Raw genomic sequence first — 56,301 nt, 5'->3', positions numbered from 1 at the left:
TTGAGGTAGTTGTGCTCGACGATGAACTCGGCGAGCTGTGCGTACTCGTCGGGCTCGCCGAGACGCTGCGGGAACGGGATCGCCTCGGCCAGGGTCTTCTGGAACTCGGGGGTGACGCCCGCGAGCATCGGGGTGCTGATGGTGCCGGGGGCGATGGTGCAGACGCGCACGCCGATGCGGGCGAGGTCGCGTGCAGCCGAGATGGTCATCGCGTGGACGCCACCCTTCGACGCGGCGTAGGCGATCTGACCGATCTGGCCCTCGAAGGCCGCCACCGATGCGGTGTTGATGATGACGCCGCGCTGGCCGTCACCGTCGATCGTGGATTCCTCCGACATGCGGTTGGCGGCCAGCCGCATGACGTTGAAGGTGCCGACCAGGTTGATGTCGATGACCTTGCGGAACAGGCCGAGGTCGTGCGGGCCGTCCTTGCCGAGGATGCGTGCGGCCCAGCCGACGCCTGCGCAGTTGACGGCGACGCGCAGCGGTGCGCCCGACTCGGCGATGGTGTCGATCGCGCCCTGGACCTGTGCTTCGTCGGTGACGTCGGCGGGGATCAGGGTGACGCCGTCGGTGGGGGCCGCCTTGTCGATCGAGTCCTGCAGGTCGAGGCCGAAGACCTGAGCGCCTGCGGCGGCGAAGCGACGGGCGGTGGCTGCGCCGAGGCCCGATGCCCCGCCGGTGACCAGAACGGAAGCGCCTGAAACGTCCATGGGTTGATAGTCCTTTCGCGGTACCGATTGCCGCCGGACCCGTGTCCCGATGAAGTGGACGACGTGCACCGGCGCAGGGTGCACGTTCACGATAGTCAGAGGTTGTGGAGCCCCCGCGCTCAGCCCTCGTGACGACCGAGCGAACGCTCGGGAGTGGCTGGTTCGGCGTTCTCGTCGTCGGCGCCGCGGAGCCGCCGGTCGCGCTGGATGAGGAACGCGCCCACACCGGTGATGACGACCGCGGCGGTGATCGTCGCAGCGATCATCGGGGTCGACGCACCGACGAGACCGGACACGGTGAGCCACACCGCGAAACCGAAGAACAGCACGGCCGCACCGATCGCGATGACGCGTTCGGGGAGGTGCTTGCCGAGAAGTACGCCCACGCCGATCGCCAGGGCATCCGCGGCGACCATGCCGACCGTCGAACCGATCCACACGCCGAGCCAATCGTGGTCGGTGGCGATCGTGATGGTGGCCAGCATCGTCTTGTCGCCGAGTTCGGCGAGGAAGAAGGCCGACATCACGGCGAGGAACACCGACGCACCGACCCGGCTCGCACGGTTCCGCTCCTCGTTGTCGAGGCGGTCGCCGTAGATGGTCCACAGTCCGAAGGCGAGCATGGCGAGGCCGGCCAGGACCGACATCAGATCGGTGGGCAGAGACATTCCGAGGAAATGACCGAAGAACACCGAGACGGCATGGACCGCGGTGGTGGCGACGGTGATGGCGAGGATGACGACCCACCAGCGGTAACGCAGGGCGTACGTCATGGCCATCAGCTGTGATTTGTCGCCCAGTTCGGCGACGAAGATCACGCCGAAACTCAGGAGCAGGGCAGCAATCACGAACGCCAGGTTAGTGAAACCTAACTGGCGAATGCAACTCATCAGTAACCCGCATCTGTGCAGGTCGGGGGCACAAAAAGAATTGTTCGGGGACCCGGAAACCGGCGTGCGGGAGCCCTGCCGGAGAACCTTCGGGGTGCCTCGGGGTGCCTAAGCTGCGAGAAGCATGGCGAGCACGGCGGTATCGGGATCGGCATTGGGGTCGATGCCGACCTCGTTGCGGAGATTCACCACCGTCCCGTCGGCCTCCGCCTCCGCCCACCCGGCTCGATGCTCGAGTCCGAGTTCAGGGAGTCCGGGCAGCAGGACGCAGCCGGACGCGACCTCCGAGCATTCCGGAAGTGACGGACGTGTCTGCGACGGCGGGTGCAGCATGACCAGCGCCGGGGGATTGTTCAGGAACCTGCCCGCTTCGACGAAGCTGTCGTCGATGACGTTCCCGATCGCGACCATCATCCCGACCGTGTTGTCGCCGCCCTGAGCCGGGCGCTGCTCGACGACGCCGAAGATCGTCGTCGTCGGGAGGAAACCCGGCCGGCAAGCGATCCGCACCGAGCCGACGAGGGTCTGGGTCCATTCGAGGGTGGATTCCGGCCAGCGACCGGAGATGAGGATGCCGTTCAGCTTGCCTTCGTGCTGGAACGGGGTGAGTCCGATCGGAATCGGCTGCATCGTGTCCTCCCTCCGATTCGGGTGGGGGACCTGGTCATCGGGACCCAGGTCCGTCGAAGACCACCGGTGTGAAAAGAATCCACCGCGGGCGCGAAACGGACAACCCGAACCACCGTCTTGTGACGGTTCGTTTACATGCGATCGACCGACGGCCAGGTGCCGTCGCCGATGGCCGCGCCCGGGGCAGGGATGGACACCAGGCACACTGGACCGGTGAAGAACTCGCCTGCGCTGCGGCCCATGGAGTTCGCGTCCGTCGCGATCTTCGGTGGCCTGACTGTTGCCGCGGTGGTCATCGCCTCGGTCATCCCGCTGGCGCAGGCGGCCGGTCTGCTCGCGCCGGTTCCTCTTGCCCTCATCGCAGCCCGCACGCGGCCGCGGGCACTTCTCACCGCCACGGTGGCGACGACGGCGGTCGCCTTCGCCATGGCGGGTACGGGTGCGATGGCCACCGTCCTCGGTTCGGCACTGGTCGGCGGGATCGTCGGGGACATCAAACGCCGTGGTCGTGGGGTCGGAGCACTCGGACTGGCCACCCTCGTGGCCTCGCCGATCCTCGGCGGTGTCTCCGTGCTGGTGCTCCTCGTGCTGGTGCCCCTGCGCGAACTGACCATCGAGGCGATGACCAACTCCATCCACGGCGTCGCCAAATGGCTGCACGGTTGGGGGCCCACCGACGGCGTGGGCGACGCCCTCGACGCGATGAGCCGCAGCATCGCCAGTCATTGGTGGGCGTGGATCTGGATCTCCGGGACAGTGGGCACCGCGATCTCACTCCTCGCGGCCTGGTGGATCCTCGGCGGGGTCATCGCCCGGCTGCGCGACGTGCCCAGCGAGGACACGCTCACCTCCGACGGTCCGGGATCCACGGCGACCGAGGTCGCGCCGCTCCCGGTCACTGCCGAAGGCGTCGGTTTCGCGTACAGCCCGGAGGCGAGGCCGGTCCTCCACGACATCGACCTGCGCATCGACCCCGGCGAGTTCGTCGCCGTCGTCGGCGCCAACGGCTCGGGCAAGTCGACGCTGGCGAAGATCCTGGCCGGTCGCGCCCCGACCAGCGGCGTCGTCCACCGTCCGGGCCTGGCCGGGCTCGGCGTCCACGGCGGCACCGCGCTGGTCCTGCAGCGGCCGGAGATCCAGATGCTCGGGTCGCGAGTCGCCGACGACGTGGTGTGGGGTCTGCCGCCGGATGCCGACGTGGACGTCGAAGCGCTCCTCGCCGAGGTCGGGCTGAGTGGTCTCGGCGACCGCGAGACCACCGATCTGTCCGGTGGGCAGCAACAGCGCCTCGCCATCGCCGCGGCCCTCGCCCGGGATCCGCAACTGCTCATCGCCGACGAGGTCACCTCGATGGTCGACCCGGAGGGGCGCGGGCAACTCCTCCACCTGCTTGCGTCGTTGCCTGCCCGACGCGGGATCGCGGTCGTGCTGATCACCCACCGCGGCAGCGAGGCCGCGGCCGCCGACCGTGTCATCCACCTCGAGGCCGGTCGCGTGGTTCCTCATCCGCCGCACTGGATGCCGGACCCGCACGCCGACCTCGACCATCCCTCGCCGACCGTGTCGGCGGCGTCTCTCGCGGCGCCCGGACCACACATCGGTGGGCCGCTGCTGGTGCTCGATCACGTGGGCTACGCGCACCTGCCCGGATCGCCCTGGGAGGTCGTCGCCCTCACCGACATCACCCTGACCGTGTACCGCGGCGAGGGGTTGCTCATCGTCGGCGGCAACGGGTCGGGCAAGACGACCCTCGCGTGGATCATGACGGGACTCCTGTCACCGCGAACCGGCACCTGCCACCTGCTCGGCACAGCCGGAAAATTCACTCCGGCAGCCGGTTTCGACGCCGGAGAGCCCGTCAGTGAGCACGTCGGCGCGATCGGACTCGGGTTCCAGCACGCACGTCTGCAGCTACAGAAGGTCACGGTTGCCGACGAGATCATGGCGGCTGGTGGCGAGAAGGTCGGCACCGCAGAGGTCGCCCGTGTCCTCGAACTCGTCGGGTTGCCACGGCAGATGGCGGCCACCAAGGTCGATTCCCTGTCGGGCGGCCAGATGCGTCGCGTCGTGCTGGCCGGACTCATCGCGCGCCACCCCGACATGCTCGTGCTCGACGAGCCCCTCGCCGGTCTCGATCCGTTGGCCCGCGAGGAGATCGTCGCGCTGCTTGCCCGTCTGCGCGCCGAGGGCATGACAATCGTGATCATCTCGCACGACTTCGAATCGCTGGACTCTGTGTGCACCCGCCGGGTTCGGCTCGTCGACGGACGGTTGCTGCCCGACACCCATCAGAACGCCGATCAGCCGTCCGGCTGGGACGGAGGTGCCCCATGACGATGCGCACGGTCCCGTTGCGGCAGGTCCCCGGCGATTCCTTCGTCCACCGGCTGTGGGCGGGAACCAAGCTGGTGATCGTGCTGATCCTCGGCGTCATGACCTGGGTGCTGCCGTCCTGGCCGGCACTGGGGATGGTGGCCGCGATCGTCGTCCTCACCGCTCTGGTCGCCGGGATCCCGTTGGGCGCCATTCCGCGTCCGCCCTGGTGGTTCTGGGGCCTGATCGGTATCGGCGTCGCGTTCAACGTCTCCTTCGCCGGCCTGCACGGGGCGCTGATCTTCCTGCGTGCCGTCACGCTCGCGCTCGTCCTCGTGGCGAGTTCGATCCTCGTCATCTGGACCACCCCGATGGCCGACGTCGCGCCCGCGCTGGCGCGGCTGATGCGCCCACTGCGTCGCCTCCGGCTACCGGTTGACGAATGGGCGGTCGCGATCGCGTTGTGTCTCAGGGGTCTTCCGCTGTTGATCGAGGAGTTGCGCATGTTGCGCGCGGCTCACAAGCTGCGCCCGACGGCGAAGGGGCGCAGCGACCACCCGTCGGCGGAGATGGGGATCATGGATCTCATCACCGCGGCCATGTCGTCGGCCCTCCGCCGCAGCGCGGAGATGGCCGAGGCGATCACCGCGCGCGGTGGCACCGGCCGGCTCACGGCTCATCCGGCACGGCCGGGACGAGCAGATCTGTTGGCGCTCATCGTGATCGGTGTCGCGTGTGGTGTCGCCATCGCGGTGACGCTGATTCTCTAGACCCCGCTCCCTGAGGTGCGAGCGAAGCGAGCCTCGAAGGGCGAAACGGCGCCGGCCACCCGAAGGTGACCGGCGCCGTTGATGTCTGGCGAACCAGGATCAGGCAGGCACGACGAGTCCGCTGCCCTGGGTCTTCGCGCGACCGTAACGCTCACCGGCGTCGGCCCAGTTGACCACGTTCCACCAAGCCTTGACGTAGTCCGGCTTGACGTTCTGGTAGTCGAGGTAGAAGGCGTGCTCCCACATGTCGAGCATGACGACCGGGATGATCGCGGCGGGGATGTTGCCGCTCTGATCGGTCAGCTGCAGGATGACCAGCTTGCCGCCGATGGTGTCGTAGCCCAGGATCGCCCAGCCCGAACCCTGCAGGGTGGTGGCGGCGGCGGTGAAGTGGGCCTTGAACTTGTCGAAGCCACCGAACTGCTCGGTGATCGCCGCGGCGAGGTCGCCCTCGGGCTCGCCACCGCCGTTGGGCGACAGGTTCTTCCAGAAGATCGAGTGGTTGGTGTGGCCGCCCAGGTGGAAGGACAGCGTGGCCGAGAGCCCGTAGACCTTGCCGGCGATGCTGTCGTCCTCGCGGGCCGCGGCCAGCTTCTCCAGGGTGTCGTTGGCGCCCTTGACGTAGGTCGCGTGGTGCTTGCTGTGGTGGAGCTCCATGATCCTGCCGGAGATGTGCGGCTCCAGTGCCGCGTAGTCGTAATCCAGATCCGGCAAGGTGTATTCAGCCACGATGTTCCTCTCTGAGGTGCTTTCGTTTCCCTGTTTCACACGTGGGTGCGCCGACCGGGTCGGCGCCACGCGGATGCTTCCACCCTTCCGCACACCATGGGTGATTGCAACAAAGAGGCCACAAGAAATATCAAGTGCGGTTGAAGGTCAACCGTGCCGCGGCGGCACCGTGGTGCGCGGGCGAGATGTCCGAATCCGCTCAGATCAGCATGAGTGCGACGAAGACGGCGAGCAGGGCGACGATGCTCAACCCGATCGCGCGGCAGCTTCTCGCCACGTCGTAGTTGACGCGCGGGGCGCCGCGGGGAGTCCGGCCTGCGCTCCGGAAGTCTCCGGTCGCGTGCGTCGCCATTGTCGCCCCTCGTCAGCGGATCGGCTTCACCATCGGCGTCTCGGGGTCCGGCGGACCGTCGACCGACAGTGACGGGTATCATAAATCAGGATGTGATCGCCATCAAAGTCAGACTGGGACGGTTGACTCAACTCGGAGAATTCGGACAGGGTCGGCGGCGCGCGTAGACTTGCCGCATGTCTTGGCTTGACCAGCTCTTTGCTGCCAGTTCGCACAAGCAGGAACTCATCGCGGCCGATTCCGCACTACCTGGGCGCGACACCGAGATCGCTGTTCCCGGCGACCATCTGGTCCTGCACACCCCGATGCGCGGACGACCGGAGACCGACGGCTCGTACGCCAACGGCGGCATCGGTGCCTTCGACGGCCGGCTGTCCGCGGTGATCCTGGCGGGCGGCTGTTTCTGGGGGATCGAGGAGATCTTCTGGCAGGTCCCGGGTGTGTACACCACCGCGGTCGGCTACGCCGGCGGCCACACGCCGAACCCGACGTACGAGGAGACCTGCACCGCGCGGACCGGCCACACCGAGTCGGCACTCGTCGTCTTCGATCCGGCGGTCATCGACCTCGAGGGCATCCTCAAGATCTTCTGGGAGTCCCACGATCCCACGCAGGAGATGCGACAGGGCAACGACATCGGCACCCAGTATCGGTCGGCGGTGTACACCCTTTCCGACGACGACGCCGCGATCGTCGCGCAGTCCGCGGCCAAGTTCCAGTCCGCGCTCGACGCGGCCGGAGAGGGGCGGATCGCGACCGAGATCAAGCCGCTCCAGGCCGCCGGCGACGGGCGTTTCTACTACGCGGAGGACTACCACCAGCAGTATCTGGCCAAAAACCCGCACGGCTATCGCTGCCATGCGGCGACCGGAATCAGCTACCCCGCTTGAGGTGACCGGCGAGACGATCACCCTGAGGCAGTGGAACCGGACCCTGCTGTCCCGCCAGCACCTACTCGACCGCGTCGACGAGGACGCCATCGAGGTGTTGGACCGGTGCGTGGGGATGCAGTCCCAGGACCCGCGCGCCGCCTTCTTCGGATTGTGGTCGCGCGTCGAGGGATTCGACTCGTCCGAACTCGACGACCTCCTCACGGAGCGGGAGGTCGTGCGAATCGCGTTGCTGCGGTCCACGGTGTTCCTCATCGATGCCGAGGACGCCCGGTGGATCCGCCCCCTCGCCGAACAGATTCTGCGGCGCGAACTCACCGAGGCGCACATGCCGCGACTCGTGGATGCGGATCCGTCGCAGGTTCTCGCCGACGCCGCCCGACTTCTCGCCGGCGGTGAACTCAGTGGTGCCGACCTGGGAAAGCAGCTGGCTGTTCGTCATCCGGGGGAGAACCCGTCCACACTCACCGGGATCGCCCGGTGCGGGCTGCCTCTGGTCCAGGTGCCGCCGCGTGGTCTCTGGCGGGGACGCGCGGCACCGACCTACCGGTTGTTCGACGAATGGGTCGGCCCGGGCGAGCCGGCGGTCGAGGGTGACGATGCGCGCGCGGACCTGATCCGCCTGTACCTCCGCGGCTTCGGTCCCGCCACCGTCAAGGCCATCCAGACGTGGTCCGGGCTCACCGGGTTGCGGCCGCTCGTCGAAAAGCTCGAAGCCGATTGGGAACTCGTCCGACTGGTCGGCCCGCACGGCGAGATCCTCTACGACCTCGACGGACTCGGTTTCACCGACCCGGACACACCCGCGCCGGCCCGCCTCGTGGCGCCCTTCGATCACGTCATCGGGGTCTCGGCCGACCGCGTCCGCGTCGCCGACCCGGAGTTGTTCCGCCGGACCGTGACACCCAACGGCCGCTCACCCGGTTTCGTCTTCGCCGACGGATTCCTCGCCGGCACATGGCATGCCGACGGTGAAGACGGGGTACGCGTCGAGATGCTGCGCGAGGTCACGAAGGCCGAGGAGCGTGAGATCGACGCCGAGGTCGAGAGGTTGCGCGAGTTCCTCAGGCCCCGGTACGTGGATTGCGTGAGGTGATGCAGTACCGCCGCCCCATCGGGTCGACCATCGTCGTCCACTTCGGATACTGGCCGACCGCGCGGGCGCCCCATCCCTCGTGACGCGCCACCTCGTCGGGTACCGAATTCGTCGCGAGGTCGAGGTGTCCGGTCGCGGGTGTCGAGTCGTCGGTCGTCCCGGACTCCCTGCGCTGCAACAGGATTCCGATCGTGATCGACGGATCTCGACGCAGCGCGACGAGTTCGGGTCGGGTGCCGGGCGGATTGAGCGGCCAACCGGTCAGGTTCGTCCAGAACTCGACCTCCGCATCGAAGTCAGGGGCCGGGATGTCGATGCACAACTGGTCGATGATGCTGATGGCATCGCCGGGCCACCGGATCGGTCGCGACCGGGTGGTCTCGCCCTCCCACGGCACCAGGCAGAACACGAAGCCCGCCGGTGAACGGAGGACCAGGTGGGTGTCGGCATTGCGGATCAGGGTCGCCCCGAGGCCGACGGCCTCCTCGGCTGCCGCGTGCGGATCGTCGGTGTGGATGTCGAGGTGGACCCCGCCCGGGCCCTCGTCGACCCGCTGCACACGCAGGTGCGGATCGCCGTGGAACGGTTCGAGGGAGGCGAATTCTCGGTGTTCGCCGCGCGGCGGCGAGACGGTGCTGCCCGAGATCGCGCGCCAGAACGTCACCTCGCCGCCGAACTCGTCGGCGGGGAAATCGAGGAATGCGCTGAGCCACCTGACCTGCACGCGGGAGAGTCTACGGCGCGAGTGCCGCTTGCACCCCGGAGACAACGCGGGCGTGCCCGCCGGAAACCTGCTGTGGTGATCCGCCACTAGACTCGGGCAGATGACTGCAGGACCGCTGGCGGCGGTGGGTAAGAAGTTCGCGAGATCGCGTGCCGAGCACGTCGCGGTGGTTCGACTCGACGGCCCGATCGGCGGCGCCGGCATGGGCAGGCACGGTCTGACGACCGACACGGTCGAACCGGTACTGAAGCGGGCGTTCGACACCGATCGGCTCAAGGCCGTGGTGGTCGTGATCAATTCGCCCGGAGGTTCGCCCGCCCAGTCGGAGTACATCGCCGAGCGCATTCGACAGCTGTCCGCGGAGAAGGGCGTGCCGGTCCTGGCGTTCTGTGAGGACGTCGCGGCGTCCGGCGGCTACTGGATGGCCTGTGCGGCGGACGAGATCTACGCCGCGCACACCTCGATCGTCGGTTCCATCGGGGTGGTGTCCTCGGGTTTCGGCTTCTCGGCACTGCTCGACCGGTTCGGCGTGCAGCGTCGTCTCTACACGACGGGGGAGAACAAGGCCCGGCTCGACACCTTCTCGCCGGAGGTGCCCGAGGACGTCGAATGGCTCAAGGGTCTCCAAGGGCAGCTGCACGAGGCTTTCATCGCGTGGGTGCGTCAGCGTCGTGGCAAGAAGCTGACGGCATCCGACGAGGAGCTGTTCAACGGCGATGTGTGGGTAGGGCACCGCGCCGCCGAACTCGGTCTGGTCGACGGCATCGGCGTGATGCGTTCGGTGGTGGCCGAGCGCTACCCCGACGCCGAGATCACGGTCATCGAGGCGCCCAAGCCTCTGCTGGCACGTCTGGTCGGCAACCAGATGTCGGTGTCGGGTCTCGCCGAGAGCGTCACGACGGGTGTACTCGCCGCCTTCGACCGCGCCCCGGCGGTGCGGACCGCGTTTGTACACCGTGACTGAGGGGTAATACCAGACCCAGATCGGGGGTTTTCCCCAAGGGTTTGTCCCCACGTTATCCACAGGTGTGTGCATGGAAAGAAAATGCACCACCGGTCGACCCCTGCAGTTTGGTGAATTTCCTGCGCGCACATTGGGTCGAACTAGTGACACCAGTCACATCGACAGGCCGGTTGGCCAGGGTTTTTCCACAGTTTCCACAGTCTCATCCCCAGGTTGACGGTGAGATGGGGAGACCGGACAGGTGTCCGGTCAGGGCATGTGGATAAAACTATGATGATCAGCATAGGCCGCATTTACGCAATCTGCGTGATGCTGAATGCGATGTTCATCGCGCCGCCGGAAACGTCCGTCAAGATGACCTGACACGCCTTGTGCCATGACTGTGCCACCATGGAAATCGTGACCATGGGCGACATCACGCAGGTGCCGGTGACCGATTTGCCGGACGACTTCACCGGAACGGCCGAGGCGGTGATCCTCGACGTCCGTGAACCCGACGAATGGGCGAACGGGTACATCCGCGGCGCCGTCCACATCCCGATGGCCGAGATCCCCGGCCGGCTCGGCGAGATCGACCCGGATGCGGACCTCTATGTGGTGTGTCGTTCGAGCGGCCGGTCGATGCGGGTTCTGCAGTACCTCGCACAGGTGGGATACGACGGCATCTGCGTCCGCGGCGGGATGCTCGCCTGGCAGGAGCATGGCAAGCCCGTCGAATTCGGCGGCGGGAACGGCCAGGGCAACGGTGGGGGCGACGCCGTCCGATGATCGACCTCTGTCCGCGGTGCCGCATCCAGGCGCCGCACCGTCCCGGGCGGGAGCACTGTCCTCGCTGCGGTGGCCCGCTGAGCGTCGTCGACGATGTCGCGCATGCGATGGCGGCGACGGCACATCCGGCGGCGCCCGCGCCGACACATCCGGCGGCGCCCGCGCCGACACGTCCCGCGGCACCCGCCCCGACACGCCGCGCTCCCGTGCCGACCGGCCGTTTCTACCGGGGTCGCAACGTCCGGTGGGTCGCTCGGCGTCCTCCCGAGGCCATTCCCGTCCGTCGCGGGCCGTCGGGTTCGCGCGGCCCGCGGCTCATCCCGCGGTACGTGTACATCCCTACATGGGGTTTGCGCGACGAACCGGTGAAGCCGGACGCGACCCACGACCGGATCGAGACCTCGCGGGCACGCCTGCTGTTCGTGCTCGTCGTGGCCGGGACCGCGCTCGCGGCCTCCGCGGTCATCCATCTGGTGCGCTACCTCCTACTGGCCGTCAACCGCATCCAGCCGCTGCCCGCCCCGCTGATCGTGGTCTCCGACTGGCTGATCATCTTCGGAGGTGTCGCCGCCTTCCTCGCCTACGTCTGGGCGACCCTCGCGTTCATGCGCTGGGTGATGGACCTGCGGGCCGGGACCTATGAGGACGCCCGCCTGCTCGACCCGAGACGGCCGGTGTGGGTCGGGGTGCTGGTGGGAGTGCCGCTGGTCAACCTGATCGGCGCGCCACTGGTGCTGGGCGAGGTCGCGGCCCGGCGCGTGGCCCATGACCCGTCCCTTGACGCGGAACGCGTCGGACGCCGGGTCCGCCGGCTGTGGGTCGCGTGGGTGATCGTCAACGTCACCGCGGTACTGGCACTGATCGCACGTGCCGTCGCGTGGGGTTCGGACTCGGTGCAGACCGGGGCCAACGCACTGGCCATGGTGATCATCAGCGCAGCCGTCTCGGCGGCCTTCGCCTTCTGGTTGACGCGCCGCGTGCCGGTGCTGTTCGACGCCGTCACGGCGGTTCCGGTCCCGAAGAGAAGGTGGGTGGCGGTCGGATGAACGCAGGTGTGAACGTGGGTGCGGTCGAGAAGGTGTCGCGTTCGGGAAAGCCGGCGGTGGTCGCACACCGCGGTGCCTCCGGGGACCGTCCGGAACACACGCTGGCCGCGTACGAACTCGCCCTCGCGCAGGGCGCGGACGGACTCGAGTGCGACGTCCGGCTGACCGCCGACCACGAGCTCGTCTGCGTGCACGACCGTACCGTCGACCGCACGTCGAACGGGTCCGGCATCGTCAGCGAGATGACCCTGGACCAGCTCCGCGAACTCGACTTCGGGAGTTGGCATTCCGCCGGCGACCCCGCATCGATCCTGACCCTGCGTGAGCTGCTCACGCTCACCCTGGACTGGCGGCGGCCGGTCCGGTTGTTCATCGAGACCAAACATCCCGTGCGATTCGGCAGTCTCGTCGAGCAGAAGCTCCTCGAGATCCTGCACGAGTTCGGGGTGGCGACGCCGCCGTCGGCCGATCACAGTCGCGCGGTGGTCATCTCGTTCTCCTCCGCCGGGGTCTGGCGTATCCGCCGCCATGCCCCGATGCTCCCGACCATCCTGCTGGGCGACACCGCCCGCGTGCTCGGCGGAAGCGCGGCGACCGCCGTCGGCGCGACGGGGATCGGACCGTCGGTGATGACGTTGAGGCAGTACCCGGACCTCGTCGACCGGGCCGCCGCGGCCGGGCGCGTGACCTACTGCTGGACCGTCGACGAACTCGTGGACGTCCAGCTCTGCGCCGACCTGGGCGTGCGCTGGCTGGCCACGAACCATCCGGCCAGGGTGCGCGATTGGCTGGTGACCGTCGACTGACCGGTCTCCTCGCTAACCCGGCCATCTGGGGGCTGAGGCCTGCTCATGAGAGAGTGGACCGATGGGCAAGAAGAGCAAGCGGGGCAGTGGACCCCGTCCGGGTAGCAATCGCGCCGAGCGGGTGGCCGCTCGTAAGGCTCGGCAGGCGGCGTCGATGGCACCGCCGCCGCGTCCCTTCGCAGGGTTGGCCGCCGAATGCGACTTCGTCGCGCTGCGGACGTTCGTCGCGTCGGCGACCGCACGACTCGAACTGGTCGAGCCCGCCGAGTCGCGCAACGACGTCTTCGTCGTGACGATCCTGCCCGGTGCCGGTCCCGCGCTCACGCGTGAATCAGACGGCGCCACAGAGGGTTTGGTCGGTCTGCAGACCGAGCCGGATCGTCAGGCGCCGGCCGTCGAGCTGGCCGCGGCCATCGCGTGGGCCGCTCACGCCGATGCGGGTGGCGAGTTCGATCTGGAGTCCGCCGACGAATCCCCCTCGCTCGACGAGGTGCTGAAGACCGACGCGACCCTGGACATCACCGTGCACCAGGACTTCTCGTGGTGGTTCCCGGAAGGCACCGAGGTGCCCGCGGAGATCGCGCCGATGTTCGAGCGCGCCAACGATTCCGTGCTGCCGACCGCACGCCTCGTCGTCGACAGCGGTTCGGGCGCCCCGTGGTGGGTCGACGCCGGGGAGCGGGCCCACCTGCGGTGGATCCGTCCGGAACCGGAGGACGACCTGATGGCGGCCATGGCCCGGCTCCACGCGGCCGGCCGACTGACGATGGGTGAGGGTTCGCGCTTCGCCGGGTCGTTCCGCACCCACGGCCTGCTGGTCCCGGTGTTCGACCTCGACAACGAGATGCACCACGAGGAGTGGCAGGCGGGTCTCAATCAGCTCGATCAGTGGCTGGGCGAGGCGCTCGCCGACACCTCGGAGCTGACGATCGCCGAGCGGAGCTCGCGCGACGGCATCCGCGGCCGCCAGGTGACGCTGCGCTAGACAGAGGCTGAGAAATACCTCGGCGGCGCGACTTCGAGTGAAGTCGCGCCGCCGAGTTCATGTCTGCCCGGTGGTGCCTAGATGTTGCCGCCGGCGACGGGAGGTGCGGTCGGGTCGTCGGCCGCGGGACCGTTGAACTCTCGCTCGACGAAGTTCTCCAGGTCGAACAGGTTGCCCTTGCAGCGCTCGGCGATGGTCTGCAGGGTCGTCATGATGGCGACCTCCTCGACCTGCTCCTTGATGAACCGCTGCACGAACTGCTCGCCGAGGTAGTCCCCGGTGTCCCGTGCGGACTTCGCGAGGTCGACGACCTGCTGGGTGACCGTCTTCTCCTGCTCGAGGGCCAGATTGATCGGGGCCTTGTAATCCTCGAACTTGTTGTTGGGGGCCGGGATACCGGGGATCTCGACGTCCATGTCCCGGTCGAGGAAGTACTGCACGATCATCATCGCGTGGGTGCGTTCCTCGACTGCCTGGCGGTAGAAGAGCTTGGCCAGCTGTGGCATGTCGTGGTTGTCGTAGTACGTGGCGACCGCGATGTACTGCTGCGAGGCGTAGAACTCGTTGCCGATCTGGTCGTGCAGCAGCTGATGGAACTTGGTGAATTCGGTCATGTGCCCATGGTAGGTGCCGAAAAGTGGCTTCTACCAGCAAGTTCAGGCTAACTAAGGCTAGTCTGACCTGTCTTTGGGCAGGCTCGCCACCTCGTCACCCGGCGTCGACGAGCAACTCGTCGGGGATGGGCTGACCTGCACGCAGACGGCCGAAGAACTCCTCGGTCGTCTCGGTGACCGGCAGTGCCAGACCGTCATCGGTGTAAACGCTTTCACCCGTGGGTGTGGTGGTCGTCACCGGGTCACGGAGGGCGAACATCAGCGAGGCGAGGTTCCGGATGTGATCGCGCTCGTCGACGGTGAGCGAGTCGATCGCACCGCCGATGAAGCCGAACAGCCGGAACGGGTTGAGCAACACGGCCGGGCTCGTGGCGCGGGAGACCAATGCGGCCAGGAACTTCCGTTGATTGATCACGCGTTCGAGGTCGGCGCGGGGGAACGCGCGCGTCCGTACGAGCCCCAGTGCCTGGCGGCCGTTCAGGTGATGACAGCCCTTGGACAGTCTGAGTCCGGCCAGCGGGTCGTTGAGCGGCTGATCGATGCACATGTCGACACCGCCGACCGCGTCCACGAGCGTGTCGAAGCCGCCGAAGCCGATCTCGGCGTAGTGGTCGATGTGGATGCCGGTCAGGTTCTCGACGGTCTGCACCAGCAACGCCGGTCCGCCGATGTTGTACGACGCGTTGACTTTCAGGCTGCCGTGGCCGGGGATCTCGACGAAGAGGTCGCGCGGGATGCTGACGACCGTCGCCTTCCCGGTTCCGGGTGGATTGTGGACCAGCATGATCGTGTCGGTGCGGGAGCCGTCGGCGTCACCGGTGGACAGATTGGTGCGCTGCGCGTCGGAGAGGTCGGATCGATTGTCGGTGCCGACGATGAGCCAGTTGGTGCCGGGCGTGTCCGACGGCCGGCCGGCGTAGGCGGGCAGCGCGTCGATGCGGTCGAGTCTCGAGTCGTAGTAGAAGAGCAGTCCGATGCTGCCGAGCACGAACACGAGCAGCAGGATCAGCACGATCTTGCCGACCCGCACCGAACGGCGGCGGCGACGGCGTGGCGGCGTGGGGGCGGGCGGGGTGCCCGCCGGCGGAGCGGGCGGTCTCGTCGACGACCGACCGTGATCGACGCGCCGGTCGCTGCGCGGCGACCGGTGGTCGCGCGACCGGTCGCCCACCGGGATCGGTTCGGGTTTCTGGGTGGGCGCGTACTGTCCGGGGCCCGCGCCGGCGGGAACGGCCGACCGCCTCGGTGGAGGACCCTGCGCCGGAATCCGCGGCATCGCCTGGGGATGTGCGGCGGGAGCCGGACCCTGCGGGTGAGGGCGTCCAGGTGCACCGGGCGGTGGTCCCTGACGTGGCGGTGTGCCTCCCGCCGGCCGCCCGGGCGGTACCTGAGGCCCCGGACGACCGCGCCGAATGATCGGCGGGTCCTGCTCGTTCATCCCAACCAATGTACGCATGCACGGCCGGCCGCCACGGATCCGACGCAGATCACAGGACTCGATCGGCACGCGTCGGGGTATCCGGGACGCCATGACCGACGATGTGGCCGCACGGCCCGACACCGAAACGGGTGATGACCAGCGCAGTCCGCTCCGGCGCGCGATCACCGGCAAGTTGCTGTTCCTGTTCATCCTCGGCGACGTGCTCGGCGCCGGGATCTATGCGCTCGTGGGGGAGATCGCCGGCGAGGTGGGCGGTGCCATCTGGGTGCCGCTCGTGGTGGCCCTCGTGATGGCGCTGTTGACGGCGGGGTCGTATGCGGAACTCGTCACCAAGTATCCGCACGCCGGCGGCGCCGCGGTCTTCGCGCAGCACGCCTACCGGTCGTCGCTGGTCTCGTTCCTGGTGGGGTTCTGCATGCTGGCCGCCGGGGTGACCAGCGCAGCCGGTCTCGCGCTGGCGTTCGCCGGGGACTACCTCAAGTCCTTCCTGGACGTGCCGACCACCGCCGCCGCGCTCGTCTTCCTGTTCGCGATCGCGGCACTCAACGCCCGTGGCATCAGCGAGTCGGTGCGGGCCAACGTCGTGATGACCGTGATCGAGGTGTCGGGTCTGGTGCTCGTCGTCGTCCTGGCCGGGATCGTCCTCGGGCGGGGAGACGGCGAAGCGCATCGCGTGCTCGAGTTCGACAGTTCGGCGACGCCCGCGCTCGCGGTGCTCAGCGGGGCCTTGCTCGCCTACTACTCCTTCGTGGGGTTCGAGACGTCGGCCAACGTCGCCGAGGAGGTTCGCGACGTGCGACGGGTCTACCCGAAGGCGCTGTTCGGCGCGCTGATCACCGCGGGCATCGTGTACGTGATGGTAGGCCTCGCGGTCTCGGTGGTGGTGTCGCCGGACCAGCTCGCCGGCTCCTCCGGTCCGCTGCTCGAGGTGGTCTCGATCGCCGATGCCGGCGTACCCGATCGGCTGTTCTCGCTGATCGCTCTGATCGCCGTGGCCAACGGCGCGCTGCTCACGATGATCATGGCGTCCCGTCTGACTTTCGGGATGGCCCGCGACGGACTGCTGCCCGCCGCGCTGGCGAAGGTCCTGCCCGGTCGTCGCACCCCGTGGGCATCGATCATCGCCACGACGGCGATCGCGATGGTCCTGTCGGCGACCGGTTCGGTGGCGGCACTCGCCGAGACCGTCGTGCTGCTGTTGCTGTTCGTCTTCCTCAGCACCAACATCGCGGTCCTGGTGCTTCGGCGCGAGCGGGCCGACACCGATCATTTCCGGGCGTGGACGATCGTGCCGGTGCTGGCGATCGGGACGTGCATCGTCCTGCTGACGCAGCAGAGCGCGGAGACCTGGCTGCGCGCCGGCATCCTGATGGTCGTCGGGCTGGCGCTCTTCGGGCTGGCCCGGGCCACCGGATCCGGGGGCAAGCACTCGAAGGCTCGCGGGTGATCTGTCCCGGCGTCAGCCGACCCAGGACAGGTGGTCGCGTAGCAGCGCATAGCCGATGAAGGCGACGACGTCGATGACGCCGTGCGCCACGACAAGCGGCCACGCACGACCGGTGACCTGGTAGAACCGGCCGTAGACGACGCCCATCACCACGTTCCCGAGGCCGGCGCCGAACCCCTGATAGAGGTGGTAGCCACCGCGCAGGACGGCGCTCGCGGCGAGCGACCGGGTGTCCGAGACGCCGAGTTGCCGGAGCCGGGTGATGAAGTAGGCGACCACCACGATCTCCTCGGCGGCCGCGTTCCCGATCGCGATGAGGATGAGCACCGGCCATTCCCACCAGGTGTCGGCCTGGCTGGGGACGAGGCTCGCGTTGAGGCCGAATGCGCGGGCCACCGCGACCAGCACCAGCCCGGGTATCCCGATGACGGCGGCGAGGACGAGTCCGGTGGGGACGTCGCGTCGGGGCGTGAAGCGTCCGAGGCCGACTCGCGACAGTCCGAGCCCGCTCCGCCACAGCAGGTAGACGCCGAGCGCGCCGATGGCGAAGAGTCTCAGGACGCTCATCACCTGACGCGCGGCGTCGATGAGGGCGAGGTCGGAGCGGCTCGGGTTGAGGGCGACCGTCGTCTCGCCGATGCCCCCGGCGAGTTGGGCCTCGAGGAGTGCGAGCGCAGCCGACACCGCGGAGAAGGCGAACGTCAGGACGCCGACGATGACGAGTTCGGCGATCAGACCGCGACGCTCGACACGGTCGGTGACGACCGGGATGCCGTGGGGTGACGGCCGCAGGTACTCGCGCAGGGACATGCCGGTCAGCCTAGGACCCCTCGCTCCCCGGGGTACGAGCGAAGTCAGTCGGGCATGGAGTTCATGAACGGGCAGCCCGCGAGGTTGCGCAGCGCTCGGGACAGTTCGACGACGTCCGACACCGGGCGGGGGAAGGGCACGCGCACGTCGGAGTCGCCGTCGACGCCCTCGATGCGGAAGCGGATGCCGAACCGGTCGAGGCCGAGCGGGCGTACACGGCCCTGGCGCAGGTCGGTGGGCACCTTGCGTGCGAGCTGGCCGACGAGATCGGCATGGTCGAGGTCGAGGTGTTCCAGCCAACCCGCCTCGCATTCCCAGAACGGGTCGGGGTCGGCGTCGGCCAGTTCGGCGGCCGAGACCGACGATGCACCGGCGCCGGACGCGATCACCGCGGAACCGACCTGGAGGCGCAGCATCGACGCCCCGTGGCCGATGTCGAGGAGGCCGTCGTCGGGGTGCTCGCCCGCGATCTCGATGGCCAGGTCGCGTTCGAGGTCGCGGGGGACCGCGTGCAGGGTGCCGTTGAGCCAGATGACCGATCGGACCCGTTCACGCAGGTCGACGGGTGCCCAGTCGGTGACCTCGAGCATCGCGGGCGTCCCCTCGGCGTCGTCCACGGCGGCCATCGCCTCACCGTGGGTGGGGACGAGCACGAAGGCCTGGGATTCGAAGAGGTGGACGACGTGGATCGGTGTCGTGTCGGCGCCCTCGATGGCGAGGATGGCCGAGCCCACCCGGCGGCAAGCCGTCTGGATCATCTCGGCATCCGTCGGTCGGTCGGTCGTCGTACGCGTCATGTCTGTCTCTCCGGTCGGCGCGGGAGGCTGCGGTGGAGCCTTGGAAGGTAACCCTAACCTAAATACATGAGCCCTCTTCGTCAATGGGTCCTTGGGCTTCTCGTCCCCCGGGGAGCGCCCGGCCCGGAGTGGTCGCCCGCGTCCACTAGGCTCGTGTGGTGCCTGTGATCGCCTACTTCGGCCCGCCCGGAACCTTCACCGAGATGGCACTCGACGCGGTTCTCGCCGCCCACGACCCCGCCCTCGGGGGTCTCGACCTCTCGGGTGACGTCACCAAGGTGGATGCCTCGAGTCCGGCTGCCACCATCGCGATGATCCGTAGTGGCGAGGCCGACTACGGCTGTGTGCCCATCGAGAGCTCGCTCGAGGGATCGGTGCCGGCGACGATGGACGCCCTCGTGCCGCCGACGAGGTCGGGCGCCGGTGCACGTGTGCAGGCGTTCGCCGAGACCGTGGTCGACATCGCGTTCGCGATCGCCGCGGCCACACCCCTCGCCCCGGAGGACGTCCGAACCATCGCCGCATACCCGGTGGCGGCCGCCCAGGTGCGGCAGTCGGTGGCGAAGCTCTTCCCGAACGCCGAGTTCATCACGTCCGGGTCGAATGCCGCTGCCGCCATGGACGTCGCGTCCGGCAAGGCCGACGCCGCCGTCACGACCGGTCTCGCGGCGGGCCTGTCGGATCTGACGGTCATCGCCGACGGTGTCTGCGACGCGCGGGAGGCCACCACGCGGTTCCTCGTCCTCGGTCGTCCCGCGGTACCCACGCGGCGTACCGGCACCGACCGCACGTCGGTGATCCTCGACCTGCCCAACGAGCCCGGCAGCCTGATGGCCGCCATGAACGAGTTCGCCTCCCGCGGAATCGATCTCACGCGTATCGAATCCCGGCCGCAGCGCGACGAGGCGGAGGGCCGGGCCATCGCCGGTCGCTACCGGTTCTTCCTCGACGCCGTGGGCCACATCGACGACGCGGCGGTCGCCGAAGCCCTTGCGGCACTCCATCGTCGGTGCGAGCGGGTCGTCTATCTCGGTTCGTGGCCCGCGGTGCGGACCACCGGGACGACGCCGCCCGACCACGCCGAGTCGCTGGCCTGGATCGATGCGATGCGACAGGGGGAGGTGTGATGGCGCGCCTGCATCTGGTCCGTCACGGCGAGACCACCGCGAACGTCATGCGCCGCCTCGACACCGCGCTCCCGGGCGCGGCGCTCACCGATTTCGGTGCGCGACAAGGCGTCCGGTTCGGACTCGAGAACCGTCCGGAGCAGGAGGCCGTGCTGGTCAGCTCGGAGGCCAGGCGTGCCCGGCAGACCGCGGAGTTGATCGGCTCGGTGTGGGAGGTCGCCACCGAGTCCGTCGAGGGCGTGCACGAGGTCCAGGCCGGCGAGCTCGAGGACCGCACCGACCGCGAGGCCCACGACGTCTTCCACGACGTCATGGAGAAGTGGCACGCCGGCGACCTCGACGTGCGCATCCCCGGCGGTGAGTCGCTCGCGATGGTCTACGAGCGCTACATCCCGACCGTCGAAGACCTCGCGCGTTCATACCTGACGGGAACCGACCCGCGGGACGTGTTCCTGGTCAGCCACGGTGCGGCGATCCGCCTCATCGCGGCGCGCCTGGCCGGCATCGACTCCCGCTTCGCCGCGGCGACGCACCTCGGGAACACCGGTTCGATCGAACTTGAGTACGTCGACGGCGTCTGGGTCTGCCATCGCTGGGGCGCGAAGACCGCGCCGTTCGAGCGAGTCGACGAGCCGCTGGTGGACGACCCGATGGGCTAGCCCTGCTCCCTACTTGAGGATCGCGTCGACCGTCTTCTTCAGTGCCGACGGCTGCGACGGACGACGCGGGGCCTTCTCCTTGAGACGCAACATCTCTTCGCCGATCTCCTGAAGGTCCTTGCGCCCGAGCGCCTCCCGCACCTTGGGGAACCACTCGTCCTCTTCCTCTTCGATGTGGTGTTCCACGTTCTCGATGAGCACGGTGGTCTTGGCGTCGAACCGCTCGGAGTCCGGTTTCAACGCGGCCAGCTCGACGACGAGCACGTCGGCGACGTGGTGCTCCTCGTAGGACTCCAGGATGTCGTCCTCGAGATCGGGGACACGCTTACGGATCTCGGGGTACATGCATTCGTTCTCGATGTAGGTGTGCACGGTCAGGGCCTCGATGATCTGGTCGACGATCTTGCCCTTGGTCTTGGTGGCGTTCGGACCCTGGGACTTGAAGTCGCGGAACAGCTTGCGGATCTCCTTGTGGTCGTCTTTCAAGATGACGATGGCATCAGTGGACATGCGGGACTCCTGGATGTGGGCTGGACATCGGTGCCTCGGTATTCCGCATTCCGCGGGAGATGAAACATGCGGTGTGGGCCGGGATTCGGTGGGTCCCTAGCCCCACCCGTTGGCGTGCAGCCAGGCGTCGTCGATGCCGAAGTGGTGGGCGATCTCGTGCATGACGGTGACCGCGACCTCGCGCACCACCTCGTCGCGGGAGCTGCACATCGCCAGGATCGGGTCCCGGTAGATGGTGATCGTGTCCGGCAGGAACCCGCCGTATTCGTGATCGCGCAGGGTCAGCGCGACGCCCTGGTAGAGCCCGAGGATGCCGGGTTCCTCCGGGTTGTGCGGCTCGACGAGGATCACCACGTTGTTCATCGCGCCGGTGAGCTCCGACGGGATGGTGTCCAGTGCGTCGGAGACCAGCCCGTCGAACTCGTCGTCGGACATGGGAACGGCCATGCGTCAGCCCGCCGGGGCGGGGGCTTCGTCGGGGTTCGGCGCGATGCCCGGGGGAAGCGGCACCGGCGTGGGCAGCGCGCGGCCGGGCGGGGCCGCGGGCGGCGGGACGGGCGCCTTCCCGTTGATCAGCAGTGCGCCGCCCTTGGCGTCGCCGACGAGGGTCGCGAATCCGCCCCGCTTGTCGGGGAGACCGAGGTAGCAGACCACTTTGCGGCTCCCGGCCAGCCAGCTCGGCTCGCTGAGGACCGACCACTGCACGTTCAGCGTGGTCGCGTCGAGGGCGGGCGCGCCGCCGACGAAACGTTCCGCCTGCTTCGGGCAGATCGACGAGAGGTAGTTGTTCTGGGCGCCGGTCGCCGGCCACGGCTTGTTCGACATCCGGTCGCCGAAGCGGATCGCGAGGTCGACGATGCCGGTCGTCTGGAAGGCGTGCGGTTCGGCGCAGTTCACCGGGAAACCGGTGGGGGTGCGGTTCTCGGGGTCGATGCCGATGCAGGTTCCCTCGGGCCAAACGTAGGACTGGTTCTGGTCGGCGACGCGCCCGGAGAACTGCGCGGGCTGACCGTCGGCGCCGTTCTCCTGGATTCCGCATCGCAACTGGCGGGCGCCCTTGTCCCACTGGGCCTGCGACGGGTACATCATGCCGACCGAGAAGCGTCCCTGCGGATCCAGCCGACCCTCGAGGTACTGATCGACGGCGACCGGGCACTGTTCGTCGCGGATGGCGGCGAAGCGCTCGGGTCCCGGCCACAGTGCGTCCTCACCGAACTCGACGCCGGGGATGAGGGAGGTGTCGATGCCGCCGGCCACCTCGAAGCGGTGCTTCTGTGCACAGTCGACCGCTGTCGGCTGACCGGGGTTCCCCGCCGGCCAATCGAGGCAGTCCCCGGCGACCGACCGGGTGAAAGCGTTCTGGACGAGTCGTTCGCCCTCACCGATGTCGCTGCCGCCGACGCTGCCGGAGTCGTCGAAGACACCCATCGCGAAGGCGATACCGCCCGCGGCGAGTGCGCCGACGACGATCGCGGCGAGAACCACGAAGACGGGGTTGCGCGGGGCGCGTCGGGCGGGTCGTCCGGCGACCGGCTCGTCGTGCCGTTCGACCGGGTCGACGGCGGTGAAGTCGTCGTCGGTGAGGTCGCGGGCGTCGGGGCCGGGCTTGTCGCGGCCAGGGTCGGGCTCGTTCATCGGGATCCATCATGCCTGGTCGATCCGACCAGGCACACCCGCATCAGCCGATGCGGGGACGAGGGTCACGCGACGGACGCTGCCTACACTCGCGGGAGTGTCCGCCGATTCCCCTCAGTCCGCGCCCGGCCCGGGTCCGTCACCCGACCCGGAGGTCGTCGAACTGGCCACCCGGCTGTTCGACATGGCCCGTTCCGGCGACGCTGCCACGCTGGGCGGCTACGTCGACGCCGGCGTACCGGTGAACCTGCGCAAACAGTCCGGCGACTCGCTGCTCATGCTCGCGGCCTATCACGGGCATGCGTCGGCGGTCTCGGCTCTGCTGTCCCGCGGCGCCGATCCCGACCTCGCCAACGACCGGGGACAGACCCCACTGGCCGGGGCGGTGTTCAAGGGATTCGACGACGTGGTCCGGGTGCTCGTCGACGCCGGGGCCGATCCACAGGCCGGCACCCCCTCGGCGGCCGATGCCGCCGCGATGTTCGGCCGGGACGATCTGCGGGCGCTCTGGAGCTGACGGCCCGGCCCCGGCGGGCGTCTCGTCGATAGCGTGATCGGATTCGCATCGCACGCTCAAGTAGGGTTTGAAGGCGTGATCGACCTGAAGATTGTTCGTGACGACCCGGATCTGGTCCGTACTTCGCAGCGCACGCGCGGCGAGGACCCCGGCCTGGTGGATGCTCTGCTCGATGCCGATGCGGCCCGTCGTGCGGCCATCGTCGACGCCGACACGTTGCGATCCGAGCAGAAGGCTCTCGGCAAACAGGTCGGCAAGGCGCAGGGCGACGAGAAGCAGGCGCTGCTCGCCAAGGGCAAGGAGCTCGCCGAGCAGGTGAAGGCCGCGGTTGCGCGCCAGTCCGCGGCCGACGAGGCCGCCGCCGAGGCCCATCGTGCGATCTCCAACATCGTCGCCCCGGAGGCACCCGCCGGCGGCGAGGACGATTACGTGGTCCTCGAGCACGTGGGTGAACCCCGCGAGATCGAGAACCCGAAGGATCACCTCGAACTGGGCGAGTCACTCGGCCTGCTCGACATGGAGCGCGGCGCCAAGGTGTCGGGCTCGCGGTTCTACTTCCTCACCGGGCAGGGCGCCTTCCTGCAGTTGGGCCTGCTCAACATGGCCGCGCAGAAGGCGGCGGCCAACGGCTTCACGCTTATGGTCCCGCCCGTTCTGGTGCGTCCCGAGGTCATGGAGGGGACCGGCTTCCTCGGCTCGCACGCCGACGAGGTCTACCACCTCGACAAGGACGACGACCTGTACCTCGTCGGGACCTCGGAGGTGCCGCTCGCCGGCTACCACATGGACGAGATCCTCGACCTGTCCGACGGCCCGAAGCGGTACGCCGGCTGGTCGACGTGCTTCCGCCGGGAGGCCGGCAGCTACGGCAAGGACACCCGCGGAATCATCCGCGTGCACCAGTTCGACAAGGTCGAGGGCTTCATCTACTGCAAGCCCGAGGACGCCGAGGCCGAGCACCGGCGGCTGCTGGGCTGGGAGAAGGACATGCTGGCCGCGATCGACGTGCCGTACCGCGTCATCGATGTCGCCGGTGGCGACCTCGGGTCGTCGGCGTCGCGCAAGTTCGACTGTGAGGCATGGGTTCCCACGCAGAACACCTACCGGGAACTCACCTCGACGTCGAACTGCACCACCTTCCAGGCCCGCCGTCTCTCGATTCGCTACCGCGACGAGAACGGGAAGCCGCAGATCGCGGCGACGCTCAACGGCACGCTGGCCACCACGCGCTGGCTGGTGGCCATCCTGGAGAACCACCAGCAGCCCGATGGTTCGGTGAAGCTGCCCGCCGAGCTCGCGAAATACGTCGGTACCGACGTCCTCACCCCTCGCTGATCTGAGCCTGCGCCGTGACCAGCGGAATCGTCATCGCGGTGATCGGTGCGCTGGCGTTCGCCGCGGCCGCGGTTCTCCAGGCGCTCGGCGCCGAACAGGTCGCGCAGCGCGCCGCCATCCGGGAGGAACGTCGACGGTCCGCGGCGGCGCACCCGTCGTTGAAGTCCACCGCGCTGACGATGCTCACGGTCCCGTTCCTGATCGGATTCGTCTTCGACATCATCGGGTTCATCGCGACGATCGCGTCCGCCCGGCTGATCCCGCTGTTCCTGTCGCAGACGATCATCTCGGCGCGCCTGGTCGCCACTGCGCTCCTCGCCATGGTGGTGCTGAAAGTCGGCCTGACGCTGCGTGACTGGATCGCCGGTGCGGTCGTCGTGGCGTCGCTGATCCTGCTCGCGGCGTCGGCCGGTCGCGAGGGTGTGGAGCACACCGCGTGGATGCATTGGGCGGTCCTCGTCTCCGGTCCGGCGCTCTTCCTGATCGGTCTGATCGTGATGCGGCGCTTGAAGACCCACATCGCCACGGTCACCGGACTCATCGCCGGTGCGGTGTTCGGCGTGATGGCGGTGGCGTCCCGAATCCTCGACGGCCTCGACCCCCTCGACCTCACCGTGCTGTTCACCGACCCCGCCCTGTACGGGTTGCTGCTCAGCGGGATCGGCGGCTTCTACCTGTTCACCGTGGCGCTACAGACCGGCTCGGTGAACGGCGCCGCCGCGGCGCTCGTCGTCGGCCAGACGGTGCTGCCGGGTGCGGTCGGCATCGCCTTCCTCGGCGACGTCACGCGCGCGGGTTGGGGCCCGGCCGCGATCGTCGCCTTCGTCGCCGCCGTCGGCGGGGGAGTGGTACTCGCGTCGTCGGGAGCGGTGACGGCGGTCGAAACGGCCGACGCCACGAACGCGCCGCGGGGATACGGGCATCCGCCGCGGGTGGAGCACCGGGACTGACGGAATCGTGGCAGTGGAGCTGCGGGCGACGCGCCGGCAGCATTGTTCGGGACGTGAAGTGTTCAGCTGACGTTCGCCCGTCTGCCATTGTCTGGTCGGGCACGGCGCAATTAGCCTGACCTTCATGAGTGAGATCGCTCGGTCGCTCGGACCCGACGCCCTGGTGGCGTCCGGGGTTCGGCTGCTCACCCCGCCTGTTCGCGGGTTCTACGCTTTGCTCTTGCGAGCAGGCGTCCTCGTCATCGACGACTGACGCCGCACGTCCGGTCCGGCCGTCAGCCGTTCGACGGCTTCTTCGGTGCACCCTTCTTGGTCGGCGTCTTCTTGGCGGTTGTTTTTCTGGCAGCCGTTTTCTTGGCGGCCGTCTTCTTCGCCGGTGCCTTGGAGGCCCCCGCCCTGGTTGCCGTCTTGGTGGTCCCTGTCTTCTTGGGGGCGCTCTTCCGCGGGGCCGCTTTCCTGGCCGGCGCTTTCGCGGTGGCAGCCGGCGCGGCAGGCAGCGCATGCTGCTCGGTCGCCTCTTCGAAAGCTTCCTCGACAGCCTCGTCGACGACTTCGCGCACATGGTGCTCTGCCTTTTCTGCACGATGCTCGAGCTGACCGGTGGTGACCGCGTGGCCGATGCCGAGGGCAACGGCGACCGGCCAGTCGATGATCTCGACGGCGGCGAGCAGGCCGAGTGCGCCATAGAAGGCGAGCTTCTCCGGCGGCGGAACACCCACCCGTCCGACCACCGGAAGCTGAATCGAGAAGCTTTCGGCTTCTTCGACGAGCTTTGACACGTCGCGATGGGAATCCACGAAGGACTTCACCGATGTCAACATTTCCGACTCCAATCGGCTGTGCTCCATTGCTTGCCCAAGGGCTCTTCGGTTAGGCTTCCCTACATGACTGAGATCGCCCGGTCGTTTGACACCGACAGCCTCATCTCGACCGGTGTCCGGGTTCTGACCCCGCCCATCCGCGGGCTCTATGCCCTGCTGGTGCGTGCCGGTGTCCTCGTCATCGACGCCTGAACCCTGCTCATCGACGCCGCCTTCGGCGGCCGCTGACCCGAACGTCCCTCGGTACCACTCGCCGAGCTTCACGGTCACGGTCGGTGCAACCCTGGACACCGCCATCGCGGCGCCGGCGCCCACCGCTGCCTGACCCCATCCGATCGGCCCCAGCGGTCTACATCCGAACAACTGGCTCACACCCGGGGTGCTGATCACTCCGACCAGCACCGCGAAGGTTCCGATGCTGGTGGCGACGACCAGCGGCCCGTGCGATTCGGAGACGATCTCGGCGACCTGTGTCAGCACCAGACCGGCCAATCCCACTGTCGCCGCGCGCCTCTGCGTCCCGATCGGGCGAGCCAGAAGCCAGGCCAGGGTGGCACCTGTGACCGTCGAAACGCAGTGCGTGTAGGTCGCTCGCCACAGCGCGGCTTCGTCGAAGTCGGCCAGACCGCCGGCCACCTGGGGGCTCACGGCCAGGGCCGCGGCCGGGAAGGCGTCGGTGAGCATGTTGACAAGCAGGATCTGACGCGCGGACATCGCCGGACGTCCGGTCACCGCGCTGGTGATGAGGGAGAAGGTGACCTCGCCGAGATTGTGGCCGACCAGCATCGACACCGCGGCGTGCACGCGACGCCACAGCTGGTGCCCTTCGTCGATCGCAGTGATGAGCGCACCGATCTGGCCGTCGAGCAGCAGCACGTCCGCCGCCGTGCTCGCCGGGTCACTGCCGGTTGCGATCAGGCCGACGCCCACGGTCGCGGCACGGATGGCCGCGGCGTCGTTGGCGCCGTCGCCGACCATCGCACTCACCAGGTCGGCGGCCTCCAGCGCTTCCACCACCTGCACCTTGTGCTCGGGGGCCATGCGCGCGAAGACCTGGAAACGCTGCACGGCGTCGATACGTGCATCTGCGGTGAGCGAATCCCACACCGGCCCGGTCATCACGTCGTCGAGCGTCACCGGCAGGCCGAGATCTCGCGCAGCCACCGCGGCGGTGAGCGGGTGATCCCCGGTGATCAGCCGGACGCCGATGCCGCGCCGGCGGAGCTCTGCGAGCAGTGGGCGTGCGCTGGGGCGCGGCGTGTCGGCGATCCCGATCGCTCCGACCGGGATCAGGTCCCGGTCGCACAACGCCTCCAGCGCCGACTGGTCGTCGCGAGCGGCGGCGGCCTGCTCCGACGTCAGCTCACGCCCGGCCACCGCCAGCACCCGTAGGCCCGATGCGGCCATCTCCTCGATGAGTTCATCGAGTCCGTCGTCCACCACGGTCAGACGAGCGCTGAGGATCTCGGGAGCGCCCTTGATGGACAGCGTCGTACCGACCAGAGCGGCCGCGTAGGGGCGATCCGACTGGAACGGCAGGTGCGCGTCGGCGTCGTCCAGTGTCATCCCACGTTCCTGAGCGGCGACGTGTATCGCCTCGTCCGTGGCGTGCTCCACCTTCCCGACGGTGGCCTTGACGGTCCGGGCCGCCGCGGCCAGCACGTCGTCGTCGGCGACACCGCTCACGCCACGGTGCGCGACGACCCTCAGGTGGTTCTCCGAGAGGGTGCCGGTCTTGTCGAAGCAGACGATGTCCAACCGCGCAAAGGCTTCCACGGCGCGGGGATTGCGGACCAGCACGTCGTCGCTGGTCAGTTGTCTCGCAGTGGCGAGCTGGGCGAGCGTCACGACCAGGGGCAGGCCTTCAGGGACCGCGGCCGCCGCGATCGCTACGCCCGTGCCCGCGGACTGGCGCAGCGGGGTTCCCCGCAGCAGGCTCAACACGCCGACGGCGACGCCGCCGGCGATGCTCCACGGCAGTGCCCTCCCGGTGATGTGCGCGAGCTGGGCCTGGAGACCGACCTTGCGGGCCTTTCGGGCGGTCATCGCCGACGCCCGGTTCATCTGGGTGCCGGCGCCGACCGTGGTGACCACGGCCACGGCGCGACCGGCGACCATGGTCGTCCCGGCGTGCAACATGCCGGTCCGGTCGGCCAGCGGCGCACCCGGCGTCGGATCGGTGGCCTTGCTGACGGGTAGTGATTCGCCGGTGAGCGCCGACTCGTCCACCTCGGCCCCATCGGCGACGATGATCCGCGCGTCGGCCGGGATGACCTTGCCCGGACCCACCCTGATGAGGTCGCCGGGCTGCAGGTCCCCGGCCGGCACCCGCTCGACGTCGGCGTCGTCTGTGGCTCCGGTCACGCGATGGGCCAGCGGTTCCTGAGCGGCCAGCAGACCGCCGAGGACCTTCTCGGCGTGCAGGGATTGTTGGGTGGAGGTCGCCGTGTTCACCAGCAGCACACTCGCGACGAGGACGGCGTCGAACGGGGATCCCAGCAGCGCGGTGGCCAGGGCGCCGGTGGCCAGAATGGGGGTGATCGGTTCGTCGAGATCCTCCCGGAAGGCTTCGAAGTACTCTCCGACGATGCGCCACGTGGCTGCCAGCGGGCCGGTCACCGGGGCCAGGAACCCGGGGAAGCGGCGCTCGTCGGTGCCGGCGGTCTTCGTCGTCCGCGGCTCCGGTCGGGGCAGCAGCGCACGCACTTCCTCGACGGGGAGCGCGTGCCAGTCGTGACCCGGCTCGGGGTGCGGGAGTGGGTCATCGAAGACACCGTCGGCGAGGCGGTACCCCGACCACAGCGCGCCCACCGCGGTCATGTTCACCGAGGTCGGACCGTTGCCGACGACCTCGGGCAACAGCATGACGGCACCGATCACCGACGCGCTCGCCGACAGTTCGATGCCCTTGGTCGCCGACTTCTTGGCTGCGGGGACGGCGTGCAGGATTCGCCACACGGCGCGCAGGTCCGGCACCAGTAGATCCGCACCCCACGGCGGGATCGAATTGTCCTGCCACACACCGACAACCACCTCCGCAGGCAGCGTTGCCGATTCGGTCGAACCGGTGACGAGGAGCACCTGCCGGCCGTCGGCGTGCAATTGTGTGAGCGCCCTCGCCAGCTCCCGGTCGATCCCGTCGTCGGTGGGCAACAGGTCATCGAACCCCTGACCGAGGGAGCGCAGGCCGTCGTGGTCGAGCGAGATCACGCGTATCCCGACGCGCCGCGACTCGGTGACCACCGCCGACGCGAACGGGTCGCGCAGGGCGCTGATGAGGGCCTCGCCGTCACCACCTGCGCCGGGAATGTCCGACAGCTTGTGCCATCCGGGCGCGAGCAAGCCCTCGTGCAGGGCCTCCCGGGCCGCCGACCATGCCGTAGAGCGCACCTCCGGCGGCACCCCTTCGATGCGCGTCACCGTGAGCTCGTCGGTGAACAGCACGCGCGGATCGATGAGGACCGTGGTGACCGCCTCGAGGGAGCGCAGCGCATCCGGGCGCATCACCACGGTGCGGTGGTGGAGCATCAGGCCGCGACCGAGGGCGACGCCGAACGACTCCCGGATGCTGCGGACGGGTTTGGGGACCAGGGCGAGTGCCGCCGAACCGGCGGTCGCGGTCTTCCCGGAGGCGATGCCGGAGATCGCGGCGGCTCCGATCCCCGCGAGAGTCGAGCGGTCGGCGTAGGAATCGGCGGCACCGACCGACCGGTGGGCCGCTCTCGGGCTGACACCCACGAGCCCCGCGGACTTGCACGCCTGCCGGGTCAACTCGGGCTCGAAACGCTCCCAGTTGCGTCGGGCGTTGATCGTCTCGGCCACGAGCAACGCCTGCACGGCACTGTCGGCAAGCAGCGCGCCGGGCGACACGGTCAGCACACTCATGCCGGCGCTGAGAGCGGAGAAGAACACCTGCGCGGCGTCGGGTCCGAGGCGCGCTTCGACGCGGCGTCGGATCGAGGGGGAGTTCTGCGCCATCGACACCGGTGCGGCCAACGCAGACGTGACCCCGGTGACCCGCAAGGCGGCCGCCCCGGTTGCGAGGATCAGCCCCGTCCCGGCCGCGTAGGCGCTCAGCAGTCGCGCAGCAAGGGCAGTGTCGTCGCCGGGCAGGCTCGCCGACGGTCGCCGGGGGGCGTCCGGGGATGCGGCAACCCGACTCTCGGCCTGTTCGACGACCTCGACGAGTTCCTCGACGGTCGGTCCGTTCGACTCGACCGTCACCACGACCCGGGACAGGGCTTCGTTCAGGACCGCGTCCCGGACGCCGGGCGTGTTCAGCAGATCGGCCACGATGGTGGTGCCGATCGTGTGGGCTGCGGAGCCATCGAGACCCCGCACCTCGATCCACCGGTTGTCGCCGTGCGAACTGCTTCGACGCACCGGGGGACCAGCGAAGGATTCGGCGACCAAACCTGCGGCCGTGCGCGCCAGGCCCGCGACGCCGCGCGTGGTCCCGACCGCGGCCTCACCGCTGATCAGTGCGGCGGCGCCGATCGCGAAGTGGGTTATCTGCAGCGGGATGTGGAACAGACCCATCTATCGTGTCCCCGTCTTTCGCCGGTCGTGCCGCGGCGACCTCGCCCGCACCTCGCGGATCTGCGGGAAACGGCCGGCCACAGCGGCCGGGGGCTGGACATCGGCATCGGTCAAAGTCTACGTCTGGTCGCGCGACGCCGCGGTGACTACTGTTCGATCATGCTGATCGGTATTCTCGCCGCGGTGTTCGCCGCGCTGGCCTACGGCACGGCGTCGGTGCTGCAGGCCCGAGGCGCGCAGAGCGTCGACGACACCGGTGCCGGGCCGGGTGAGGCGCCGTCCCTGCGGTCGACCATCGCCGCCATGCTGACCGTGGCGTTCATCGCGGGAATGGCGTTGGACGGCATCGGCTTCCTCGGCAACCTCGTGGCCGCGCGGATGATCCCGCTGTTCCTTGCGCAGCCGATCGTCAGCGCCAACCTCGTCGTGACGGTGGTGCTGGCCACCATTGTGTTGAAAGCGCGACTGTCCCAGCGTGATTGGACCGCGATCGGTGTCGTCGTGGTGGCGCTCGTCCTGCTCGGGTTCGCTGCCGGTGACGAGGGACGCAAACACGAATGGTGGCTGCACTGGGCGGTTCTCGTCGCGGCCGTCGTCATCCTCGGGCTCGGCGCCGCGATCCTGCCGCGAATGCAGAGCCGGGTCGCGGTGCTGGCGGGTCTCTCCGGCGGCGTCCTGTTCGGCGTGCTCGCAGTCGCGGTCCGAGTGCTCGACGGTCTCGACCCCTTCGACCTCGGCGAACTCTTCACCGACCCGGCACTGTACGCGATCATCCTCAGCGGTCCAGGTGGTTTCTACATGTTCACCGTGGCCCTGCAGAAGGGTGCGGTGAGCGCGGCGTCGGCCTCCCTGGTGGTCGGCGAGACGGTGGTGCCGGGTGTGGTCGGCATCGTGGTCCTCGACGACACCGTCCGTGCCGGCTGGGGACCGGTCGCGGTGATCGCCTTCATCGCCGCAGTCGTCGGCGCGGTCGTGGTGGCGATGTCGCCGGTGGTGGAAGAGGTGGAGCGGGCAGGAGAGAACGCCCCCGTGGCTTGAAAACCGTCTCGCGAGCAATCCGTGCCCACCTTGCTCGGATCCCACCGCGAGCGAGGCAAACCGGGCATGATCACTGCTCATGCGCCAGATCTCGCGACCCCTCACCACGCTGATCGCCGTGATCGGGGTCGCGGCCTCCCTGTGTGTTCTCACGCCTACGGCGTCGCCGACCCCGCTCCCGGCGCCCGTCGCGGCACCGGCGCTGCTGCCGACGCAAGACCCGTTCTACGAGCCTCCACGCGACTACGAGAAGCGTGCCCCGGGCGCCATCCTGCGCACGCGTCAGGTCGGATTGGGATGGCGCGGAACTGATGTGCCGATCACCGCGACTCAGATCCTGTACCGGAGTACCAACAACTCCGGTCATCCGACTTCGACGGTGACCACGGTGATCTCACCGCCCGTCGTAGGCCCGGGCGCGCCGCGTCGGATGGTGTCGTACCACTCCTTCTACGACGCGTTGGGCGCGCAGTGCGATCCGTCGTACACGCTGCGGGGCGGCAACATGTCCGAGCGGCCCATCGATCTGGCCCTGATCACCGGACTGATGGCGGCCGGCTACACGGTCGCGGTCCCCGACTATGAGGGTCGCGGGTTGCGATGGACGATCGCGAGGGAATCCGGCTATGCCGCCCTGGACGGGCTCCGTGCCGCGCTCAGGCAGCTCCGTGCACCAGCCCGCACCCCGATCGCCTTGTACGGATACTCGGGCGGGTCGGTACCCACCGGCTTCGGCGCCGAACTGGCGCCCACCTATTCGCCGGAACTCAACATCGTCGGCGCGGCGGCGGGCGGGATTCCGGTGGATCCCGCACACAACCTCGGCTACGTCAACGGCAAACCCGAATGGACGGGAGTCATCCCCGCTTTGATGGCGGTCTATGCCGAGACCTACGACATCGACCTCGCGAGCTATCTGTCCCCGAAGGGCGAGCGAATCCTGCGCCAGGTCGCGGGGGAGTGCATCGAACAGTTCGCCGACGAATATCCGGGACTCACCGACCACCAACTCCTCAAACCATCGGTGGGTGGCGTGCTCGACGTACCCGGTGTGCGGCAGGCGATCTCGGAGAACGTGATGGGAACACTCGGCACCCCGCGGGTTCCGATGATGCTCGGCGTCGGCAATTCCGACGGCATCGGCGACGGTGTGATGATCGCCGCCGACGTCGCCGGTCTCGCCGAGAGCTACCGCAGTCGAGGTGTGCCGACGACCTTCACCGAATACCGCGGGCAGACGCACACGGCGGCATTCATCCCGTGGAGTGTCGAGGCCCTGACCTTCTTGAACGGCCGTTTGGCCGGACGTTAGGCGTCCGCGGACGGATTCTTGTTGGTGCCGCCGTCGGACACCTCGAAGTTCTTCCACTCGCCGTTGTCGTGGACCTGCATGACGGTGCCGAGGCTGTCATCGGGCGCGGCGACGGTCTTGAACCAGTCGTAGGCACTGGTTGCGTCATCGAAACCCTTTTCCTCGATGACTGTTTCGTCGGAATCCACCACGCGGTACTGAGCCATGATCTTCTCTCCTCATTGTCGGGTTCGACTTCGGCGGTTGTGCCGAAGCATCCTGGGCCGAGCGCAGGGTCGTGCTAGCCGAGCACCTCGAGCAGCGTCCGGCAGGCCTCCTCGCAGCGCCGGCACGCGTCCGCGCAGATCCTGCAGTGCTGGTGCATGTCCGCGTGCCGGTCACATTCCTCGGCACAGACACGGCATGCGGTTGCGCACGCTTCCAACGTCTCCCGCACCACCGTGACGTTGGCTTCGGTGCGTCGGAGGAGCACTCGCTCGGTGACCGAACACAGGTCGGCGCAGTCCAGATCGGCGCGGATGCACTCGACGAGCTGGTCGACGCCGCTCTCTCCGAGACATGCGTCCGCACATGAGGTGCAGGCCTGAGTGCACTCCGCACACGCTTCGATGCAGGCCGCGAGCGCGGCGTTGTCGATGTCGTCGTGTACAGGATGGGACTCGAGTATCTCGGTCACGATGGTCACTGGACTTCCTCCTGTGGATTGCACATGGAAATCGCGTACCCGGCGTCCATCGGAATGAAACCGCCGCCGATGGGTATCCGTCGGGACGTGGCCAGCTGCGACCGTCAGCAGTCCTCGGCGTCGTCGGTGTAGCGGTCTCCCCGCAACCGACGCAGATGAATGCGCCTGCGCAGACGAAAAACCGGACGCGCCAGGAGCTGGACCAGTTCCTCGCGGCCGATGGTGACCGTCAGATCGTTGTGGGTCATGGAACTCCCGCCTGTACGTCGGTGCGACCGCAGTGCAGCGTCGCCTCGACGTCCGGGCGGTGACCCGTCCCGCGGTCACATCCGGGACGGTTCAGTTCCCCAGACGCTCCGCGCGCAGTTCGTGACCCTTCGACGTCAGGCATCGCCCCGACGTCAGGTCCCACTGCCAGCCGTGGAGATTGCAGGTGAGCTTCTCGCCCTCGATCACTCCGAATTTGCCGAGATCGGCCTTCAGGTGCGGGCAGCGGCGCTGGATCTCCCAACCGTCCCTGGTGATCGACGCCGAGTCGTCGTGGGCCTCGGCGAACCAGCCGTCGGCGTAGGCGATGCGCTCGTCGGTCAGGCATTTGAAGAAGGTGTAGAGGAACTCGTTGTACCCGCCGATGCGCCACGTGGTGAAGCGCGTGGACAGGAAGATGGTGTTCACCCAGTCCGGCTCGTTGTCGCGGAGGACGGTGCGCACGAGTTCCGTGGCGATGCGGAAGCCGTAGCGGTACTTGCCTTCTCCTTCCTTCGGCTCCCGCACGATGCGGTTGGGGAAGTCGAGCACGACGGTCTCGGTGGCGTCGTTCGCGGGACCGCCGCCCGGGGTCATCACGAGGCCGACGGGATAGCCGATGCCGTCGCAGATGAGATCCGACTGGGCCATGATCGGCTCGAAGAGCTCGCGCAGTGCGCCGATCAGCGGCTCGCCCTCGGCCGGCGCCCAGGTGGCCTTGTCCGCGGCGATGACCGGCGCGAACTTCTCCTTCATCCGCTCGAGGTAGGCCCTCTTGTTCTCGCCGAAGACGTCGGCGGGTGCATAGGGGTGGGTGACCTCGTTCAGCGTCGAACCGCTGAAGTCGGCAACCGAACCCGACACCATCATCAGGCCGCGATGCTTCTCGCCGTCGTCGGTGCCGTGGATGCGCATCTGCTCCAGGAAGGTCTCCTGGTCCGGGAAGATCGAGGTGTCGTCTGCGGTTTCGCCCGAGCCGAAGTCGTTGAGATGGAACAGTTCTTCGTCGAGGAACATCGGCGGACCGGCGGACGGCACGACCCAGGTCGCGCCGACCTGCTCGATGTAGGAACGTGCACGGTCCATTCCGCGCTGACGTTTCTGAGATGCGAAGTTGGCCTTGGACTTCCGTGGGATGTCGTAGACCATCGGGTACCAGATGGCGCCCGAGTACTGGAGCAGGTGGACGTCGACGTGACCGAAGGCCTCGTCGATGACGTCGAGGTCGATCGGGCGGGCGTCGTTCATGTTGAAGCAGACGGTCTCGCCGTCGGAGACGACCAACCCGCTGTCGCCGATCGGCCCGTCGGCCGGGGCGCGCAGCGCGATGATCATCACGTCGAGCGAGCCCTTGTCGCCCGTCACCGTCGTCTTCACCGAGTCGGTGGTCTCGACGAACTTGGTGAAGCCGAGCTTCTCGAGTTCACGGCGCAGGTCCGGCACCGGGTAGTCGGGGAGCAGGACGGTCGCGTCCTTGTTGACGTTCTCGCGTAGGTTGCGCTCGTCGAAGTGGTCGCGGTGCAGATGAGAGACGTAGAGGTAGTCGCAGTCGCCGAGCGTCTTCCAGTCGAGCTCGGAGTTGTCGGGGAACGGCACCCATGAGGCGAAGTAGGTCGGGTTGACCCACGGGTCGCAGAGGATCGATCCGGCGGTGGTCTGGATGTGGAAACCGGCATGACCGATGCTGGTGATCTGCACGTAGGGGCCTCTCCTGGTGTGCGCGGGGCTGCCGCGGCGAGCACTTCAGGCCTCCAGGGTATCGAGCCGCCTTTTCCCGTGGCGTGGGCCATGAGTCCCGACGAGGCGCCCGCGTGACGGGTCTCACCACCTCCCGAGCCGGTTCAGGCGCCGCGGGCGAGGACCGGCAGCTTCGACGCGGCGAAGAGGGAGCGGACCAGCCTGCTGTCGTCGCGGGGCATGATCCCGGCACGCTGGACGGCGTCGATGAAGTCGTAGAGCGTCTCGCCCTCTTCCATCAGACCGTCGGCGTTGAAGTGGTACCGGTCCACCGCGGGTGCCTGGATGAACCGTCCGTCGCCGTAGATGGTCGGCGCCGACTCGTCGTAGGGATACATCCGCAACCCGCCGCTGAAGTGGCCGCTGCCGGTGTACCGGATGACCGTGCGCACGGTTCCGTCCGGCTGGACGTCGACGTAGACCTGGTCGGGGAGGGGGTCGTAGCGCCAGTCGGGGATGGCGTCGAAGAAGGCGAAGTTGTAGGTCACGAAGTCGTCGATGCCGACGATCGTGCGCCCGAAGGTCGTGACGTCGGTGTATCGGAGATCGGGTGCGTAGAGCTCGTCGTTCACGCTCATGTCGCGTACCAGGAAGCTCCACCAGTACTTCTTGGCCCACGTCATGATCCATGACAGGTCGGTGCCGTGGACGTCGCTCAGGTGGACGAGTTTCTTGTCGAAGGCGTCGAACCACTCGATGGTCGACCGCTGCAGCTCCTGTTCGGAGATGGCCCGGATCGGGACGCCGCGGTTGGCGTCGAGGTATTCGGGTGCGGGCTTGGCGAGGCGTGGTCGGGCCAGCGCTTCCTGGAATGCTTGTTCATCGAACATGAATCGCATGATTCATGTTGAATCAGGTGATGTCAATGGAGACCACGCCGCGGGATGCGACGATGTTCAGATGAGTTCGGGGAAGCGGTGGCGCGGGCAGACGCTCGAGGACCGGTCCACCGACCGGCGCGAGCAGATGCTGGCCGTCGCCGAGACCCTGCTGGGAAACGGTGGCACCGGCGCCGTGACGATGCGGGCGGTCGTGCGCGAGGCCAACCTGAGTCCGCGGTACTTCTACGAGAGTTTCGAGTCGACCGAGCAGCTGGTCACCGCGGTGTACGACCGCGTCACCGAACAGCTCCTCGCCCAGATCGCCGGCATCGAGCGGCCCGCCGACCTCCGGGGGAGCGTGCGCGCGCTGCTGGAGGTCTTCCGCGAGTTCTTCCAGGACAACCCGGGCCGGGCCCGCATCCTGTTGCGCGAACCGCTCGCCGACGACGTCCTCCGCGCACATCGCGCGGCCACCGTTCCCGGATTCGTCGAAACCGTCCTGGGCATGGTCGCCGACGAGAACTCGCTCGCCCCCGAACGCGTCGCGGTGATCTCCTCGGCGCTCACCGGTGCCCTCGTGGCCCTCTACCTCGACCACATCGACGGCCGGCTCGCCCTGACGCCCGCACAGCTCTCCGACGCCGCCGTCGACCTGGTGTTCGCCGTCACCCGGATCGGTGCGACCGACGCCTGACCTGTACCGGGAGCGCGATCGCTAAGCTTTGCGGCATGGAACCCGTCTACGACGCCGTGATCACCACCGCGCGCCTGCTCTGGCTCGCCGAAGGTCTCAAGTTCAAGGTGTCGGGCGTCGAGCACGTCCCGGCCGAAGGGCCCGGCGTCGTCGCGATCAACCACACCGGCTACCTCGACTTCACCTACGCCGGCATCCCGGCACACCTGCAGGGTCGTCGCAAGGTGCGGTTCATGGCGAAGAAGGAGGTCTTCGACAACAAGATCTCCGGCCCGATCATGCGCTCGCTCAAGCACATTCCCGTCGACCGGACCGCGGGTGCGGACAGCTACCGGGCGGCGGTCGACTATCTCAAGCGCGGCGAACTGGTCGGCGTCTACCCGGAGGCGACGATCAGCCGCAGCTTCGAGCTCAAGGCGTTCAAGTCGGGTGCCGCGCGGATGGCACTCGAATCCGGTGCACCGATCATCCCGACCGTCATCTGGGGCGCCCAGCGCGTGTGGACCAAGGGGCATCCGAAGAGGCTCGGCCGCACCGGTTACCCGATCTCGATCGGGGTCTGCGAACCGCTCGAGCCCACCGGAGACCCCGACGCCCTCACCGCGAAGCTGCACGAGGTCATGAGTGCCAAGCTGCTCGAACTGCAGGACGCCTACGGCGAACACCCCAAGGGGGAGTTCTGGGTGCCCGCACGCCTCGGCGGGTCGGCGCCCACCCTCGAGGAGGCCAACCGCATGGACGCCGAGGAACAGGCCGAACGGGCCGCGAAGCGCGCTCAGCGCGACAACCCCTGACCGTTAACCTTGCAGGCATGAGCAGCGGGGCGCGTCGACACCGGGAGCCGGTCTACCGGACCCTGGAGATCATCGCGAACACGCTCGTCCGCGCCCAGGGTCTCGACCTGCATTTCACCGGGGTCCAGAACATCCCGGAGACCGGCGGTGCCGTGCTGTGCGTCAACCACACCGGGTACGTCGACTTCATCCCCGCCGCGCTCGGCGTCCAGCGTGCGGGCCGGCGCACGCGGTTCCTCATCAAGTCCGAGGTCATGGACGTCGCGATCATGCGATTCCTGGTCAACCACACGATGACGGTTCCGGTGGACCGATCCCGCGGTGCCGACGCCTACCGTGCGGCGCTCGGGCGCCTGCGTGACGGCCACATCGTCGCGGTCTACCCCGAGGCGACGATCAGCCGCAGCTTCGAGCTCAAGGGGTTCAAGAGCGGGGCGGTGCGGATGGCCGCCGAGGCCGGCGTCCCGGTCGTCCCGGCGATCGTGTGGGGCGCCCACCGGCAGTGGACCAAGGGCGGTGCGCGGAACATGGGTCGCAGCCGGCTACCGGTGCACGTTCGGTACGGTTTGCCGTTCACCGTCGACGCCGCCGGGGAGCCCGAACGCGAAACGTTGCGGTTGCGCGACACGATGGACTCCATGCTCCTCGAGGTCCAGGACGCCTACGGCCCGCATCCGGCGGGTGAGTTCTGGGTGCCGTCACGGCTCGGAGGCTCGGCCCCGACGCCGCAGGAGGCCGCCGTCATCGAAGCAGACGAAGCGCTTCTCAAGGCCGAGGCCCGCGCCCGCAAGGCCGCCCGACGACAACGCGAGACCGCACAACCCCGAGACAGAGGAAACAGATGACATTCGGTCCACCCACCCTGATCGCCAGCGACGTGGACGGAACGCTCATCGACGACGAGAACCGGGTGTCGTCGCGGACCGTGTCCGTGTTGTCGGCGGCCCGCGCGGCCGGTGTCGAGTTCGTGCTGGCGACCGGACGTCCGCCCCGGTGGATCGCCGAGATCACCGACCAGTTCGCCGGAACAGATGCGTTCGTCCGATATGCGGTGTGCGCCAACGGCGCCATCATCTACGACGCCGAGCACGACCGGGTGCTGTGGTCGGCCAATCTCGAACCAGACGTCCTGGGAAAGCTGGGGGAGATCGCCTACCAGCAGATCCCGGGATGCGGGATCGCCGCCGAACGTGCCGGCCGATCCGCGCACGACGCCGCGACGGCCCCGTTCGTCGCGAGTGCCGGCTACGAACACGCCTGGCTCAACCCGGACCACGTCGAGGTCGGCGACGACGAGGTCTTCAGCCAATCTGCGGTGAAGTTGCTCGTACGCAAACCGGATATGCCGAGCGGCGAGATGGCCGAACGGCTGCAGCCGTTCGTCGGCGACCTCGCCCAGGTCACGTTCTCCACCGACAACGGCCTCGTCGAACTGTCGGTGCCCGGTACGCACAAGGCGTCCGGACTCGCGCGCCTCTGTGAGGCCACCGGTCTGCCGGACAACGGACTGATCGCCTTCGGCGACATGCCCAATGACGTCGAGATGCTCAGCTGGGCGAGTCACGGTGTCGCCATGGGACACAGCCACCAGGCCGCGCTCGACGCCGCCGACGAGGTCACCGTCGGCAACAACGACGACGGCGTCGCCAGGGTCCTCGAACGCTGGTTCGCCTGAATCGTTCGGTTCGCGCTGGTCAGGCTGCCGGCGGTGCCGCCTCGGGGGCGGGTGCGGGTGCCTGTTCGGGGGCCGGTGCGGGTGCCTGATCGGGGGCGGGCGCGGGTGCCTGATCGGGTGCTCCCGGTTCGGCGGGCGGCGTCGACTCCGGTGCCGGTGCGGCAGCACCACCGGCGAGCGCACGGACCTGGGCGAGTGCCGCGTACCCGTGCACGCCGGGGCAGCTGGTGCTGTTGTAGTCGCGGTGGCCGGAGATCATCGGCAGGCTGGACTGTGTTCCGGCCGCGAACTTGGTGCCGGCGAATCCCTCTGACATCAGGGTCGCGGTGCCGGCGGGGTTGAGACCGGCTTTGCCGAGGCGCCAGCGCAGGAAGCGTCCGGCCGCGGCGACCGCCGCGGCGGTCGGCGGTACCTCCTCGAGATTGCCGATGAACGACAAGCCGACCGTGTCCTTGTTGAACCCCCCGGTGTGAGTGCCCTGCACGTTGCGGTCCAGTCCGCCGAACGCACCCTCGAAGATCTGTCCGTACTTGTCGACGAGCACGTTGTAGCCGATGTCGCACCAGTTGAGGCTCTGTGCGTGATACGCGTAGATGCCGCGCACGATCTCGATCGACTGCGCCGGGGTGTAGTCGTTGCTGCCGGCGGTGTGGTGCACGATCGCGCCCTTCAGCTGCGGGGAGTACACCGGCTGCGAGCAACGGATGCCCTCGTCGGCGCCCCACTGGGGACGCGCGACCACCTGCGGTCCGCCGGTCAGCGGGGAGAGCAGCGACGAACCCAGGGACAGCAGACCCTCCGGGCTGATCAGGGTCGCCTTCAGAGTGTTGAGAGCGGTCTCGGCCAGCTTCGTCACGACTTCGCTCGCCGAGCCGACGGCCAGCTGGGCCAGGTCGCCGCCCTGTGTCTCGGCGGCCGGAATTGCGAGACCGTCCTTGGACGCGGCGACCTGTACCTCACGCGCGTCGCCGACCCACACCGGTTCGGTGCCCGCCGGCTTGTCCGCGGTCGGTACACCGCCCTTCGAGATCTGCTCCAGGACCGTCCACGGGCTCCAGGTCCCGTCGGGTTGCCGCGCACGCAGCTTCAGGTCGACGTCGACGGGGCGGTCCCAGGTGAAGGCGACCATCTTGATGGGGTCCTCGCGCACGATGTGCGTCACCGCAGCGCCGACCTCGCGCCCGTCCCGCATGGTCGTGACCGCTGGCGGGGTGGTGCTCGTCGGGGCGGGGCCGGGGACCGACCTCGTCTTCGTCCGTGAGGGTGAGTCGGGGGAGGTGGTCGTCGCCTCCGGTGTCCTCGACCCGGAAGCGCTCGGTGCCGACGACTCGCCCGCGGTGGGCACGAGTCCCTTGGGCAGCGGGACCGTGAGGTCCGGCACGGGGAAGGCGTCGGGGTCGATCGGCGGGAGCTTCACGCCTGCGGCTCCGAGACCCGAGGACGCGACGTCGACGATTGCGGCCGGCAGTTCACGCAGCGGCACCTGCTCGATCTCGGTGTTCGCGATCTTCTGCTTGTTGTCCACGAGTCGGGTGTCACCGGCCGGTGGGCCGGCATTGCTCGCGATCACCGCGAACGGGCTCGCGACGACCGCCGCGGCGATGGCCGCGAGAGCGATCGAGTGCTTCGGTCGGGGGTAGCGCACAGGGGATCTCCTCGCCCGGGTGTCCGGTCATCGGTGCGACGTGCGCAGCCTCGTGCGCCGGGCGGCGTCGAGGCGTGCTCGGTGTCGGCCGCCATCGTGGTGCGGATCGGAGCTCGGCGACACAACACACGCCGACGGCGGGGCACTCGTGACATTCTTGTTACCTCTGAGGCTGGTGTTACTGGTGATATGCATGAGGTCACGATCGCGGTCACAACCCGTGATCCGGTTGTGATCAGCTCGGCTTGGTGAACGCGAAGGAGGTTCACTAGTGTCACTTATGTCCCAATCGTCACATCAGTCACGGAAGTGCGGGAGTTGCGGTTTCGCTGGAACTCCCGGGGCTGTTGTCGTCGCGACCGAAGGATGTGTTCTGCAGTGAACAAAGCCCGATCCAGACGGCTCCTGCCGGGAAGGCCGGCGACCGGTTCCCGGCCCGCACGGACCCACGGAAAGTTGCTGACCTGGGCGGCGGCCGGGCTCGCGCCCGCACTGCTGGCCGGTGGACTCGTGGCTGCGGGTTCAACGGAATCGACCCCCGGGGTCGAACTCTCGGTCGGGTCGACGGTGACGCTGATCGGACATGGTCATGGCCACGGCCGCGGAATGGGGCAATGGGGTGCGTACGGCTACGCCCGTAAGGGCTGGTCGGCACAGCAGATCCTGCGCCACTTCTACGGTGGAACCACCGCGGGGAAGGTGGACAGGCCCGAGATCAACGTGACCCTCACGGGTCAGAACTCGGTGAATGTGCATGCGGACGCCGGAATGCGCGTCGGAGGTCAGACGGTGGCTCCCGGACAGGCGGTCAGCCTGTCCGGGGGCACCGCCACCATCCGCAGCGGCTGCGGCGGTGACACGATCCGCTCCGTTCCGGCATCGTTCGTCGAACCGCTGAGCATGCTGCCGAACCGGCCCGCGGCCGAGTTCCTCAAGTTCTGTGGTTCCGAGAAGGCTTACCGGGGCGCACTCGGCCTCGAAGGTGGACGTGTGGTCAACCGCATCCACATCGACGACTACGTCAAGGGCGTCATCCCGCGGGAGAGTCTGCCCGCCTGGGCCGACTCCGGAGGCGCCGCGGCTCTGCAGGCGCAGGCCGTCGCCGCGCGGACCTATGCGCTCGCCGCGATCGCCGGCGGCAAGAAGATCGACGACACCCAGAACTCCCAGGTCTACGGCGGCGTGGCCGGCGAGGACCGCCGGACCAATGTCGCGGCCGACGCGACCGCCGGCCAGATCCTGTTGCAGAACGGTCAGCCTGCATTCACCGAGTTCTCCGCCTCGACGGGTGGCTTCTCGGCCGGCGGCCGGTTCCCGGCCGTGCCCGACGAGGGCGACACGGTCTCGCCCAACCACAGTTGGACCGCCACCGTGTCGGCCGGCAGCATCGGCGCCGCCTTCGGCGTCGGGGCTCTCCGGAGCTTCGAGGTGGTCGAGGCCAACGGACTCGGAGCCGAACACGGCCGCGCGCTCAAGGTGCGCGCGGTGGGTTCCGGCGGGACCGCCGAGGTCACCGGCGAAGAGGCGCGCACCAAGCTGAAACTGAAGTCGTCCTGGTTCACGGTGCAGGGGCAGCCGACGCCACGCATCGTCAAGCCGCCGACCGGGCCTTCCGGGCCATCGCAGGGACTCGACTTCGGCAGCTTCGGCCAGTTCGTCGAGCAGATCGTCCCCGGAACGTCACAGTTCCTCGAGCTCGCCACCTCGGCGATGGACGGCAAGCTGACCGATCTGGGCGGGATCACCGGACCGCTGGGACAGGCGATCGGACTCCCGACCCTGACCCCCGACGCCGCGGGCGTCACGCAGATCTTCGAGAAGGGCATGATGTTCTTCACGCCCGCGACGGGACCACGCGTCCTCGCCGGCAAGGGTCTCGAGCGATTCCAGGAACGCGGCGGCATCCCGGTGCTGGGATTCCCGGCGGAAGACGAACTGCGCTAGGAGGTCTCCGGACCCGCCACGACGATCTGGGCCGCCACGTCGACCAGTTTGGTGTTGGTGTCCTGAGACAGGCGGGCGAGTAGTGCGAAGGCCTCGTTCGCGTCGAGCTTGTAGCGCTCCATGATCATGCCCTTGGCCTGACCGATGATGTCGCGCGAGCTGAGTGCTGCTCGAAGCTGCTGCTTCTCCTGGACGGCGCCGAACGCGGTGGCGGCGTGAGCGGCGAACAGCTCGCCGAGGAGTCGTGCTTCGGACGTGAACGCATGAGGTCGGGTGCTGTGCAGGTTCAGCGCGCCGAAGTCGTCACCGTCCATGTAGAGGAAGAAGCACGCCATCGAGCGGATTCCGATGTCGGCGGCAGCGGCGGCGAACCGCGGCCAACGCTCGTCGGTGTGCAAGTCGTCGATCCACACGGTCACGTCGTCGATCGCGGCGCGGATGCACGGACCCTCGCCGAGCCGGCGCTGCAGATCGCCGGCTTCACCGCCCAGGTCGCCCACGATGACGGGTGTCTCGATCACGCCCCCGGACACCAGCGTGACCGACGCGTATTCGGCGCCGGGTATCGCATCGACTGCATACTTGGTCATCGCACGCACCGCAGTCTCGGTGTCGTCACTCTGTTTACGCATCTCGCCGGCGATGCGCGTCATCTGCGCTCCGAAATCCGCCAACTCGGTCACTCCTGCCTCCTATTGAGACCGCGTTCCATGCGTCTCAGCCGGACCGACAGCTGAGCGAAGGAAAGAAAACACCCATTGTCGAGGTATTCATTATGCCGGATCGTATAACTCCGTGGAATCGACGAGTCCTTCTCGTTGCGCAACCGACCGTTCAGGTGACAAACGAAGAACGTCGAGTCGGAAGTCGGTGTCCGAGTAGGACGTCGAGGCGATCAGCGGCGATCTGGCGAGGGCTGCATGGACGTCGTCGCCGGACTGCGGATACTCCTCGACGGGCCACCGCCAGTGAACGGCGATCACTTCGCCGTCCGGGGTGAGTGCGGCGGGCAGCCGGGCGATCAGCCCGGCGAGTGCGGCGTCGTCCAGGTAGTAGAGCACTTCGCTGAGGACGATGAGGTCGAAGCGCTGCGACGGCCAGTCACCCGCGATGTCGCCGACCTGGACGTCGACATGTGGATGGCGGGCGAGCCGACGTCTCGCGAGGTCGACGGCCCGTGGGCTCACGTCCGTGCACACCAGGCGGCCGCAACGAGCGGCCAGACCCTCGCTGAGCACCCCGATCGAGCAACCCGGCTCGAAAACCGACCGGTATCGGGGCCTCGTGAGTGCGGCGAGGGTCAGCGCGTACTTGCGCCGCTCATACCACCGCGAGGTGAAACCCCAGGGGTCGTCGCTCGACGCGTACATGTCGTGGAAGTAGCTGTCGGGTAGCCGGCCCCGACCGGATCCGCTGCTCGTGGGATCGTCCGGCCGGCTCATGCGAAGACGAACTCCCGATCGCGCAGCAGCCGGGCCAGGACGTGTGGACCGAGCACGACGGCGTCCTCAGGTGCATCCGAGAGCGGAGACGTCTGGGTGACGAACGCCTCGACCGCCGAGCGTTTGCGGTTCAGCGTGTCCTCGTCGAGGTCGAAGGTGCGCACCCGGTGCCATGGGATGGCCGGGTCCCCGGGATCGGCCCAGTGCCACATCCAGATCGGATACATCCACACCGGCACGCCCACTCGGTCGCCGACCCGCTGTGCGCATCGGCCGACGGTCTCGTGGTCGGGATGACCGTCGTGCGCCCATACGGCCAGCAGGCCGGTGGTGGCCGACGGCGTCTCGGTGAGCACCCGTGTCACGATCGCCTCGACCTCCTCCTCGTGCTCGGCGAGGGTGCCGTCGGGGAGACCGCACCATCGCGACGGGCGCAGACCCAGGCGAGAGGTCGCCGTGTCCAATTCGGCACGTCTTCGGTCGGCGAGTTGCGCCGGGGTGAGCGTCGGGGACCCCGGATGCGACCCCGCGCCGTCCGACAGGCACACCGTGACCACCTCGATCCCGTGCTCCGCGGCCGCCGACATCAGCGCGCCCACCCCCAGCACCTCGTCATCGGGATGCGCGGACAGCACCACCAGACGCTCGACCGTCAGTTCGACGTCCGGCCACCGCCCGCGGCGATCGAACCACCGTTGCCACTCCGCCTCCGGGGTCCCCGTCTCCGCGACCGGCGTTGCCGCGAAACGCCCCGACATGCTCTCGACCCCGTTCGTGAAATCGTCGCTCATGATCTCTCCCTCAGAAATCCTGCCCGGGACCCGGGATCCGGTCGTCGACGAGGGACCCGAGAACCGCGAGGTCGGCGTCGGCGTGTGATTGCCGGATGTAGACGGTGAGGTCGGCTACCGCCCGCGCGTGATCCGGGTCGGCGACCAGCGGCCCGGGCCCGAGTGCACGACCGACCCGGTCGACGACCGCGGTGGCGATCTGCTCGATTGTCCACCGCAGACCGAAGGCGTGCCGCTGCGACGGCCCGGTCGGGTCGGCGTCGATCAGGCGAGCAGCAGCCTCGATCGCGGCCCACCCGGTGGCGAGCTGTGCATCCACCGCACCGGCGTGCATCCGCAGCAGGGGGTCGTCGTTGCGGGTCAGTGCGCGGTACAGAGGACGCGCGACGCGGCGCGCGCCACCGAACCAGCACGCCGCGACACCCATCCCGCCATGCCAGAATCCGGGACGGTCGAGATAGGCGCCGACCTCGCCCACCGGTGTGGCGGGCACCGCGTGAAAGGTGACGGTCCCGGTGTCGGTGGCGCGCATACCGGTGCTGTGCCAGACGGAGAGGTCGGCGGATACGCCGGGTTGCCGCAGGTCGACGGCGAACAGGCGGTTGCCGTCCACGGTCGCGGCGGTGACGAGCGCGTGGGTGCACGAACCCGCGCCGGAGCACCACTCCTTGACCCCGTCGAGCTCGAATCCGTCGCCCACCCGCCGTGCGTCGACCCGGGTGCCGGGTGGTTGAGCGGCCCAGACGCCCCAGAACTCGCCGGGTCGGACCGCGCCGCCGACGATCTCGCCGAGGATGGCGTCCGCGTCGGCGTGCGCCTCGACGAGACGTCCGGTGCTGATGTCCTCGGAGCACAAGAGGGTGAGAGCGGCGAAACGCTCGAGCGTCGCGCCCGCGCCGGGTCGCGGCAGTGCGAACCCGGGGGAGTCGACGATCGTGCGTGCGGCGTCGGTACTCATCTGCTCCCACCGGGAGTCCGGTCGGCGAGTTGGCGCAAGTAGGACGCGAAACCGTCGACGGTCCGGCCGCTTCGCCGCGTCGACGTGAGCACTGGGGCCTCCGCGCCCCACACGATGTGTGCCGCGGTTTCCTGGAGTCGACGGACCAGGTCGACGTCTTCGTGCGCGTCCAGATCCCGGAATCCGCCGGCGGCGGCGTAGGCGCTCGCACGCACCCCCAGGTTCGCCCCGTGCACGTGCTGGTGCCCGGGCCGGGCGTCGTAGCTGCGGGCGAACGTCGTCGCGGTTCCCGGCGGCCATCCGTCGAAGCCGTCCGGCGTGATGATGCCGACGAAAGCGTCGGCACCCGACCCGGCGGCCTGCACGTGGGTGCGCAGCCAATCGGGCGGCACCACCGAGTCGGCATCGGTCGTCGCGAACCAGGTGGTGTCGGCAGGCGTGGGTGCAGCTGCCCCGAAGCCCTCCCGTCGCGCGGTGCCCACGCACCTCGCGGCGACGTGCAGGGTCGTCACGTGGTCGGGCACGATCTCGGCGGAGTCGTCGTCACAGGAGTCGAGCACGACGATCACCTGCACCGATACTCGAACTCCCGCGACCGCGGCGTCGAGTGCGGTGAGGCAAGAGGGGAGGAGTGCCCGCTCGTTGTGGGCGGGGACCACCACCACGATGTCGGTGATGTCGGGCACCGCGGCACGAGGCGGTGCGCCGATCAGAGGTGCCGATATCTCAGGCGATGACGTCACAGGGGCCCCGAACTACTGAAGAAGTACAGAGGAACGGGCCCGATGGCTGCAGACCGACGGTCGAAGATTACCCGGCGACGGAACGCCGTCCCCCGTGGCTCGGCGAATCCTCAGGGTGGGTCCGTTACCCTGAGGACCCGTGGCAACCAGTAGCAGATATGACCTGATCGTCGTCGGCTCCGGATTCTTCGGTCTCACCGTCGCCGAGCGGGCGGCCACCCAGCTGGGCAAACGAGTCCTCGTGCTCGAACGGCGTAACCACATCGGTGGCAACGCCTACTCCGAGGCCGAGCCGACGACCGGTATCGAGGTCCACAAGTACGGTGCGCACCTGTTCCACACCTCCAACGACCGGGTGTGGGAGTACGTGAACCAGTTCACCGACTTCACCAACTATCAGCACCGCGTCTTCGCGCTGCACAACGGTCAGGCCTACCAGTTCCCGATGGGGCTCGGCCTCATCAGCCAGTTCTTCGGCCGCTACTTCTCGCCCGACGAGGCGCGCAAGCTCATCGCCGAGCAGGCCGGCGAGATCGACACCGCCGACGCCAAGAACCTCGAGGAGAAGGCGATCAGCCTCATCGGGCGGCCGCTCTACGAGGCGTTCATCAAGCACTACACCGCCAAGCAGTGGCAGACCGATCCGACCGAGCTGCCTGCGGGCAACATCACCCGACTCCCGGTGCGGTACACCTTCGACAACCGGTACTTCAACGACAAGTACGAGGGCCTGCCGGTCGACGGGTACACCGCGTGGCTGGAGAACATGGCCGCCGACGAGCGCATCGAGGTGCGCCTGTCGACCGACTGGTTCGCCGTCCGCGACGAACTGCGCGCGCAGAATCCCGATGCGCCGGTCGTCTACACCGGGCCGCTGGACCGCTACTTCGAGTACTCCGCCGGCCGACTCGGTTGGCGCACACTCGATTTCGAAACCGAGGTGCTCGACACCGGCGACTTCCAGGGGACCCCGGTGATGAACTACAACGACGCCGACGTGCCGTACACCCGGATCCACGAATTCCGTCATTTCCATCCCGAACGGGACTCGTACCCCACGGACAAGACGGTCATCATGCGCGAGTTCAGCCGCTTCGCGAAGGATGACGACGAGCCGTACTACCCGATCAACACCGCCGAGGACCGGGCGATGCTGTCCGCCTACCGCGAGCTCGCCCGCACCGAGACCGCCGCCGCCAACGTCCTGTTCGGCGGTCGTCTCGGCACCTACCAGTACCTCGACATGCACATGGCGATCGCCAGCGCGCTCACCATGTTCGACAACACCCTGGCGCCGCATCTGCGAGACGGTGCGCCGCTGGTGGCCGACCCCGCAGGAGCCGAATAGATGACGGTGACCCCCGTGAATCAGTCCGAGATCCCCGAGGCGGGCACCGGGCCGTCGAAGGCGAAATCCCTTCTGCAGCGCGTCATCTTCCCGCGCCCGGGTGAGCCGCTCGACGTGCGGTCGCTGTACCTGCTCGAGTCGGACTCCAATCACCGGCGTGCGCACGCGCCGAGCCGGACATCGGTGCTGCTCGGCGGCGAATCCGAGGTCAGCTTCGAGACCTACTTCAACGCCTTCGCGGCCGCCTACTGGCGACGCTGGAGCATCCTGGACTCGGTGGTGCTGCGCGTGGAGGTGGTCGGCACCGCTCGCGTCGACCTCTACCGCTCCAAGATCGACGGTTCGCGCATCGGCATCGGTGGCGACCTGATCGCCACCGACGAGAACGGCCGCGGTGTGGCCGAGTTCGAGCTCGACCTCGGTCCCTTCGAGGACGGTGGCTGGATCTGGTTCGACATCACCACCGACACCGACACCGAGATCGTCTCCGCCGGTTGGTTTTCGCCGATCGATGCGCCGATCTCGGACGCCGACACCAAGCGCGTGACCGTCGGCATCCCGACCTTCAACCGTCCCACCGACGCGGTGAATGCGTTGGCCGCCTTGACCTCCGACCCGATGGTCGACGAGGTCATCGACGCGGTCATGATGCCCGACCAGGGCACCAAGAAGGTGGTCGACGAGCCCGGATATTCCGAGGCCGCAGCGGCTCTCGGGGATCGTCTCCACATCTTCGACCAGGGCAACCTGGGCGGTTCCGGCGGCTACGCGCGCATCATGTACGAGGCGCTGCGACTCACCGATTCGCCGTACATCCTCTACATGGACGACGACATCGCCATCGAGCCGGACTCGATCCTGCGCGCGCTCGCGATGTCACGATTCGCCAAGTCCCCCATGCTCGTCGGCGGGCAGATGCTCAACCTGCAGGACCGCAGTCATCTGCACTGCATGGGTGAGGTGATCCGCCGCGACACCTTCATGTGGACCGCGGCGCCGTTCGTCGAGTACGACCACAACTTCTCCGAACACCCGCTGCGTGACCGCAAGAACTCGAAGAACCTGCATCGCCGGATCGATGTCGAGGGCAACGGCTGGTGGATGTGCATGATCCCCCGGGAGTGCGCCGAGACCGTCGGCCTGCCGATGCCGCTGTTCATCAAGTGGGACGACTGGGAGTTCGCGCTCCGCGCGGCTCGGGCCGGCTATCCGACGGCCACCATCCCGGGCATCGCGATCTGGCACATGGCGTGGAGCGACAAGGACGACGCCATCGACTGGCAGGCGTATTTCCACCTGCGCAACCGTCTCGTCGTCGCGTCGATCCACCATGACGGACCCATCAAGGGCATCCTGCGCTCGATGACCAAAGCGACCGCGAAACATCTTCTGTGCCTTGAGTATTCGACCGTCGCCATCCAGAACGAGGCGATCCGCGACTTCCTCGCCGGTCCCGAGCACATCCGCAGCCTGCTGCCGACCGCGCTGCCCAAGGTGGCGGCGATGCGCAAGGAGTACCCGGACGCGGTGGTGTTGCCGTCGGCGACCGAGCTGCCGCGGACGTCCGGCGAGGCGACGCATCTGGGTACGGCGATCCCGCTGAACCCGATCAGCAAGGTCAAGGCGCTGACCGCCGCGGTGGTCAACAACGCCCGGCCCGCCGACCCCCGGCATCATGAGGTACCGCAGGCGAACTACCCGCCGATCGAGGCGCGCTGGTTCTCGCTCGGACGCGTCGACGGTGTCACCGTCACCACGGCCGACGGCCGGGGAGTGGTGTACCGGCAGCGTGATCGCGAGAAGATGATCGCTCTCGCACGTGAGCATTTCGCGCTGATCAAGGAGCTTCAGGAGAAGTTCGGCGACATGAAACAGCAGTACCGTGCCGCACATCGTGAGTTGACCAGTAAGGAGAGCTGGGCGGTTGTCTTCGGAATCGAGTAGTCCCGAGGTGGAGGTCGACGAGTCGATGAAGCTCCCGGCCGACCACGCCCCCAGACCCCTCGCGGGTGAAGAGAAGGTCCTCGTCGCCATCCAGTCGGGCATCGGTTCCCGGCCGGGTGTGCGGTCGGCGGCGCGTGGTCTGTCGCACTTCGGCGAGCACGCGCTGGGATGGCTGGCCATCTCCGGGGCCGGCTGGACGCTGGCGCGTGCCCGCGGCGACGTGCGCTCCCAGCAGCTGTGGATCGAAGCCGGTGTGGGTGCCTTCGGCGCGCATGCGGCGTCGGTGATCATCAAGCGCATCGTGCGCCGGCCGCGGCCGGCACATCCCGCGATCGACATCGGGGTGTCCACGCCGAGCAAGCTGAGCTTCCCGTCGTCGCACGCCACCTCGACCACCGCGGCCGCGATCCTCATCGGCCGGGCGGCCGGCTGGGACGCCCGGGTGCTGCCCGCCGCGCTCGTGCCGCCGATGCTCCTGTCACGCCTGGTGCTCGGTGTTCACTACCCGACGGACGTCACCGCGGGCGCCGCGATCGGTGCCGCGAGCGCAGCGGCCGTCATCGCGGGCGATAAGGTGCTGCTCGAACCCACCCGGAATGCTCCGGCCTCAGGACGTGCCCGTCGCGCGGCGCGCGTCCTGACGCGGCTCGGCCTCACGGCCGCAGTGCCCGGCGGGCCGCTGCGACTCGCCGCGTCCCCCGTCATCGCGCGGGTGACACGACACAGGGAGAGTGCATGAGCGAGGAGCCGATCGAGCACGGGAAGGTCGCCGGGCCGCCGAAGAACCTGACCACCGGGCTGATCAAGGCGATCCGTCTGCGGCAGTGGGTGAAGAACGTCCTGGTGCTCGCCGCACCGCTGGCGGCGGGCAACATCACCGAGCTGTCGGTGCTGGCCGACGCCGGCATCGCCTTCATCGCGTTCTGTCTCGCCGCGTCGAGCATCTACCTGGTCAACGACGCCATGGATGTCGAGTCCGATCGCAATCACCCGACCAAGCGGTTCCGGCCGATCGCGGCCGGGGTGGTCCCGGTCCCGCTGGCCTACGCGCTCGCGTCGGTGCTGCTCGCCGGCTCGATCGGCGTCGCGTTCCTCGCGAACTGGCAGACCGCGGTCGTCATCGCGATCTACCTCGTCATCCAGCTCGGCTACTGCTTCGGTCTGAAGAACCAGGCAGTCATCGACATCTGCATCGTGTCGTCGGGCTTCCTGCTGCGCGCGATCGCCGGTGGCGTGGCCGCCGAGATCGAGCTCTCGCAGTGGTTCCTGCTGGTCATGGCCTTCGGTTCGCTGTTCATGGCCGCGGGTAAGCGGTACGCCGAACTGCAACTCGCCGAGCGCACCGGCGCCAAGATCCGCAAGGCGCTGCAGTACTACACCACGACCTACCTGCGCTTCGTCTGGACACTGTCGGCCACGGCCGTGGTCATCTTCTACGGGCTCTGGGCGTTCGACAAGGGCGGTGACAACGGCCACGACAGCAACGTCGCCTACGCGGTGTCGATGGTGCCGTTCACGGTCGCGATCCTGCGCTACGCCGTCGACGTCGACGGTGGCGCGGCGGGCGAACCCGAGGAGATCGCCCTCGGCGACCGTGTACTGCAGCTGCTGGCCGTGGCCTGGTTAGTATGCGTGGGTGTCGCGGTCTATGCAGTCAATTGACGGTCTGCAGTCCACTGACGGTGTCCGGTCGGAAGGCGGAACCGACGCCGTCGTAGATCCCCGCACCACGGATCGTCCGCAGTCGTCAGCGGGTCGCGCCCGGCGTCGTCTCGCCGCGGTCAGCTTCCTGATCGGCGCCGTCGCCGTCACGACGTTCTTCGCGATCGGCGCCTGGCAGCGCCGGTGGATCGCCGACGACGGCCTGATCGTGCTGCGTACCCTGCGCAACCTCTTCGCCGGCAACGGACCGGTGTTCAACGCGGGTGAGCGCGTGGAGGCCAACACCTCGACCGCGTGGACCTATCTGCTGTGGTTCTGGGCCTGGATCACCGACGGACAGCTCGAGTACGTCGCGCTCTGGGTGGCCCTGGTCTGCTCGGTCGCCGCCATCCCGATCGCCATGTACGGCAGCGCACGCCTTTACGGCAGGCGTCTGGGCGGTATCACCGGTGACGGCTGGACCCTGCTCCTCCCGTTCGGCGCCATCATCTACGTCGCCATCCCGCCGGCCCGCGACTTCGCGACGAGCGGCCTGGAGAACGGTCTCTGCATCTTCTGGGCCGCCGTGCTGTGGTGTCAGCTGGTGGCCTGGGTGAGGCGCGGTCCCCACGCCGGACCCCGCGCGGCGGCGGCGACGCTCGCCCTGGCCTTCACCGCCGGCCTGGCGCCGCTGGTCCGTCCCGAGCTCGCCGTGTTCGGCGGTCTCGTGCTGGTCCTGGTCTTCTTCGCGCCCCTGGGCTGGAAGATGCGCCTCGGCGTGGTCCTCGTCGCCGGTGCCCTACCGGTGGGCTACCAGATCTTCCGGATGGGCTACTACGCCCTGCTGGTCCCCAACCCCGCGGTGGCGAAGGACGCCAGCGGCGCCAAGTGGGAGCAGGGCCTCTCCTATCTGACCAACCTGTTCGGCCCCTACGCGCTGGTGCTGCCGGTCGTGATGGCCGTCGTCGCCGGGGTGATCCTGGTCGTCGGTGCCCGTCTGCGCGCGGACGCCAAGCGGAACGCGGACGCGGCCGACGAGACCCCGACCGACTCCCTGGAGGCGGTGACGTGGCGCTCGCGTCTGGCCGCGTTGTCGGCTCGACTGCAGTCGTCGACCGCGGTCGTGTCCGTCGTGGTGGTCGCCGGTCTCATCCTGATCGTCTACTGGATACGTCAGGGCGGCGACTTCATGCACGGTCGGGTGCTGCTCGTCCCGCTCTTCGTGACGCTGCTGCCGCTGATGGTCGTGCCACTCACGGTCCCCGCGCACCTCGGTGCCGTGTTCGGGCGTCGTGCCTCACAGAAGTCCGTCATCGACGATGATCTGGAACCCGTCACCGTGTCCTCGGCCGAACGTCGTCGCACCCGCGCCGGTCTGGTCGGCGCGGTCGCGATGGCCGGACTGTGGGTCACGGTCCTCATCTGGGGGATCAGCACCCACGCCAACGTGCTGCCCAACGCCGGCATCGACATCGGGCGCAGCGGCATCGTCGACGAACGTCGCTTCTACGTGACGAACATGGGCAACGAGAACCCGGTGACCGCCGAGGACTACCTCGCCTACCCGCGCATGAGTGCGATGGTCGAGAAGATCGACAAGTACCACGAGGATGGCGGCGTCATCCTGCCGTCGTTCAACTACGACGAGTGGTACGTCGCGCAACTTCCCGCTGTCATGCCGCAGGGCGCCAAGCGTCAGGTGACCGTCTACTTCCTCAACCTCGGCATGACGAGCATGAACGCGCCGCTCGACGTCCGCGTCATCGATCAGATGGGGCTGGCGTACCCGCTCGCCGCCCACACCGAGCGACTCGAGGACGGCCGTATCGGGCACGACAAGATCCTGCCGAGCGAATGGGTCGTCGCCGAGGCCGGGGCGTACCCGCGCAAGCCGGTCCTGCCGGGATACCTCGACGAGGACCTCGTCCGCCAGGCGCAGGTGGCCCTCCAGTGCCCCGAGACCAAGGACCGGTTCGCCTCCTTCGAGGCGCCGTGGTCGTTCAGCCGCTTCAAGCACAACCTGAAGCAGGCGTTCACGTTCAACAGCTATCGGATTCAGCGCGAGCCGGAGTACGAGATCGCCCGGTGCGGTCTGGAGATGCCCCCGCCGGTCAATCCCGGATAGTCGGACATCCGGGTTCACGCGGGTGCGCGCGACCTTGGCACACGAACCCAGGCAAAAGCACAGAAAACACGTGTCCTGTGCTGAGGACTTGCCACCGAACATCTCGGATCGGTAACGTCCCGGGCCCAGGGGCCGATAGTTCGTTCGTGACCGAGGTGTCCGGGAGTGCTGCGACACCCTCGGTAACGGGGTTGTGATCGCAATCACATGGTTTGTCACGCCGGGGGGCATCGAATAGGCTCGCCGACGGCGAATCGCATGCGAGATCGGCTCGGTAACCATCGTCGCGCCGGCACTGCGCCGGCGACGAGAGATGTGAGACGCACTAGGACCGGACGGGACCGGCGGGATATGAGAATCCGCAGCTCGACCGGCTGAAGAGGGAGATTCTGTACATGCGTGAAGCTGCCACCCAGGCGAGCAGGCCAGCGCGCGGCCGGATCGGTAACCGGCTGATCGCCGCACTGGTCGCCGTGCTGACAGTTGTCGGGCTGACCGGAGTCGTCGCCGGACAGGCCAGCGCCCGCATCGGCGGGACGCAGGTCGGTAAGCAGGAGTTCTGGGTCAACGGCTGCGGGATGCCGAATGTGAAGGTCCGCGCGTGGAAGCGGCCCGGCAACTACAAGACCGTCATCATGCTCGACGGCATGCGCGCCCAGTACGACTACAGCGGCTGGGAGATCAACACCAACATCCAGGAGATGGTGAAGTCCGGCGTCAACGTCGTCGAACCCATCGGTGGTCCCGCCAGCTTCTACACGGACTGGGATGCGCCCAGCAATTTCAATGGTCAGCCCTACCGGTACCGCTGGAACTGCGTGATCAGCAACACTCTGGTCCGCGAGCTCGACCGGCGCGGTTACCGCGTCGGGCCGTCGAAGCGCTACGCGATCATGGGCCTGTCGATGGGTGGTAATGCCGCCCTCGTGATCGGCGCGCAGAACCGCCAGAACTTCGACCGCGCCGGCTCGCTGTCGGGCTACAACTTCCTGAGCGCACCCGGTATGCGCACCGCGCTGCGTCTGGCCATGTTCGACGTCGATCCCAAGCCGTGGAACATCGACGCGATGTGGGGCCCGCCGTGGAGCCTGCGTTGGTTCCAGAACGATCCCTTCTGGAACATCGGCAACATGCGTGGCATGAAGCTCTTCGTCGGATCCGGCAACGGGCTCTTCGGTCGGTACAACGCGCTGCCGAACGTCTTCGACGACCTGTTCAAGGGTTCGACGCTGGAGTTGCTGGCGTTCACCCAGTCGAAGGCCTTCGAGGCCGCCGCATTCGTCCAGGGCGTGCCGCTCATGACTTACTACGCCAACGGCACCCACGCCTGGGGTTACTGGCAGGACATGGTCTGGAACGCCAAGAACCGCGGATTCTTCCGCTGATCGGCACCGGTCCGGCCTGACACGGCCATCACGACGCCCCGTCCGGGAATCCCGGGCGGGGCGTCGTCGTGTCATGCAGAGCTCCACCTGCTTTCGGTATCAACTGTCACACAAATCTCACGAGTCACAGCGTGGCGTTCGGACACCGGGCATCAATCCCGTGTAAGAAACTCCTGAGGCGTTTGGTATTGATGATGCGTTGTGACTGACGGGGAATCGGTCAGGATGTGCGGACGCCGTTGTACTTGGGCGAAGGAGTTCTGGAGAGTGATGCGGCGAAACAGTGGTTCACGACCGTTCGGTGTCGGAGTGGCCTGGCGAACGGCGATGGCCGTCGTGGTGGCCATCGTGGCCGTGGTGACGCTTGTCGTCGGCCAGGGCCTCGCGGGCGCCGAGCCGGCTCCGGCTTCTCCGGCCGCACCTCCCACCTCGGCAGCGCCGGCACCCCCGGCCTC

54 protein-coding genes (1 of these 54 only partly in view) are annotated in these 56,301 nt (G+C 68.2%); 29 read left to right on the top strand and 25 right to left on the bottom strand.

Annotated features, from left to right (window positions below):
• From GOAMI_RS16595 to GOAMI_RS16585, 3 genes are all read right to left on the bottom strand, one after another.
• On the bottom strand, positions 1 to 713 hold the 5' portion of the coding sequence (locus GOAMI_RS16595; RefSeq protein WP_006437718.1) for an SDR family NAD(P)-dependent oxidoreductase. The gene continues 49 nt to the left of window position 1, outside the view; only the first 713 of its 762 coding nucleotides appear in the window; it begins with the start codon at positions 711 to 713; its stop codon lies beyond the left edge, outside the window.
• A 119-nt stretch (positions 714 to 832) separates the two neighbouring features.
• Entirely contained in the window at positions 833 to 1,561 is a 729-nt protein-coding gene (locus GOAMI_RS16590) for a TMEM165/GDT1 family protein (protein ID WP_006437717.1), read from the bottom strand.
• A gap of 150 nt (positions 1,562 to 1,711) precedes the next feature.
• Positions 1,712 to 2,233 carry a hypothetical protein gene (locus tag GOAMI_RS16585; RefSeq protein ID WP_006437716.1) on the bottom strand — a complete coding sequence of 174 codons (522 nt, stop codon included), beginning with the start codon at positions 2,231 to 2,233 and terminating at the stop codon, positions 1,712 to 1,714.
• Positions 2,234 to 2,446: 213 nt separating this feature from the next.
• Here GOAMI_RS16585 and GOAMI_RS16580 point away from each other — a divergent pair, with 213 nt between their 5' ends.
• Both GOAMI_RS16580 and GOAMI_RS16575 read left to right on the top strand, forming a co-directional pair.
• Positions 2,447 to 4,567, top strand: coding sequence for an ABC transporter ATP-binding protein (locus GOAMI_RS16580; RefSeq protein ID WP_006437715.1), 2,121 nt, complete (start codon positions 2,447 to 2,449; stop codon positions 4,565 to 4,567).
• A complete protein-coding gene (locus GOAMI_RS16575; protein ID WP_006437714.1) occupies positions 4,564 to 5,316 on the top strand; it encodes an energy-coupling factor transporter transmembrane component T family protein in 753 nt (250 codons plus the stop codon). The genes GOAMI_RS16580 and GOAMI_RS16575 overlap by 4 nt, the downstream gene beginning before the upstream one ends.
• 99 nt (positions 5,317 to 5,415) lie before the next feature.
• On the opposite strand, the gene GOAMI_RS16570 is transcribed toward GOAMI_RS16575, so the two are convergent.
• The gene (locus GOAMI_RS16570) at positions 5,416 to 6,045 is read right to left on the bottom strand and encodes a superoxide dismutase (RefSeq protein WP_006437713.1); all 630 of its coding nucleotides are present in this window, start codon (positions 6,043 to 6,045) and stop codon (positions 5,416 to 5,418) included.
• A gap of 199 nt (positions 6,046 to 6,244) precedes the next feature.
• The gene (locus GOAMI_RS23235) at positions 6,245 to 6,397 is read right to left on the bottom strand and encodes a hypothetical protein (RefSeq protein WP_006437712.1); all 153 of its coding nucleotides are present in this window, start codon (positions 6,395 to 6,397) and stop codon (positions 6,245 to 6,247) included.
• A 176-nt stretch (positions 6,398 to 6,573) separates the two neighbouring features.
• On the opposite strand from GOAMI_RS23235, the gene msrA reads away from it, so the two are divergent.
• Complete coding sequence (msrA, locus tag GOAMI_RS16565; RefSeq protein WP_006437711.1) at positions 6,574 to 7,287, top strand: peptide-methionine (S)-S-oxide reductase MsrA; 714 nt, start codon at positions 6,574 to 6,576, stop codon at positions 7,285 to 7,287.
• A 1-nt stretch (position 7,288) separates the two neighbouring features.
• Positions 7,289 to 8,383 carry a winged helix DNA-binding domain-containing protein gene (locus GOAMI_RS16560; RefSeq protein WP_006437710.1) on the top strand — a complete coding sequence of 365 codons (1,095 nt, stop codon included), beginning with the start codon at positions 7,289 to 7,291 and terminating at the stop codon, positions 8,381 to 8,383.
• Here GOAMI_RS16560 and GOAMI_RS16555 read toward each other — a convergent pair.
• Positions 8,352 to 9,107, bottom strand: a complete 756-nt coding sequence (locus GOAMI_RS16555) for a VOC family protein (protein ID WP_006437709.1) — start codon at positions 9,105 to 9,107, stop codon at positions 8,352 to 8,354. The two genes, GOAMI_RS16560 and GOAMI_RS16555, sit on opposite strands and share 32 nt — an antisense overlap.
• Before the next feature lie 100 nt (positions 9,108 to 9,207).
• On the opposite strand from GOAMI_RS16555, the gene GOAMI_RS16550 reads away from it, so the two are divergent.
• From GOAMI_RS16550 to GOAMI_RS16530, 5 genes are all read left to right on the top strand, one after another.
• Complete coding sequence (locus GOAMI_RS16550; protein WP_006437708.1) at positions 9,208 to 10,071, top strand: S49 family peptidase; 864 nt, start codon at positions 9,208 to 9,210, stop codon at positions 10,069 to 10,071.
• 390 nt (positions 10,072 to 10,461) lie between these two features.
• Positions 10,462 to 10,839: a rhodanese-like domain-containing protein gene (locus GOAMI_RS16545; protein WP_232513046.1), complete on the top strand. Its 378-nt coding sequence runs from the start codon at positions 10,462 to 10,464 to the stop codon at positions 10,837 to 10,839.
• Positions 10,836 to 11,885, top strand: coding sequence for a DUF4328 domain-containing protein (locus GOAMI_RS16540; protein WP_040004921.1), 1,050 nt, complete (start codon positions 10,836 to 10,838; stop codon positions 11,883 to 11,885). Before GOAMI_RS16545 ends, GOAMI_RS16540 begins: the two co-directional genes overlap by 4 nt.
• Positions 11,882 to 12,691 (top strand): glycerophosphodiester phosphodiesterase, encoded by an 810-nt coding sequence (locus GOAMI_RS16535; RefSeq protein WP_006437705.1) that lies wholly within the window; start codon positions 11,882 to 11,884, stop codon positions 12,689 to 12,691. The genes GOAMI_RS16540 and GOAMI_RS16535 overlap by 4 nt, the downstream gene beginning before the upstream one ends.
• A 61-nt stretch (positions 12,692 to 12,752) precedes the next feature.
• Positions 12,753 to 13,676 carry a DUF5926 family protein gene (locus GOAMI_RS16530; RefSeq protein WP_006437704.1) on the top strand — a complete coding sequence of 308 codons (924 nt, stop codon included), beginning with the start codon at positions 12,753 to 12,755 and terminating at the stop codon, positions 13,674 to 13,676.
• Positions 13,677 to 13,753: 77 nt separating this feature from the next.
• Here GOAMI_RS16530 and GOAMI_RS16525 read toward each other — a convergent pair whose 3' ends face one another.
• Together GOAMI_RS16525 and GOAMI_RS16520 are read right to left on the bottom strand one after the other, a co-directional pair.
• Positions 13,754 to 14,290, bottom strand: coding sequence for a ferritin (locus GOAMI_RS16525; protein ID WP_006437703.1), 537 nt, complete (start codon positions 14,288 to 14,290; stop codon positions 13,754 to 13,756).
• Positions 14,291 to 14,384: 94 nt separating this feature from the next.
• Positions 14,385 to 15,566 (bottom strand): LCP family protein, encoded by a 1,182-nt coding sequence (locus GOAMI_RS16520; RefSeq protein WP_247603137.1) that lies wholly within the window; start codon positions 15,564 to 15,566, stop codon positions 14,385 to 14,387.
• Between the two features lie 253 nt (positions 15,567 to 15,819).
• Here GOAMI_RS16520 and GOAMI_RS16515 point away from each other — a divergent pair, with 253 nt between their 5' ends.
• Positions 15,820 to 17,178, top strand: a complete 1,359-nt coding sequence (locus tag GOAMI_RS16515) for an APC family permease (RefSeq protein WP_040004920.1) — start codon at positions 15,820 to 15,822, stop codon at positions 17,176 to 17,178.
• Between the two features lie 12 nt (positions 17,179 to 17,190).
• Here GOAMI_RS16515 and GOAMI_RS16510 read toward each other — a convergent pair whose 3' ends face one another.
• Positions 17,191 to 17,988, bottom strand: coding sequence for a CPBP family intramembrane glutamic endopeptidase (locus GOAMI_RS16510; protein WP_006437700.1), 798 nt, complete (start codon positions 17,986 to 17,988; stop codon positions 17,191 to 17,193).
• A gap of 44 nt (positions 17,989 to 18,032) precedes the next feature.
• Positions 18,033 to 18,785 (bottom strand): DUF2470 domain-containing protein, encoded by a 753-nt coding sequence (locus GOAMI_RS16505; RefSeq protein ID WP_006437699.1) that lies wholly within the window; start codon positions 18,783 to 18,785, stop codon positions 18,033 to 18,035.
• A gap of 155 nt (positions 18,786 to 18,940) precedes the next feature.
• Between GOAMI_RS16505 and pheA the strand changes: the two genes are divergently transcribed.
• Positions 18,941 to 19,912 (top strand): prephenate dehydratase, encoded by a 972-nt coding sequence (gene pheA, locus GOAMI_RS16500; RefSeq protein WP_006437698.1) that lies wholly within the window; start codon positions 18,941 to 18,943, stop codon positions 19,910 to 19,912.
• On the top strand, positions 19,912 to 20,571 hold the full coding sequence (locus GOAMI_RS16495; RefSeq protein ID WP_006437697.1) for a histidine phosphatase family protein: 660 nt from the start codon (positions 19,912 to 19,914) through the stop codon (positions 20,569 to 20,571). The genes pheA and GOAMI_RS16495 overlap by 1 nt, the downstream gene beginning before the upstream one ends.
• Before the next feature lie 9 nt (positions 20,572 to 20,580).
• Here GOAMI_RS16495 and GOAMI_RS16490 read toward each other — a convergent pair whose 3' ends face one another.
• The 3 genes from GOAMI_RS16490 to GOAMI_RS16480 form a co-directional block, all read right to left on the bottom strand.
• Complete coding sequence (locus GOAMI_RS16490) at positions 20,581 to 21,081, bottom strand: hemerythrin domain-containing protein (RefSeq protein WP_006437696.1); 501 nt, start codon at positions 21,079 to 21,081, stop codon at positions 20,581 to 20,583.
• A 96-nt stretch (positions 21,082 to 21,177) separates the two neighbouring features.
• Positions 21,178 to 21,528, bottom strand: coding sequence for a metallopeptidase family protein (locus GOAMI_RS16485; RefSeq protein ID WP_006437695.1), 351 nt, complete (start codon positions 21,526 to 21,528; stop codon positions 21,178 to 21,180).
• Between the two features lie 3 nt (positions 21,529 to 21,531).
• Entirely contained in the window at positions 21,532 to 22,716 is a 1,185-nt protein-coding gene (locus GOAMI_RS16480; RefSeq protein WP_006437694.1) for a septum formation family protein, read from the bottom strand.
• A gap of 97 nt (positions 22,717 to 22,813) precedes the next feature.
• On the opposite strand from GOAMI_RS16480, the gene GOAMI_RS16475 reads away from it, so the two are divergent.
• From GOAMI_RS16475 to GOAMI_RS23565, 4 genes are all read left to right on the top strand, one after another.
• A complete protein-coding gene (locus GOAMI_RS16475; RefSeq protein ID WP_006437693.1) occupies positions 22,814 to 23,233 on the top strand; it encodes an ankyrin repeat domain-containing protein in 420 nt (139 codons plus the stop codon).
• A gap of 75 nt (positions 23,234 to 23,308) precedes the next feature.
• Positions 23,309 to 24,568 carry a serine--tRNA ligase gene (gene serS, locus GOAMI_RS16470; protein WP_006437692.1) on the top strand — a complete coding sequence of 420 codons (1,260 nt, stop codon included), beginning with the start codon at positions 23,309 to 23,311 and terminating at the stop codon, positions 24,566 to 24,568.
• 14 nt (positions 24,569 to 24,582) lie between these two features.
• Positions 24,583 to 25,518, top strand: coding sequence for a DMT family transporter (locus tag GOAMI_RS16465; protein WP_006437691.1), 936 nt, complete (start codon positions 24,583 to 24,585; stop codon positions 25,516 to 25,518).
• Positions 25,519 to 25,642: 124 nt separating this feature from the next.
• Positions 25,643 to 25,771, top strand: coding sequence for an Rv1535 domain-containing protein (locus GOAMI_RS23565; protein WP_243828617.1), 129 nt, complete (start codon positions 25,643 to 25,645; stop codon positions 25,769 to 25,771).
• A gap of 22 nt (positions 25,772 to 25,793) precedes the next feature.
• Here the strand turns inward: GOAMI_RS23565 and GOAMI_RS16460 are convergent, their stop codons facing one another.
• Positions 25,794 to 30,878: a cation-translocating P-type ATPase gene (locus tag GOAMI_RS16460; protein WP_006437690.1), complete on the bottom strand. Its 5,085-nt coding sequence runs from the start codon at positions 30,876 to 30,878 to the stop codon at positions 25,794 to 25,796.
• Between the two features lie 159 nt (positions 30,879 to 31,037).
• Between GOAMI_RS16460 and GOAMI_RS16455 the strand changes: the two genes are divergently transcribed.
• Together GOAMI_RS16455 and GOAMI_RS16450 are read left to right on the top strand one after the other, a co-directional pair.
• Positions 31,038 to 31,916 carry a DMT family transporter gene (locus GOAMI_RS16455; protein WP_006437689.1) on the top strand — a complete coding sequence of 293 codons (879 nt, stop codon included), beginning with the start codon at positions 31,038 to 31,040 and terminating at the stop codon, positions 31,914 to 31,916.
• 79 nt (positions 31,917 to 31,995) lie between these two features.
• On the top strand, positions 31,996 to 33,228 hold the full coding sequence (locus tag GOAMI_RS16450) for a lipase family protein (protein WP_006437688.1): 1,233 nt from the start codon (positions 31,996 to 31,998) through the stop codon (positions 33,226 to 33,228).
• On the opposite strand, the gene GOAMI_RS16445 is transcribed toward GOAMI_RS16450, so the two are convergent.
• From GOAMI_RS16445 to GOAMI_RS16430, 5 genes are all read right to left on the bottom strand, one after another.
• The gene (locus GOAMI_RS16445) at positions 33,225 to 33,434 is read right to left on the bottom strand and encodes a hypothetical protein (RefSeq protein ID WP_006437687.1); all 210 of its coding nucleotides are present in this window, start codon (positions 33,432 to 33,434) and stop codon (positions 33,225 to 33,227) included. The genes GOAMI_RS16450 and GOAMI_RS16445 overlap by 4 nt on opposite strands.
• Positions 33,435 to 33,508: 74 nt before the next feature.
• Positions 33,509 to 33,913, bottom strand: a complete 405-nt coding sequence (locus tag GOAMI_RS16440) for a four-helix bundle copper-binding protein (RefSeq protein ID WP_006437686.1) — start codon at positions 33,911 to 33,913, stop codon at positions 33,509 to 33,511.
• 104 nt (positions 33,914 to 34,017) lie between these two features.
• On the bottom strand, positions 34,018 to 34,161 hold the full coding sequence (locus tag GOAMI_RS23065; RefSeq protein ID WP_157228335.1) for a hypothetical protein: 144 nt from the start codon (positions 34,159 to 34,161) through the stop codon (positions 34,018 to 34,020).
• Positions 34,162 to 34,252: 91 nt separating this feature from the next.
• Positions 34,253 to 35,857 (bottom strand): Rieske 2Fe-2S domain-containing protein, encoded by a 1,605-nt coding sequence (locus GOAMI_RS16435; RefSeq protein ID WP_006437685.1) that lies wholly within the window; start codon positions 35,855 to 35,857, stop codon positions 34,253 to 34,255.
• Between the two features lie 143 nt (positions 35,858 to 36,000).
• Positions 36,001 to 36,726: a nuclear transport factor 2 family protein gene (locus GOAMI_RS16430; protein ID WP_040004927.1), complete on the bottom strand. Its 726-nt coding sequence runs from the start codon at positions 36,724 to 36,726 to the stop codon at positions 36,001 to 36,003.
• Positions 36,727 to 36,796: 70 nt separating this feature from the next.
• On the opposite strand from GOAMI_RS16430, the gene GOAMI_RS16425 reads away from it, so the two are divergent.
• From GOAMI_RS16425 to GOAMI_RS16410, 4 genes are read left to right on the top strand one after another with little or no spacing between them, the layout of a single operon-like run.
• Complete coding sequence (locus GOAMI_RS16425; protein WP_006437683.1) at positions 36,797 to 37,411, top strand: TetR/AcrR family transcriptional regulator; 615 nt, start codon at positions 36,797 to 36,799, stop codon at positions 37,409 to 37,411.
• 35 nt (positions 37,412 to 37,446) lie between these two features.
• The gene (locus tag GOAMI_RS16420; protein WP_006437682.1) at positions 37,447 to 38,205 is read left to right on the top strand and encodes a lysophospholipid acyltransferase family protein; all 759 of its coding nucleotides are present in this window, start codon (positions 37,447 to 37,449) and stop codon (positions 38,203 to 38,205) included.
• Between the two features lie 17 nt (positions 38,206 to 38,222).
• Entirely contained in the window at positions 38,223 to 39,050 is an 828-nt protein-coding gene (locus GOAMI_RS16415; RefSeq protein WP_006437681.1) for a lysophospholipid acyltransferase family protein, read from the top strand.
• On the top strand, positions 39,047 to 39,880 hold the full coding sequence (locus GOAMI_RS16410; protein WP_006437680.1) for a Cof-type HAD-IIB family hydrolase: 834 nt from the start codon (positions 39,047 to 39,049) through the stop codon (positions 39,878 to 39,880). The genes GOAMI_RS16415 and GOAMI_RS16410 overlap by 4 nt, the downstream gene beginning before the upstream one ends.
• A gap of 19 nt (positions 39,881 to 39,899) precedes the next feature.
• Here the strand turns inward: GOAMI_RS16410 and GOAMI_RS16405 are convergent, their stop codons facing one another.
• Entirely contained in the window at positions 39,900 to 41,525 is a 1,626-nt protein-coding gene (locus GOAMI_RS16405) for a peptidoglycan recognition protein family protein (RefSeq protein WP_006437679.1), read from the bottom strand.
• Positions 41,526 to 41,981: 456 nt separating this feature from the next.
• Here GOAMI_RS16405 and GOAMI_RS16400 point away from each other — a divergent pair, with 456 nt between their 5' ends.
• Positions 41,982 to 43,469: a SpoIID/LytB domain-containing protein gene (locus tag GOAMI_RS16400; protein WP_174324751.1), complete on the top strand. Its 1,488-nt coding sequence runs from the start codon at positions 41,982 to 41,984 to the stop codon at positions 43,467 to 43,469.
• Here GOAMI_RS16400 and GOAMI_RS16395 read toward each other — a convergent pair.
• From GOAMI_RS16395 to GOAMI_RS16375, 5 genes are all read right to left on the bottom strand, one after another.
• Positions 43,466 to 44,152: a GAF and ANTAR domain-containing protein gene (locus tag GOAMI_RS16395; protein WP_006437677.1), complete on the bottom strand. Its 687-nt coding sequence runs from the start codon at positions 44,150 to 44,152 to the stop codon at positions 43,466 to 43,468. The genes GOAMI_RS16400 and GOAMI_RS16395 overlap by 4 nt on opposite strands.
• Positions 44,153 to 44,242: 90 nt before the next feature.
• On the bottom strand, positions 44,243 to 44,911 hold the full coding sequence (locus GOAMI_RS16390; RefSeq protein ID WP_006437676.1) for a class I SAM-dependent DNA methyltransferase: 669 nt from the start codon (positions 44,909 to 44,911) through the stop codon (positions 44,243 to 44,245).
• The gene (locus GOAMI_RS16385; RefSeq protein WP_006437675.1) at positions 44,908 to 45,702 is read right to left on the bottom strand and encodes a PIG-L deacetylase family protein; all 795 of its coding nucleotides are present in this window, start codon (positions 45,700 to 45,702) and stop codon (positions 44,908 to 44,910) included. The genes GOAMI_RS16390 and GOAMI_RS16385 overlap by 4 nt, the downstream gene beginning before the upstream one ends.
• A gap of 10 nt (positions 45,703 to 45,712) precedes the next feature.
• Entirely contained in the window at positions 45,713 to 46,660 is a 948-nt protein-coding gene (locus GOAMI_RS16380; protein ID WP_006437674.1) for an acyl-CoA dehydrogenase family protein, read from the bottom strand.
• On the bottom strand, positions 46,657 to 47,346 hold the full coding sequence (locus tag GOAMI_RS16375; protein WP_006437673.1) for a glycosyltransferase family 2 protein: 690 nt from the start codon (positions 47,344 to 47,346) through the stop codon (positions 46,657 to 46,659). The genes GOAMI_RS16380 and GOAMI_RS16375 overlap by 4 nt, the downstream gene beginning before the upstream one ends.
• A gap of 196 nt (positions 47,347 to 47,542) precedes the next feature.
• Here GOAMI_RS16375 and glf point away from each other — a divergent pair, with 196 nt between their 5' ends.
• From glf to GOAMI_RS16345, 6 genes are all read left to right on the top strand, one after another.
• Positions 47,543 to 48,751, top strand: coding sequence for a UDP-galactopyranose mutase (gene glf / locus GOAMI_RS16370; RefSeq protein ID WP_006437672.1), 1,209 nt, complete (start codon positions 47,543 to 47,545; stop codon positions 48,749 to 48,751).
• A complete protein-coding gene (locus GOAMI_RS16365) occupies positions 48,752 to 50,695 on the top strand; it encodes a glycosyltransferase (RefSeq protein WP_006437671.1) in 1,944 nt (647 codons plus the stop codon).
• Entirely contained in the window at positions 50,676 to 51,434 is a 759-nt protein-coding gene (locus tag GOAMI_RS16360) for a phosphatase PAP2 family protein (RefSeq protein WP_006437670.1), read from the top strand. The genes GOAMI_RS16365 and GOAMI_RS16360 overlap by 20 nt, the downstream gene beginning before the upstream one ends.
• Complete coding sequence (locus GOAMI_RS16355) at positions 51,431 to 52,357, top strand: decaprenyl-phosphate phosphoribosyltransferase (protein ID WP_006437669.1); 927 nt, start codon at positions 51,431 to 51,433, stop codon at positions 52,355 to 52,357. The genes GOAMI_RS16360 and GOAMI_RS16355 overlap by 4 nt, the downstream gene beginning before the upstream one ends.
• Positions 52,344 to 54,461, top strand: coding sequence for an arabinofuranosyltransferase AftB family protein (locus GOAMI_RS16350; RefSeq protein ID WP_006437668.1), 2,118 nt, complete (start codon positions 52,344 to 52,346; stop codon positions 54,459 to 54,461). The genes GOAMI_RS16355 and GOAMI_RS16350 overlap by 14 nt, the downstream gene beginning before the upstream one ends.
• Positions 54,462 to 54,856: 395 nt before the next feature.
• Positions 54,857 to 55,846 carry an alpha/beta hydrolase gene (locus GOAMI_RS16345; RefSeq protein WP_006437667.1) on the top strand — a complete coding sequence of 330 codons (990 nt, stop codon included), beginning with the start codon at positions 54,857 to 54,859 and terminating at the stop codon, positions 55,844 to 55,846.
• Positions 55,847 to 56,301 lie beyond the last annotated feature (455 nt).

The organism is Gordonia amicalis NBRC 100051 = JCM 11271 (genome assembly GCF_000332995.1).
GTDB lineage: Bacteria > Actinomycetota > Actinomycetes > Mycobacteriales > Mycobacteriaceae > Gordonia > Gordonia amicalis.
This window is presented reverse-complemented; position numbering and strand designations above follow the sequence as displayed.

Excerpts from the sequence above, each read along its gene's own strand:
- GOAMI_RS16585 (WP_006437716.1), bottom strand. The coding sequence starts at position 2,233 with ATGCAGCCGATTCCGATCGGACTCACCCCGTTCCAGCACGAAGGCAAG.
- GOAMI_RS16575 (WP_006437714.1), top strand. The coding sequence starts at position 4,564 with ATGACGATGCGCACGGTCCCGTTGCGGCAGGTCCCCGGCGATTCCTTC.
- GOAMI_RS23235 (WP_006437712.1), bottom strand. The coding sequence starts at position 6,397 with ATGGCGACGCACGCGACCGGAGACTTCCGGAGCGCAGGCCGGACTCCC.
- msrA (WP_006437711.1), top strand. The coding sequence starts at position 6,574 with ATGTCTTGGCTTGACCAGCTCTTTGCTGCCAGTTCGCACAAGCAGGAA.
- GOAMI_RS16550 (WP_006437708.1), top strand. The coding sequence starts at position 9,208 with ATGACTGCAGGACCGCTGGCGGCGGTGGGTAAGAAGTTCGCGAGATCG.
- GOAMI_RS16545 (WP_232513046.1), top strand. The coding sequence starts at position 10,462 with ATGGAAATCGTGACCATGGGCGACATCACGCAGGTGCCGGTGACCGAT.
- GOAMI_RS16540 (WP_040004921.1), top strand. The coding sequence starts at position 10,836 with ATGATCGACCTCTGTCCGCGGTGCCGCATCCAGGCGCCGCACCGTCCC.
- GOAMI_RS16535 (WP_006437705.1), top strand. The coding sequence starts at position 11,882 with ATGAACGCAGGTGTGAACGTGGGTGCGGTCGAGAAGGTGTCGCGTTCG.
- GOAMI_RS16530 (WP_006437704.1), top strand. The coding sequence starts at position 12,753 with ATGGGCAAGAAGAGCAAGCGGGGCAGTGGACCCCGTCCGGGTAGCAAT.
- GOAMI_RS16525 (WP_006437703.1), bottom strand. The coding sequence starts at position 14,290 with ATGACCGAATTCACCAAGTTCCATCAGCTGCTGCACGACCAGATCGGC.
- GOAMI_RS16520 (WP_247603137.1), bottom strand. The coding sequence starts at position 15,566 with ATGCCGCGGATTCCGGCGCAGGGTCCTCCACCGAGGCGGTCGGCCGTT.
- GOAMI_RS16515 (WP_040004920.1), top strand. The coding sequence starts at position 15,820 with ATGACCGACGATGTGGCCGCACGGCCCGACACCGAAACGGGTGATGAC.
- GOAMI_RS16510 (WP_006437700.1), bottom strand. The coding sequence starts at position 17,988 with ATGTCCCTGCGCGAGTACCTGCGGCCGTCACCCCACGGCATCCCGGTC.
- GOAMI_RS16505 (WP_006437699.1), bottom strand. The coding sequence starts at position 18,785 with ATGACGCGTACGACGACCGACCGACCGACGGATGCCGAGATGATCCAG.
- GOAMI_RS16495 (WP_006437697.1), top strand. The coding sequence starts at position 19,912 with ATGGCGCGCCTGCATCTGGTCCGTCACGGCGAGACCACCGCGAACGTC.
- GOAMI_RS16490 (WP_006437696.1), bottom strand. The coding sequence starts at position 21,081 with ATGTCCACTGATGCCATCGTCATCTTGAAAGACGACCACAAGGAGATC.
- GOAMI_RS16485 (WP_006437695.1), bottom strand. The coding sequence starts at position 21,528 with ATGGCCGTTCCCATGTCCGACGACGAGTTCGACGGGCTGGTCTCCGAC.
- GOAMI_RS16480 (WP_006437694.1), bottom strand. The coding sequence starts at position 22,716 with ATGAACGAGCCCGACCCTGGCCGCGACAAGCCCGGCCCCGACGCCCGC.
- GOAMI_RS23565 (WP_243828617.1), top strand. The coding sequence starts at position 25,643 with ATGAGTGAGATCGCTCGGTCGCTCGGACCCGACGCCCTGGTGGCGTCC.
- GOAMI_RS16460 (WP_006437690.1), bottom strand. The coding sequence starts at position 30,878 with ATGGGTCTGTTCCACATCCCGCTGCAGATAACCCACTTCGCGATCGGC.
- GOAMI_RS16455 (WP_006437689.1), top strand. The coding sequence starts at position 31,038 with ATGCTGATCGGTATTCTCGCCGCGGTGTTCGCCGCGCTGGCCTACGGC.
- GOAMI_RS16450 (WP_006437688.1), top strand. The coding sequence starts at position 31,996 with ATGCGCCAGATCTCGCGACCCCTCACCACGCTGATCGCCGTGATCGGG.
- GOAMI_RS16445 (WP_006437687.1), bottom strand. The coding sequence starts at position 33,434 with ATGGCTCAGTACCGCGTGGTGGATTCCGACGAAACAGTCATCGAGGAA.
- GOAMI_RS23065 (WP_157228335.1), bottom strand. The coding sequence starts at position 34,161 with ATGACCCACAACGATCTGACGGTCACCATCGGCCGCGAGGAACTGGTC.
- GOAMI_RS16430 (WP_040004927.1), bottom strand. The coding sequence starts at position 36,726 with ATGTTCGATGAACAAGCATTCCAGGAAGCGCTGGCCCGACCACGCCTC.
- GOAMI_RS16425 (WP_006437683.1), top strand. The coding sequence starts at position 36,797 with ATGAGTTCGGGGAAGCGGTGGCGCGGGCAGACGCTCGAGGACCGGTCC.
- GOAMI_RS16420 (WP_006437682.1), top strand. The coding sequence starts at position 37,447 with ATGGAACCCGTCTACGACGCCGTGATCACCACCGCGCGCCTGCTCTGG.
- GOAMI_RS16415 (WP_006437681.1), top strand. The coding sequence starts at position 38,223 with ATGAGCAGCGGGGCGCGTCGACACCGGGAGCCGGTCTACCGGACCCTG.
- GOAMI_RS16410 (WP_006437680.1), top strand. The coding sequence starts at position 39,047 with ATGACATTCGGTCCACCCACCCTGATCGCCAGCGACGTGGACGGAACG.
- GOAMI_RS16390 (WP_006437676.1), bottom strand. The coding sequence starts at position 44,911 with ATGAGCCGGCCGGACGATCCCACGAGCAGCGGATCCGGTCGGGGCCGG.
- GOAMI_RS16385 (WP_006437675.1), bottom strand. The coding sequence starts at position 45,702 with ATGAGCGACGATTTCACGAACGGGGTCGAGAGCATGTCGGGGCGTTTC.
- GOAMI_RS16380 (WP_006437674.1), bottom strand. The coding sequence starts at position 46,660 with ATGAGTACCGACGCCGCACGCACGATCGTCGACTCCCCCGGGTTCGCA.
- GOAMI_RS16365 (WP_006437671.1), top strand. The coding sequence starts at position 48,752 with ATGACGGTGACCCCCGTGAATCAGTCCGAGATCCCCGAGGCGGGCACC.
- GOAMI_RS16355 (WP_006437669.1), top strand. The coding sequence starts at position 51,431 with ATGAGCGAGGAGCCGATCGAGCACGGGAAGGTCGCCGGGCCGCCGAAG.
- GOAMI_RS16350 (WP_006437668.1), top strand. The coding sequence starts at position 52,344 with ATGCAGTCAATTGACGGTCTGCAGTCCACTGACGGTGTCCGGTCGGAA.
- GOAMI_RS16345 (WP_006437667.1), top strand. The coding sequence starts at position 54,857 with ATGCGTGAAGCTGCCACCCAGGCGAGCAGGCCAGCGCGCGGCCGGATC.